Below are 57,671 nucleotides of genomic sequence, written 5' to 3' on the forward strand. Positions count from 1 at the left end.
GACGAATACTGTAAGTACCCACCTCCAGAAGGATTTACAGAGCTCCAATCTTTAATTTTAAAGGATTTGGATTTGGAAGACTTAAGCATTTATATTAATGCAGGGGCAACAGAATCTTTATACTTGGCTATGAATGCCGTTTTATCTGATACAGATAATGTAATAACTCCAGATCCAGGATATCTTATCATTGATAATTTTGCAAGCAGATTTGCCGGTGAAGTAAGGGCTGTAAAGATTTATAGTGAAGAAAACAATTATAAATTAACTCCAAAGCTTGTTAGAGAGAATATGGATGAAAATACTAGAGTAATTCTTTTAATTGATCCATTAAACCCACTTGGAAGCTCTTACACTGAAGAGGAAATTAAGGAATTTGCAGAAATTGCAAAAGAAAATGATTTATTCTTATTACATGACATAACTTATAGAGATTTTGCACAAAAACATACTCTCGCTGCAAAATACGCTCCAGACAATACTATAACCTGTTATAGTTTCTCTAAGATATTTGGTATGGCAGGTCTTAGATTAGGTGCTATCGTATCAACTCAGGAAGTTATTGATGTTGTCAAAAGCATTATCATTAACGACGTAGGTACAAGCATGGTTGCACAGGCTGGTGCAATTGCAGCCTTAAAGACTAAGCCTCAATGGATTGATAGGGTTAAAGACACCACTTTTGAAAATCAGAAGATCATTAAGGAAGCTGTGGATCAGTGTGAAGGTGTTTTCTTGCCAGTCTATCCGTCAAGTGGAAATATGATGGGAATTGACTTATCCGGTGCAGGAATCGACTCAGAAGACATGTCTCAATATCTAATTGACAGAAAAGTCTTTACAAGGCAAGGATCCTATACAAGCAATACCTTTGGTCATAAATATTTAAGAGTAAGTTACTCAATCGACCCAGAAAAGGTTAAAGTATTTGCTCGTGAGTTTGTTTTAGCTGTAGAAGCTTTAAGAACTAAATAATTTATTTATTTAGTTTCTTTTCTTTTTTTATTATATTTTTACTGTTTTTGAATTTTTTAATTAATTTTTTTTCAATTTTTTTAATCATTAATTAATTTTTTTCTTTTTTTTAAATTTTTTCATGTCATTGTTTTTTCATAGTTTTATAATCATTTTGAGGTATATTCTTTAATGATTTTTCATCATTTTTTTATCATTTTTTAGCATAATTTTTCACTAAAAACTTTTAATTTTTATTACTTTCAATTTCGATTTTTGAAGATTTCATTACAATTTCTACCATCTTCTTGTAAAATTTAAAAATGAATATTTGCTTTTATTTTTTTATAAAAATAATTTTAATTTAAGATTTTTACAGTTTTCACGTAATTTCACGTAATTACTTGTAATGAATTCGTATATTATAAAACATTTTTACATGTTGAAAAAAAGTATTACTTTTTCTAATTTTTTAAATCGATTTTTTATTGTAGGTGCTGTTGAAAAATAGTTTTAAATTTAAAAGTTAAAGAAATTGTCTTGGAAATTTTAGTTGTCCCAACCTTAAAAAAAGAGCAGTTTAGAGCATAGCCAAAATAAAAATTTTGGTCAAGGTTTTTTCGCCGTAGGCGAAAAAAGCTTGCCAAAAAAGCTTGTAGCTTATTCTTTTAAGTAATAATACTCTCCTTGTTCTTTTTGCTCTCTATCAAGATAAGAATCATATTTATTTACTCTAGGACGTTTAGTTTCCTTATCTCTTCTAAATGTAATATCTAAATCTCCTAAGAACTGATTCATGCTTGTTCTAAGGTCTGCAGGTTTAGATGCCTTACCATTAAGTCCAGGCTCTCCGCTAAAGACCATAGCTCTGTCTGAAATATAATCAATAAATACGATATCGTGATCTATGATAAGTGAAGCTGCATTTCTGCTTTCAACTATCTTTCTGATTACTCTTGCTGCAATCAGTCTTTGCTCTACATCCAAGAAAGCAGTTGGCTCGTCGAAAAGATAGGTGTCTGCATCCTGTGATAAGGTTACAGCGAGGGCAAGTCTTTGAAGTTCCCCTCCACTTAGTTTCTTAACCTTTTTGTCCAATAGGTTTTCAAGTGCAAGTGGCTTTCCGATTTCACTGTTGAAGATATTGGATCCATATGTTGGGGCGTTAGCAAAAAGGAAGTCTTGAGCAGTTCCATCAAAGTCAGATTCAATGTATTGTGGTTTATATGCAATTTCAACCTTTTCTAAAATGTTTCCTTCACTTGGCTTTTCAACTCCTGCCAATATTTTGGCAAATGTGGTCTTACCGATACCGTTTGAACCGAATGCAGTTACAATCTCATCGTGATAGATTTTTCCAGCTTCCGCTTCAAGTGTAAATCCGTCATATTCCTTTTTAAGATCGCTGTATTCGCTTAAGACTTCACCGTCATCTTCAGGGGTAGGTGGACGAATGCTGAATTCAATTGCCTGTTTTCGGATTCTTACGTTTTCCTCTTGGAGGAATCCGTTAATGTATGCATTGATTCCTACTCTAACACCTTTGTTTCCACTTACAACACCGTATCCTCCAGGTTCACCATATAATAAGTGGACATTGTCACTTAATGCATCTAATGTAGCTAAGTCGTGCTCAATCACAAGGACGGATTTGCCTGCTTCTGCAAGGGAACGAATTACTTTAACTGCATTTAATCTTTGGCGAACATCCAACCATGATGTTGGTTCGTCGAAGTAGTAGAAGTCTCCTTCACGAAGAACTGTAGCAGCTATTGCCACTCTTTGAAGTTCCCCTCCACTTAGGTTTTGCATGTCTCTCTCTAGCACATTCTTAAGGTCAAGGTCATCGATTATTTCATCCAATTTGCCTCTTTCATCCACATTTGAAAGAAGGGTCTTTACATTTCCTTGAACTACCTTAGAGAGCTGATCCACCATTTGTGGCTTGTGGATGGTCTTAATTTCTCCTGCTTGGAGCGCCTTAAAGTAGTTTTGAAGGGATGAACCTTTATAATATTCAATTACCTTATCCCAAGTGGCTTCCTCCTCATAGTTTCCAAGGTTTGGAATGAGCTCTCCAGATAGGATTCTCATGATTGTAGACTTACCGATACCGTTTTGACCAAGCAAACCAAGCACTGTGCCTTCTTTAAGGCTTGGAAGTCCAAAGAGTTCAAAGCTGTTTTGACCATATCTGTGGATAGGGTCATCTAATGCTTCAGGTAAGTTAATAACGCTGATTGCACCAAATGGACATCTGTTGGTGCAGATACCACATCCAGAACATAGCTCTTCGGAAATAAGTGGTTTTTTAGTCTTTTCATCAATTACAATTGTATCTTCATCCATACGTACGCCAGGACAGTAGTGCATACATACTGTGTTACATTTCTTTGGTTGGCACTTGTCCTTGTCTAAAATAGAAATTCTACTCATTTTATCTCCATATCCTTTAAAATAATAATTTTAATAAGTTTGATAATTTACTTAATTCATTGGAATTATTCTTGTTTTTTGATAATTTTTTAATGAATAACTCTTTTTTAGTAAATAGTTTATAATAAATATAATCTGTTTTTAATAGTTTATAATAATTTGGTGTGTTTTTCTATTTTTTCATCAATTTTTGTTTTTTAGGTGTGTTTCTCTCTTTTTTTCACTTTTCATAATTTAGTTTTTTAATTTATCATTTCTGTGTTTTTTCACAATTTCACAAAATCACATTTGTGTTTTTGTGTTTTTTCACATTTTGGATAAGTTTAAATAAGTTCGAGTTTAATATAAGAATGATTAGAAGAAAAAATTCAATTATGCTTTTTTAAATTAATAATTTTTTATTGGGATTCAAATGAAACAGGTAATGGTTGTAAGAACAGATATAAAGATGGGAAAAGGTAAGATAGCTGCTCAGTGTTGCCATGCTGCTATAGGTGCTTATAAGCAAGCGGATAAGGAAAAAATAAGAAAGTGGGAAAATGAGGCCTATGCAAAAGTGGTTTTAAAAGCACCTACATTACAGGATCTTTATAATTTAAGGGAAATTGCAAGGGCAAATGGTGTGGCCTATTATTTGGTGACAGATGCTGGCAGAACCCAATTGCCAAAATCCACTGTGACTGTTTTAGGATTAGGTCCTGATGAAGATGATGTTTTAGATAAAATAACTGGTGATTTGAAGTTATTATAATTAAAAAATAATAAGGAAAGATTTATTTTATTAAATCTTTTCTCTCCATTATTTTTATGTAAATTAATATTTTTGAATTAATCTCTTTTTTCATAGAGTTTAATTATTCTCTTTTTTTATTCTATTTTCTTATTTTATTTTCTTTTTCTATTTTCTTATTCTTTTTTTATGGATTTACGGTTCTATAATTTTCTTTTCTAATTCTTCTTCAGTCTTTTTTTCCAGATTGTTCTCTTTAAGGATCTCTTTAATTTCCTCATTATTTCTTTCAATCATCTCTTTTAATTCGGCATATTGTGCTTCATTTGTTTTTTCATTTTCCTTGATTCTTTTATTGAAGTGTTTTGAAAGAAGAGCAACTGTCATTGTAGCAGTACCTACTCCTGAAAGGATATAACCGCTCCAAACCAATAGTATGCTGTTTAATTTTCCACCGAATGAACTTCCTAAAACTGCATATCCATTACTTGTAAATGCATTTGAGACCATTGCTATTGAATCGATCGGTGAGACTCCTTCTACAATCATTGTTAAAATAAAACTAATAAATATTATGGTAAATAATAGCAATATGGTTATTCCTAAACCATTTGTTTCAGTATATTCCCTAAACTTCTCATAATAGACTTTCATAAAGTATAAAAGAATTATCATATGGAATATGTCGAATAGGCTGTTTGTAAGTTCTTCAAAAAGGAACCATGCTATTGATCCATAAGGCACTAAAAAGAAAAACAGTACCTTGTTTTTCCAGTTGCTATAGTCTATGTTTAATGCAATGTATACCATCAATACAATTTCTAAAAATGAGAAGAATTTCATATTTGCCATTGGCCAAAAACTGTATATGAAGAATATGAAGAGTAAAAATAGCACTATTAAATAGGATACTTGCTTTAATGTTTCAACTTCCTCTTTTGGCATATATTCAGCGGGATTAAGTAGCCTATTGTTTGTAAATTTACTTTCATGCTTTTTTATTTTATTCATAATGTATTTTCCTATTCCTAATGGAATTAGAAAAACTATGATGCTTGCAATGGTTTCTAGTAAGTTTTCAATTATTAGTTCAAGCAACAATTTAAACACCGGTTTTTTAGTTTAATTTTTATTAGTTTTTATTAGTTTTTTCTGTTAGTTCATAAGATGATTTTTTGTATTATTTTTTTATTTAGAGAGCTTTAATGCTTTAATTTTTATACTCATTAAGCCTTTAAACACTCTTTTTTGTCGGCCTATCCAGATTGCTATATTTTTTAATTTTATATATCTTATAGATTTGCCCAATTCCAATAAATTGGATTATGAAGACTAGAAGGCCAAAAATCAAATCTGTTATGTAATCGAAGAATCCTAAGAATTGGAATCCATATTGGAGATAAGTTAAAATAGTTATTGCAAGAAGAAGCTTTGTATAATCAATTGTATATTTTTTCCAGCCTATAGTGTCTATGCATCGTTTGATTGCAAGCAAATTAAATGATTCAAGCAATTTTCCCCCATCTGCAAGTCTTGCAAGTGAAATTTCCATAAAGAACACAAAAATATAGGTTAATATTATACTTATTACAACATATTCGCCAATCAATATAGGATTATTTGCAGTGAACATTTGTAATGTTCCAGTTATATCTGTAAGGGCATGCTCTAATTCAAATTCTGGAAAAAGGAATCTATGGGAAAGGTCAACCATAACTAAGGTTTGAACTGCAGAGTATATGAGTGCCACTATAACACATTTAATTCCATAGATGGTGCACTCTTTAATGTATATTTTAGGCAGTTTCTTGCCCCCTCTTATCACATCCTTTGTTATGACTGATCCATATCCAAATATGAAAATCATTATGATTAACGAGGCAATTATCAATAAAAAGTCATTGCCCATAAAGACAGTGGCATAATTTTGATTTAAATAATTCATTATAAGGAATCAGAATCAAAATAATTTGGAAAATCCCTATTTGGATTTTGTTTTTGCAAATTAGGTCATATGTGGTATCTGAATATGTTTAATGGCATTTTATTCCCTTTTTGATTGTTTTATAGTTCTAATATTGGTTCTAAAATTTTCTTTCTTATCCTTTTTGTGCCTTAATTTTTATTTGTTTTTAAAGAATATTTTAGAATTGAGTCCAAAGTTTTATTAGTTTCTATAATTGAAATTATTCTTATCTATACTAATTATTTTGGAAATTATTATTTAAATCATTTATTATTTAAATTAGTATTATTTTAATTAATTAATATTTTAGAAAGGGTTTCGACAAGTTTAAAAAATAGTAAATTGTATATTTTTTAAGAAAAATAATATTAAATATTGTAATTTGGATTAATTATTTTCTAAATTTTTTTCAAATATTTTATTTTCTAATTTTTATTTTCTAATTAACTTTATCTTTTAATTTCAATGAGGTTCAATATGTCAAATAAAAAGTCATTTCTTGCAAAAATTGAAGAGATTATCTTGATGCAAACAAAACCTGATTATATGGATTCCTATGAAAAGGTAAATGATTTAATAAAAGAGAGATTAAACGCTCAAGAGAAGCCTCCTAAAAGCGCCTTATTCAAAAGCACATACTTAAATGGAACACAGATATTCCATTATGGAAATAGCCAATCAAAAAATCTGATTGTTTACATTCATGGAGGGGCCTTTATAAATGAAATAGGATTCCAGCATCACTTCTTCTGTTCATATATTTCTAAAAAATTAGATGCTTATGTAATCTCTCCAGTTTACCCTTTGGCTCCTAAGCATTCCTGCAATGAAACCTTTAATCAAATAACTGATTTATATAAGTCTTTAATTGAAGAGAATAAATCTAATGGAGATAATAAAAATAATAACTATAATAACAGTAATAACAATAAATCCATTTATCTGATGGGAGACTCTGCTGGGGGTGGATTTGTCTTATCATTCTGCCAATACTTAAAGACAGTCAATCTTCCACAACCTGATAAGATAGTGGTTTATTCTCCATGGGTAGATATTTCAATGGATGATTCTCCTTATGATAATGAATCCGATCCGATCCTTGGTGAGATAGGCCTTAGAGAAATAGGAAAGTCATGGGCTGGAGAATTGGATACAAAGGATTACAGAGTAAGCCCATTGTTTGGAGACAATTCTGGCTTGGCTCCAATACTTATCTTTGCTGGAGACAATGAGATATTCTATAAGGACATATTGAAGTATTATGAAAAGTTAAAAGAAGATAATGTTGATGCTCGATTGGTTGTAGGAAGTGGCATGTTTCATATTTATCCTCTATTTCCTTCCCCAGAGGCAAGTGAGGCTTTTAAAGAGCTAAAAAAAGAGTTTGAATAATTTCAAATTCTTTAAATTATTCTTTTTTTAATAATTAGTAAAATTAGTTCTTTTTCTAAATATCAATAAATTCTTTAAAAATCAATAAAAATAGTCTTTTTTTATAAAATATCAATAAATTCTTTAAAAGTCAATAAAAATAGTCTTTTTTTTATAAAAAATAAATAAAATGAGATAATAATAAAATAAACAATTATCTCATATATAAAATAAATTTACCGAACTTAGGAATTCTATAAATAATAACTGCAGCTGCATAACTGGTTATTATTAAAAGTATCCAAAGTATAATCGCTTTAACCGGTTCTGTATATGGCAGGTAAACCACCATAGGAAGCAATATGATTCTAAACAGGTTGTGTATTAAAAACACAGCAAATGAATATTTGGCTAAAAATTCAACTCCTCTAAATCCTCTGACCTTTTCTCTTCTTGAACATAATTCAAACAATGCAAATGATCCGGTTAGGATAAATGGGAACTCATACCATAATGAGAAACTGAAGTCTATAGAGAATGCATACCATTGGAAGAGAACGCAAATTATAAACGAAACTATTGCAAGCAGCCTCAAGCTGTTTGAGGAATACTTCTTGAATAGTCCCTTCTTAACCAGCCAACCCAGTATGATATAGATACCATATACTCCTCCACTGAAACCAAGGCAGTATTGGATGTTTACATTCTGAAGCCCTTGCATCTCACATACAATCGAAATGAAAGGCAGCAGGAATGCCAGGCAGGAGAATACGATTGTAGCTTGGTTAATTGTTCTTGGATCAAAGTTTTTCAATGCATTCGCTACGAAAGGCATGGATAAATACATACCGATAATCATTGGCATATACCACATATGGCTGAAGAATAGGTTTCCAGCTTCTATTGTATTGACTTGTATGCTGGAATAGGCCACAAGCTGTATGCTCACTGCATAAATCAGGGACCAGATGATTGTAACTATGACCAAGCCCTTACAGCTCTTGTTCCAAAACTTTTTGACTCTCTCATCGTCATAGGTTCTATCAAGCAATAGATAACCTGTAATCATTAAGAAGAATGGAACTCCTATACGTCCAATAAAAAGTGATATGAATTGGAAAACTCTTGAAAAAGGAGTCCAATAGGGGATTAAATCAGAGGAGATAATATAGATTCCATCTGTTGCATGAATGTATAGAACGGTTAAAATAGCGAGAGCTCTTACGAGATCAATCCATTCAATTCTATTCTTGCTCATTAATAATCTCCAAAAGATAATTTTTATGTATATATTTTTGTTTTTTATCTTTATAACTTTTTTATACAATTTTTTTTCTTAACAGAATATTAAAATAGATTTAATTATTTTGATTTTGATTAAAAATAAGTGAAGTATCTTTAAATAGTTAATATGTATTAAAAGAGCTTAAGATTTAGCTTTGAATATGTTATAAAAATAAAAATAAGTTGAACCATTAAATCTATAGTTAGCGATTACTATAATTTAATGATTATTTTTTCTTTTTTCTTTTTTCTTTTTTTGTTTTATTGTTTTGTTTTATTCATTTGTTTTATTTTTTGATTTTGTTTTTTTGTCTTATTGAATATTTAAAATCTTGTCAAAGCCAGACATTGTTAGAATGTTTTTAATGTTGTCATTAGTGTTTATGATAACAAACGGAATGTCGTCAGCTTTTAATTTCTTTTGAACAAGAATTAAAACCCTTAAGCCTGCACTGGAAATGTATTCCAAATTCTTTAAATCTAAAGTCAATGAATCAAAGTTGCCCATTTCATCCATTATTTCATTTTCAAAGTCAGGTGCAGTGGTTGTATCTATCTTGTTTCCAGTTTCAATTGTTAATTCCTTTTCATTATAATTTTTTATCAATTCCATGATATCGCCTTATTTACTTATCTAATTATTTAATTATTTTTATTAGTTTTATTATATTTTTATTTCTATTATTTAATTAACTTAGTTATTAATTTTATTGCTTATCATTATATAAATTTATAATTTTTATTCTTAAATATTTCTATAAATCCTAATAAGCATTTAATTAATACAGTTCCTTAAGATCATATTCAATCAAGTCATATACATTGTAATGGCTTGCTATTCCAATTTTATAATCTTCTATTTCAAATAGATTGAATTTTAAATCACTATCGTCATCTTTAAGTTTGATCTCATCTCCAATAACTATTTCAAAACTATCCAGTTTCAAATTCATTCCAAGGCCAGTGTATTTCATATAGCTTTCCTTCAGGACCCAATATTTGAAGAATTCATCACTTGGATTGTCGCAGTTCATAATCGACTTATACTCATCATTATAGAAAAAATTTTTAGCTATATTTAAATCAATTTCGCCATCAATATTTTCAATATCTACGCCAAGTTCCTTATCGGATATTGCACATAAAACCATTTTGCTTGAATGACTTATATTGAAATATATGTTCTCATGGTCGACTATACGGGGCTTCTCATATTTTTCAATAATTATTTCAAAATCCTTAATATTCACCTCAGACAATAGCCTTTTCAATAGAAGATATGCTCCAGCGCTTAGCTTCTTATCCTTATCGAATCTGTAAAAGTCGATTTTTTCTTGACGGCTCTTGGAGACTAAGCTGTAAGCTCTTTTTAAGTCAAGTTCTTCTACATTGCAATAGGCTAATTTTATCATTTTATCTTTAAGTTATTTTTAAATTGTTCTTCTAATTGCTATAGGCTAATTTTATCATTTTATCTTTAAGTTATTTTTAAATTGTTCTTCTAATTGCTATAGGCTAATTTTATCATTTTATCTTCATTTTTATAATAATTATCAGTTTAATCATTCACTTTCAAGTATAATAAAGTCATGTCATCAAACTGTTCTGTATCTTTAGTAAAGTCATTAATGTCTTTTAATAATGGTAATATTGGGTCTTTATCGCTTTTAAATTTATTAAAGAATTCTAAAAGCCTATCCTCGCCATACATTTCACCATCATTATTGTTTGCATCGGTGATTCCATCAGTATATGTAACCAATTCTCCATCTATGGTTATTTCCTCATCCTCATATTGGAAGTCTTCCATTATTCCAAGGACAATTCCGCTTTCGATATCCAAATATTTGAATTTGCCGTTTTCCTTGATTAAAGGAGGATTATGTCCGGCATTGGAAAATGTCAGCTTTTTATTTGTTTTATTATATATTCCGAGCCATAGGGTAATGAACATTGATTCGGGATTGTTTACACATAGCTGATTATTCAATGAGAATAGGACTTCTGAAGGGTCGTGATTGTTTATCAGTGTCTGCTTGATTACCACTTGTGTAATCATGGCAACCAGTGCTGCTGGAACTCCTTTTCCTGAAGCGTCTCCGATTACAATTGCTAAATTGCCATCATCCAACTCATAATAGTCAAAGAAGTCTCCTCCGACCTCTTTTGCAGGCTTTGAATATCCATTGACAATGAATGCATCTGTTTTAATTGCTTCAGTTGGAAGGGCAGCTGCCTGAATGTTTGTTGCAATGTCAAGCTCTGCATTTGTGCGCTCCTTTTCCCCTTCGATCTTTTGAATGTTTTCGATATAGTTGTTGTTATGATTGATAAGCTCTGTATATGACCTTGCAAGGGTTCCTATTTCATTCTGTTCATTGACATATTCTGAATAGACCTTAATGAGCCCTTCCGCTTCTATCTTTTCATCTTCCTTGATGAATCCTTCGATTTCGGAAAATGAGGTGATTGGCTTGACTACATTATCTCCAATGTATTTAAGGATAATGATTCCTGGAATGAAGAAGAGAATTATGATTATGTCGCTTATCACAAGAATCGGCATCAGATGGAGGTAGATGTTGAGTGTAATGCTTGTTTCAACATAGTCAAAGCTGGCTATGGAAACGAGCCCTCCAAAGAATCCAAGGATTAGGGTAATTATAATGAAATTGCGGACAATCTTTGCAATTATGCTGTTCTCGTTGACCTCTTGTATCTCATGTATGAATGGCTTTGTCATATAGGCATACATTAGGGCCACAACTATTATTAGGCCTGTGATTATTGTGAGATTATCTGAATTTCTAATTATGAATATGAATGAGACTATTGTCATGACCATTAATAAGGAAAAGATCAAACGGTATAGGTTCTTGTTCAATCGACGCTCTGATTTTTTAGGGGTCTCTATGAGATTTGTTCTTTTAAAAAGCCAAATTCCTGCAATACCCATAATGAATGCAACGTTTGTAAAGTTCAAGAAGGATGGAATGATTATTGATTCCTCTATATCTGGGCTGATTAGGATATATGCCAGATTTCCGTGGCCTACTGAATAAATCATTCCGCATATGATTATGCTTGCTAAAAATAGGCATAGGTGGTAAATTGTATCCAATCTTGGTTTTGTATACTCATCTGATTTAAATCCGGAGTACCAAAGCTTATATGCCAAAAGAGAAACTCCAAAGCTGATGATGGCTGAAGGGAGTATTTGAACAAAGGTATATCCATGATAAACATCTATTGCTACGTTTGATAATGATGCACCTAATGCACCAAAAGGGCCAAATAATAGGCCAAAAACGTATAATAATCCTATTTGTGGGCTCCCTAATCCTAATTGAGTTATAAAGGTTTGAGAAAGCGCAAAATAAAATATTGTTGTCACAATAAATGAGATTAATATTTGTTTTAGTTTAGTCTTCATTATTCCACTTTTCTTAGTTTTTAAAGTAGTTTTAAAGCAAATCTATTGGATTTTCTTTTATTCTACTTTTTTTAGTTTTTAAGTAGTTTTTCAGTTGTTTTCCAGTGATTATTTAAATAATTCACTCACTTTTACTTATTCTACTTTTTTAACAATCATCAAGTGATTTTCACCATCTTCGTAGTGATAATCCAGTTCATCAGCTATTTCCTTGGTTAGATGAATTCCAAGACCTCCTATTTTTGCATCCTCAATACTGTCTGGGGCTTCATAATCTTCCTTTGAAAGAGGATTGAATTCTATTCCATTGTCAACAAACTCAATTGTTAAATTAGGCTCTTTGTAATCTAAATTAACTATGATATATTCTGTTTGGGAATAGTTAACTATGTTTACAAAGATCTCTTCTACAATCAGATTTACCATAAAGTCTTCATGAGGAAGTTCGTTTAAAATAAACTCGTTTAGTCTATGTAATTCATCTATTTCTACTTTAAAGTTCATTGAATTCATTTTATCATAGTTTTAAATTTTATATCCATACTTAACTTAATTAATAAGATTATTTTTCTATTTTAATGGATATTTGTTCTACTTTATTTATTCTAATAAATATCAAAGCTAAATTTTAATATTAAAGTTCATAAGCAAATATTAAATTATGCTATAGTCATATATATTGAATTTATAATACTAAAATATTATGATAATTTATGATAATTTTATGATAATTCGATTTGGATTGTGATGGTTTGTGGTGGTTTTTGGGGTAGTTTGATTTGGTTTGTGCTAGTTTTGCGCCAGTTTATCTTACTTTTATTTGAATTATAGGATAATGATAATTTTTATATTTTTTAAAAATGTTCATTTTTTTTATTATTCTTTATTTTTTAGACTTTTTTTTAATTTTTCTAGCTTTTAATAATATGATAAATTTATTTTAAAACTAATGAAAAATAAATATTATTGCTCTCTTCATTCATTTACGTCTTTTTCTAGGGGCAGGTAGCTCTTCATACATCGCTTCTACAAGTTCTCTTAAAAACTCCTTGTCTTCCACATCATCTACAAGGATCATTTCCTTTGCTCCTTCATAAGGCAATTCCATATTTGCATTTGGCATCATTTCCCTTGCTGATTTTACAGGCTTGACTAGAAAGCGGTCATCATAGACTCCTCCAATGATCTTGCCTCGGTAGTAGATGATGTATTCTCCCATCATTGCACGGTAAGTTATCTCATCCAGTTCAGAGAGCTGTTCCAGTATATATTCTAAATATTCCTTGCTTGATGACATATAGTTTCCTCCATTAAAAGCAGATATTTTGTTTTTCTTTTTTCATTAATTATTTTTACTTTTTATATTTTTATATTTAATAAGGTTTTGATGGTTTTTTAAGTATTTTTACTGTATTCCTTGATGACAGTAATTTGATTTTTTGATAGAAATTCTCATAATTTGGGAAATTTTTTACACTCACAAACACTAATTATATATAAGGTAAAAAATAAATAATTAATAAATGCTATTTTTATAAATATTTTATATTTTATAAGAATTTTTTTAATTATTCATCATTCAGTTGTGATAGTATTATTGAATGGATCATTAAGATTGGCGGAAGTTTATTCCCAAAGAAGGCAATTGAACTTGCAGATTCATTAAAAAACCAAAGCTGCCTATTTGTTATTGGCGGAGGAGAGTTTGCCAATCTGATTAGAAAATATGACAGAGAAATAGAATTCTCAGAGGATGTAACCCACGAAACAGCTATTGATTCAATGGACATCTTAGCTAAATTGCTGAATGATAAATTAGCATTTGCAGAAATCAGCTATACAATAGAAGAAGCAAAAAGTATATCTGATTCAAATAAGATACCAATTATGATTTGTAGCGAAATTCTAAAGGAAAATGAGCCATTTGCACATTCCTGGGATGTTACAAGCGACTCAATTGCAGCATATATTGCAAGCCTTTTAGATGCAAAGCTTTTAATAGCAACAGATGTAAATGGTATATATACTAAAGATCCATCCTTAAGTGGAGCAGAGCTTATTAAAGAGATTGATGTAAATGAACTGCTGACTTTTGAAGAATCATCAATCGATTTGATGCTGCCCAGTTTATTGATTGAGTATGGATTGGATTGTTATGTCGTAAATGGAGAGTATCCTAAGAGAGTTTTATCCATAATCAACAATGAGGATTGCTCTTTTGAATATACTTTCATAAGAAATGGAAACGACTAAAATAAACTGTCTTTTTTATTAATTCATAGGTGAACTTAGGATAAGTCTAGGTTTTTATACTCGGATTTTGATTAAAATAAGTCTAAGTTTTATGCTTGGATTTAATTAAGTTATCATTAAGTTTATAAATTAATAAATCAAATAATTATAATATATTTCGGTGATATATATGGAAAAAGTAAACTGTCAATCTTGTAAACAAGAAATACCATTAATTGAACCTTATGTTCAATTCAACTGTCCAGAATGTGGTAGACCTATCGCAAGATGTGAAAGCTGCCGTACTTTCGGTCACTCTTACAAATGCGAATGTGGATTTGAAGGACCATAAGTTTAATTTGGTATAAATTTTTGTATTTAGAATAATTAATTATCTAGAATTATTGGAGGAATGATTATGGGAGAAGTTGTTAACACTTTAAAAGTAATGCCAGAAAGTCCAGAAGTAGATTTAGAAGCATTAAAAGTAGCAATTACTGATGCAATGCCTGAAGATGCAGAATTACACGAAATTACTGAAGAACCTATTGCATTTGGTTTAGTAGCTTTAAATGTTGTATTCATCGTAGAAGACGGTGAAGGTGGAACTGGACCTACTGAAGATGCTATTAATGCTATCGAAGATGTAGCTAGTGCAGAAATTACTGATTCTAGAAGATTAATGTAATTGGATTCTTTTAAATCCAATTATCTATTTTTTTTATATTTTTTTAAATTTTTATCTATTTTTACTAGTTTTTTAATTTATTTTTATTATTCTTTTTAACTTATTCTATTCTTTATTATTTAATATAAATATCTAGTTGGATTTATTTTTATAATTAACTTATTTTTTAACTATTTTTAATTATTTTATCAGTTATCCATAGATATTCCAGTTTTACATCAATTTCACATTCTTATATCAATTTTACACTTTCATATCAATTTCTCATTCTCAAGTCAATTTCACATTTTCATATCAATTTTACACTTTCATATCAATTTCACATTTTCAAGTCAATTTCACATTTTCATATCAATTTTACACTTTCATATCAATTTTACACTTTCATATCAATTTTACACTTTCATATCAATTTCACATTTTCAAGTCAATTTCACATTCTGACATCAATTTTACGAGATGAAGTCAATTTAACACTTTCACATCAATTTTACGAGATAAAATCAATTTTACACTTTCAAATCAATAATTACTTATCATACTAAGGTTATTTTTATATATAAAGACGTCTAAACTATTTATTGTATTGGAACTGCTTTAAAAAGCAAAAATGATTTTAAAGAATTTTTTTATGGCTCGGATTGTGATTCTTTAAAAAGCAATTTTTAACGAATATTTTTAATATCCTCCGTTATTTATAGTTTATATGCAAATTTACATCCTTGCATTTTATCTCCATTATTTTTTTATTCTTTAAAATCCTACAAAATGAGATAAGGTCTTATGATTTCATTTTCTCTTTTTGTATTTTTTTTCATCAGATAATAGAATAGGTAAAAAAATGTTTGATCTATTAGCGGCATGTTTTATTGGAATAGCAATTGGAACAGGTACAGGAATGGTTCCAGGCATCCATGTAAACACTGCCGGAGCAATCATGTTTGCATCATCAGGATTTTTGCTTAGTTTCTTATCTCCTGAATTTTTATGTATAGTTATGGTATCAATGAGTATTGCTCACGCTTTGATTGAGTTTGTTCCATCAATGCTTCTTGGAGTTCCCGAAGAGGGCACTGCAAGTTCTATTCTTCCAGGACATAGGATGGTTTTGGAAGGAAGATCTAAGGAAGCTATCAGAATAGTTTCAGTAGGCGGGTTTGGCGCTATTGTTGTAGTGATATTAATGTTGCCAATATTTGCAGTGGCATTGCCATTTCTGCAGGATTTATCAAAGCCTTACACTTGGATGATACTTACGGTTGTTTCTATTTTAATGATATATAAGTTAAGCAATGGAAGGCTCGCATTTATGTGGTCTATCTTGTTATTTGTATTATCTGGGATTTTAGGTTGGATAATGCTTCAGACCCCTATATCTTCAGGAATTTCATTAATGTGCACTTTCAGTGGGTTATTTGGAATTAGCACTATTCTTTTTAGCTTAAATGATAGCTCTTCAATTCCTCATCAAAATAAATACTACGATTTCGTAATCGATAAGGATACAATAAAGAGCATTTTCGCAGGAGGCACTGCAGGAGCTATCTTAGGCTTTTTACCAGGTTTTGGACCAGCTCAAGGAAGCATTATTGCACAGGGAGTATGTGGAACAAGCGCAGATGGGGATGACACTAAAAATTTTCTTCTAGCAAACAGTGGATTGAATACTTCAGACACCTTATTTTCCCTAATAGCAATCTATCTGATAGGAAATCCTAGAAGTGGGATTGCAGTGTATATGTCCTATTTGATATCTGAATTTACTTTGTCTCATTTGATGATATTCACTTTTGCTTCTTTAATTGCAGTTTCAATATCATTGATTATTTGCTTAAAGCTGGGAGACGGCTTTTCAAACCTAATGCAAGGTGTTGATTATAGAAAACTGTCCATATCAGTAATCCTATTGATGATAGTAATTCTCTATATATTCGCCATAATATATGAAGGTCCTATTTTATATCTCACCCTTGCATTGATCACATCAACTGCAATGGGTTTGTTGCCCCACTATTTGGGGGTCAGTAAATCCCATTTGATGGGGGTCTTGATTCTCCCGGCTATAATAATCTATATGCAGATGTTCATGTAGTTAAATGGCTTTTAAAGATCTTAAACTGCTAATATGATTAATAATTATATTTTCTTTTTATTTTTTTATTTTCTTCATTTCTTATTTTTTTTAAAACAATGATTTAGATAGTGATTTTATGGCTAAAACAATTATTCCAAAATATAAGGTTTCAAAGTTTGAATTTACAGAAGAAGAGAGAAGAACTCTAGAAGAGTTGCGGGAAAATCTAATCGATCTGGCTATCTCAGAGAGAATGTCCAACTTCAATGAGGATCTAATACTAAACGATATCATTCGTTTTTTAGACAATCGTCTATTCTCAAATGCAGATTATGTGAGAAATATTGATTTTGAGAAACTGGACAGTTTCAATCCTTCAAAATATAAGCATATCGGAAATCCTAAAAGGTATTCTCAATTCTATGCAATATTCAAGGATGAGATTGAAAAATACAAGAATAATTTGGCTCGAAACATGTTTCAAGAGCTTATTGGATATGGGGAAATTGGATTTTTGATTGATGACGATGATTTGGAAGAGATTATGGTGATTGGACTCAATAAGCCTGTATTTGTATATCATAGGGAATATGGTATGATGGAAACTGATTTAATCTTCAAAGAGGAGGAAAAGATTCTAAGCATAATCGATTCAATTGCCCGTGAGACAAACCGCAGAATAGATCAGCAATCTCCAATTTTAGATACAAGACTTCCTAATGGCTCCCGTGTTAATGCAACCATTCCTCCACTTTCAGCAGATGGCCCAACCATAACCATTCGAAAGTTTAAGAAAGACCCATTGACAATTGTTGATTTGATAAGATACAACACATTAAACACTGAAATCGCATCATTCCTATGGCTCTGTGTTGACGGGCTTGGGGTAAAGCCTGCAAATATCATAGTCTCAGGCGGAACCAGCTCAGGTAAGACAACCCTCCTTAATGCCCTTTCAATATTTATCAATCCAAAGGAGCGAATCGTCACAATAGAAGATACTCTTGAGCTTCAAATCCCTCATAAGCATATCTTAAGAATGGAAGCACGTACAGTTAATATTGAAAATCAAGGGGAAATCACAATAGAGGACTTGGTAAAGAACTCCTTAAGGCAAAGGCCAGATAGGATAATTGTAGGTGAAGTGAGGGGAAAGGAAGCTATCACTCTGTTTACAGCCCTTAACACAGGGCATTCAGGATTCGGCACATTGCATGCAAACAGTTCAAGGGAAACCATTACAAGGCTTACCAATGCTCCAATGTCTGTTCCAAAGATAATGATAAGTTCTATTGATTTCATCATTATGGAAAAAAGAATCTACAAGTCAGATGGATTGTCCTATAGGAGAATCACTGAAATAGCAGAGGTGGTTGGAATAGAGGAAGGAACAATCCAGCTTAGCAAACTCTTTGAATGGGATAGTAAAAAGGATGAGTTCAAGAATCTGACAATCTTAAGCAAAACATTGGAAAACATTGCAAGCCTAAAGGGAGTTCATATTTCAATTCTTAATGAGGAATGGAAAAACAGGAAGAAAGTTTTAGATTATTTGGTAAGAAATGACATTTCTTCTCAAGATGATATATCTAAAGTTCTCGAGGACTATTATATTAATCCCGACTATGTATTAAATATGATTTCCAATTAATATTTTTGAATAGTTCTTGGAATTCATTTATTCTAATTGGTGGAATTTTTAATATAATTGTGTGATGTTTTTGTGCAAAATATTTTTTTCAGTTTTTCCTTTTTGTGACATTTCATTTTTGCATTTTTGCATTTTTGTGTTTTTTCTATCAATCATTATTTCATTTCTGTGAATTTGTGTTTTTGCATTTTTGTGTTTTTGTGCTGTGGTGATTTTTATTTTTGATAAATTTTTTATCCAATTAAGTGATTCTATCATAAATTTCTTGGTTTCTATCTCAAATCTTTTTCTTTCATTTTTTGATAAGAATAATGATTCTAAAGAGAAATGGGGAAACGAAACTAATCAATTTGATTCAAGCAAATATGAGGAATTGAATTATTTTAACAATTTTAAATCTGTTAATTTAAATTATTCAGATAATTCTAATTCTGGAGACGATTTAAAAAATGAGAATTATTCATTCATCTCTAATTTAAACTTATCTAAGATTTTTAATAATGAAAATATCTTTGAATACTTGGAAAACAAATATTTAAACAAGCAAGCAATGTTTATAACTCCAAATGGCACTAATGAAAATGAATCAAATAAAAATTTCCTATATAATTTAAAGATAAAACTAGTTGTTTTAATATTAGACAACAGGTTTTTTCAAATAAGATCTTCTCAAGACCTTTTAAAACTGTTATTTTATGTCCTTTTTAATTATAATAAATCCTTTTTCCATTCTTATTGCTGTATTTGTTTCTTTTGAACTTTCCATTGCCTTTTTAATGTTTTTTATATTGTTTGCTTTGTTTATCCTTTATCTTCCTAAAATAAGACATGAGAATGATTATTCATCAATCTCAAAAGAACTGCCCTATGCATTGCGCCAATTGTCCACTGAATTAAGGGCTGGAAAAAGCTTGTTTGATGCTCTTGATTCTATTGTTGACTCTGACTATGGTGTTTTATCAAGGGAATTTTCAAGGGTTCTTGAGGAGATAAAATATGGTGAAACAAGTGAAAATGCCTTTTTGAATCTGGAGAAGAGGGTAAACTCCAAGGCATTATCTAGAGTAATCTATGAGATACTTGCAAGCTTAAGGATAGGGAGCAATCTGTCCCATTCATTAAATATTATTGCTGAAGATGTTAATTTTGATATGAGAATGAAGTTAAAGGAATATAGTGAAAAATTAAATGCTTTCATTATGATTTATACATTTTTAGCTATTTTAGCGCCTGTGATTATTTTAACAATGCTTCTTGCAGCTTCTGTTGTAATTGGAGATATTGTTCCAAGCAGTCTGCTTTTTATTCTGTATGGATTGTTCTTTCCAATGATAATTGTGTTTTTAGCATTTGCAATTAAGAAATTAGAGCCTAAGCTGTGAGCAATTTACTTTTTACAATTTACTTTTTAAGAAAAAAATAGGCTTTGCATTGATTTTTATAATAATTGGTGTAAAAAAGGGTTTAAAATAAAGTGATAAAGGAAGGAAATTGGCAAATCTTGTTTGATGTGTAAACATAAAATTTTAAAATATGAATAAGAACAATGTTTTTTTTTAAGGTGACACATTGTTCTTATATTGTTTAAAGAGTTATTTTTTATTTTAATTTGAGCGATATAATTTAAAAAAAATTATTCTCTTTAAACAATTTTTATTTTATAGTTTGTCATATAAAAAGTTTATTACTTTTTTCTAAAAAAGTATTACATTTTTATATTTTTATTCATTTTTTGTATTATTTTTTTATTTTTATAAAAATCTCTTAAGATAAATCTTATTTTTTGAATATTTTTCATATAAAAAGATAATTTCCAGATATTTAATATCTAAAATAACATATATCTGGAGATTTTTTTAATCTATTTAGATGATATTTACTGCATGAGGAATCTTGGATTTAATTGCATTATGGATTTTAGGAATTGTAGTGGTTACAATAGATTCCTTAGCAATCATTCCAGCTCCCTTATCATCTGCATGGCCTCTGATGATAGTTGCATTCAATTCCTCTTGAAGATTGTCTACGCTGACTTTCTCTACCCATGGGTTGCTGTCAGTGATTATTATCTCATCGATTCCTTTCTTATCCAGCTCTTTTGCAACAAGCCATGAAACGAATCTTCCTCCATGCAATGAAACTGAATTGCCATTTACGCTATCAGCTATTTCCTCTAAGGTTTTTGGAAGATACATTTCCTTATACATTTTAGAGTTTTGTATTGTAGCCCAATGGGCGTCTCCAATTGCAAATGATCCGATTGTCTTAGGATAGATGTTTTCAGGTCCTGCAAGCTTGACTGCATGGGTCAATGCCAATAGCTCTTCTCTTTGGACAGGAACTCTTGTTGGGCCTGCACTTATTTCCTCATTCATGATCTTGATTACTCTTGGGAGGCCGAACTTGCCTCTTCTTGCAGTTCCAGGCTCGAAACCGCACATGTATCCGTGATGGTTTTTAGGAAAACCGGTAATTATAACATTTAGTCCGGATCTAAGCCCTGCTCTGCATTCACTTTCATATGCACCGTTTGTGGCAACAACTTTTCCAGGACATAAGACTCTGCTCATTGCAATTGTCTTAGCAAAGCTTTCGTTGGTGTTTTCGCATCTGTTGAATGGTCCCCCTTCAATTACAAATACATCAACACCCATTTCGATTGCCTTTGTAAAGCCTGTGATAAGTTCATCATATCCGTCTCCTACAAACATGATTGCTTCAAGGCCCTTTCCATATTTCTTTGCAAGGTCTGCCAAGTCTTGGGCCTCTTCAAGAGGTGCCGCATGGCCGTCATTGCATTGCTCGCTGCTTAAGTTGATTGCAACGGAAGATGATAATTGGACCCAGGTTTCCTTATCGTCAAGCTCTGCCTTTTCCTTGTCAAGCAATCTTTCGTGGATTCTTCCTCTAGGGCATTCGGTAAAGCTTGGTCCTTGGTTGTAGCAGTCTCCTCCGCATCCTACAATATGCTTTGGGAATCTCATGGCACCGTATTTTCCAAAGTGGTCAAGGTCCAGTGGAACATCTGTGATATTGTAGACCTCTTCCATTATTTCCACACCTCTTTGGCCATATTTCTCTGCAATGTCTGAGAACGCATATGCGCATATGTGTATAGGAGCACCGATCATGTTTGCAAGCATGCAGTTGCCGAAGAGATCCATCTTTTCCAAATCTGATGCACAGGTTCCAACCACCACTTCAGTTAAGTCACAGCCGATCGGGAACTTCTTGAATCTTGTTCCAAGTTTCATGGTGTCTTCAAAGCTTAAATCGGATATTGCATCTACAACAGAGATTACATCTTTTTTGCTTTTAGCTAATTCCAAAGCACTTTCATCACTATTAATTGATTCCTTAATAAGTTCGTACATTCTTTCCCTCATCTATAAAGATTTATATTAAATATTTTTAAGTAATTTATTTGGAAAAAGTTTCATTTCCAATATGGGGCAATCCCCTTTTCTAATTATTACAAAAATATAATAAATTTATAAAAAAGTAATACTTTTATATAATATTTTATTACTGTACTATTTTCTTATTTAATCTTTATATGATATAAAAATTTTGCTATTTTTTGGCTCATTTTTTTACAATTCATTTGTAGTATTACTTTTAGTTCTATATGTTACAAAGAGTAATAAATATCTTTAAATATGTATTACAATAAAGTTATTATTACTACTTTGTTATTTAGTATTACTTACTTGAAAAAAACTTCATTTAAGTATTACTTAATTTCCTTAAATTTATAAAAATGGCTTAAATGTCTTATTTAAGGATTTAATGGGGTTTTATCAAAACTTTAAAATTCATTAATTCTTGAGGGTTTCAATATTTGCCTAAACTTAATGAAGTTTTATGATTATTGAACCTCAGGGATGTATATAGAAAATTTGTTATATGCTCTTAACAAGGTGGTAAAATATAAAGGAGATATTTTAAAATGAAAGTAGCAATTTTAGGTGCTGGCTGTTACAGAACTCACGCAGCTAGTGGAATTACAAATTTTTCTAGAGCTTGTGAAGTAGCAGACGCAACCGGTAAAGAAAACATTTCAATGACCCACTCTACCATTGAAATGGGTGCAGAACTTTTAGAATTAGCAGGTGTAGACGAAGTTGTAGTAGCTGACCCTGTATTTGACGGCGAATTCACTGTAGTAGAAGACTTTGACTATGCAGAAGTAATCGCAGCTCACAAAGCTGGAAACCCTGAAGATGTAATGCCTGCAATCAGAGCAAAAGTAGGAGAATTAGCTGAAACCGTACCTAAACCAGCTAACGGTGCTATCCACTTCACTCACCCTGAAGACTTAGGAATGAAATGTACTACTGACGACCGTGAAGCAGTAGCTGACGCTGACTGGATCATGACCTGGTTACCAGAAGGAGGTATGCAACCTGCTATCATCGAAAAATTCGCTGATGTAATTAAAGACGGTGCAATCGTAACCTCCGCATGTACCATCCCAACTCCTGGATTAAACCAAATCTTTGAAGACTTAGGCAAAAACGTAAACGTAGCTTCCTACCACCCAGGTGCAGTACCTGAAATGAAAGGTCAAGTTTACATTGCAGAAGGATTTGCTGACCAAGCAGCTATCGACACCTTAAAAGACTTAGGTGCAAAAGCAAGAGGTTCCGCATTCACCTTACCTGCAAACATGGTAGGTCCTGTATGTGATATGTGTTCCGCAGTAACTGCAATTACCTACGCTGGTCTTTTATCCTACAGAGACACTGTAACTCAAATCTTAGGTGCACCAGCAGGATTCGCTCAAATGATGGCTAACGAAGCATTAACCAACGTAACCAAATTAATGGCTGATGAAGGCATTGACAAAATGGATGATGCTTTAAACCCTGGCGCATTATTAGGTACTGCTGACTCAATGAACTTCGGTCCATTATCTGAAATTGTACCTACTATCTTAGAATCTTTAGAAAAAAGATCCAAATAGATAATTAGGGTCTTGAAAAAAAGATAAAATAAGTTTTATAACTTTATAAGTTATAATAGTTGAAATTTAGCTCTTGGAGAAAATTTTAGCTACCAAATATACTAAAGAAAATAAATTTAATAGTCATTAATCTTTTTGTGAATTTTGGGTTTAATGCTATTAATTTATTTCTTTAGTTTCACATTAAATAATAAGTTATTTAATTTAAAAAAGGAGTGATAAATTATAATAACAAATTATCTAATGTTTTAATATTTATTTAATTCATTATTTATTTATTGTTATTTTCTTTAGGATTTTATATGATTTTATAAGATTTTGTAAGATTATTATAAAATTTTGTAAGATTTTGTAAGTTTTTTAATCTTTAAGCTTTAAATCTTTTAAATTGGATTTTTCTAAAAAATCTTTAAAAAGGTCTTAGGCTTAATTTTTTAATTCAATTAAAGATAATCAGATTAATATTTTATAGGTTTTAATAAAGCATTTGAATGAGTTTTATAACTTTTAATTAATCATTTAAATGAGTTTTATAACTTTTAATTAATCATTTAAATGAGTTTATAGCTTTTAATTGTCCATATAAAATAAGGGCTTTTACAGATTAGTTTATGCATGTAAAATATTAATCTAATTATTATTAATTATTTATTCAAATCATTAATAGGGTGTTAATTTGATAGAATCTATCTTGGAAAAAGCTAAAAATAGAGAAAAGTTAAGCAGAAATGAATTGATCCAATTATTTGAAATAGATGATGAGGAAACTTTAAAGGAATTATGTAAAATAGCTTGCGATATTCGCAATGAATGTTCTGATGTAATTAAATTAACATCCACTATTCATCTTACAAATAAATGTCAAGTTCAACCTAGATGCAAATATTGCGGATTTGCTGCTAAGACTTCATCCATTGGATATTATGACGCTTTTTATAAGTCTGATGAAGAGATACGCCAAGCTGCAATGTGTGTTGAAAGATCAGGCATTCCTAGAATAAGCTGTTCTGGAGGACATGGATATAAAGGAAAGCAAGCAGTAAATGCTGCAAAGATAGTTAAGGGAGAAACCTCCCTTGAAATATTGGTTAATGTCGGCGCTGATTTAACTCAAGAAGCAGTAGACGAATTGAAGAAATATGATGCTGATACTGTTTGCTGCAATTTAGAGACAACCAATGAAGACGTTTTTAACTTTGTAAAGCCTGGTGAAAAGTTATCTGACCGCATAAACATATGCAGAATGGTATCAGATGCAGGTATTGGATTGTCTTCCGGTCTGTTGATTGGCATTGGAGAATCCTATGAGGATAGGGTTGACCATCTATTATTCCTTGGAAGCTTTGAGAGCTTAGAGGAGATTCCTATAATGGGATTTAATCCATATGTTGACACCCCTATGGAAAATCACCCTCCTTGCTCTATCGAAGAGCAGCTAAAGACAATTGCAATTACAAGGATCATGTATCCTCGCATTAGAATAACTGTTCCAACACCTACAATCGGTCCTGAGAATGTTGAGCTTCCTTTGATGGCTGGAGCAAACAATTTGGCAACAGTAATCCCTGAAGACTATCCTTTAGTCGTTAAGGGAGTTGGAAATCCAGAATACGGCAATTTGCATGAGGTGATTTCAGTAGTTGAGAATTTGGGCCTTGAGGTTCAGCTTCATGCTTAAAGCCTAGCTTTTGGCTATTAGGTAAATAATATTTATAATTTTTATTAATACAGTCAAATTTTTGCCAATTTTTTTGACTTGATTAATAATTATTTTATTTTTTTTAATTTTTCATTTAATTCTTTTATTTATAGTTCATTTTTTATTAAAGCTTAAATTTTATTGTATATTCAAATTTTTATTGAAATTATTTATTTTTATTTTTGGTGGTAATATGGCCTTTGAGGAAAGTATTAGAAAAGCTTCTATCCAATCTTATGAAGGAACACGTAAGGGAGACACTATTGAAGAGATTGAAGCAATCCAGAACTATATTCGAAATGCAAAGATTGTTGTTCCTAATAAGAATGGCATAAAAGTAGAGGTAATAAATGAGGTTCTAGCTAAATTCAATATTCCTCCTGCTGAATATCTGCAGGTAAATACTAATTATGCTGATTTCAGTAGAATGCCTGCAATTGCAAAGGCTATGATAGCTGTAGATCAGTCAGATGCAGATTTGGTCATTGCAAGAGGTCGTTTAGGAATCCCTGGCTCTGGTTCTTTTTTGGTTTTTATGGACAGCAAATCCAGGATTTTAACTGCAGCCACTTCCCCATCCCATATAATTCATAATCAGCCACTCGAAAAGACTGTTTATAAGGAGACATTAGAGGCGTTAAAGAAAGTAGGCTTTAAAGAAGAATGAGTTAAAACGAAGATAATCAAGTATTGAAATGACTTATATAATGATAATAATTCTTTTTTGATGATTTAAATGAATAATCAAGATTACGATACTGGAATAAGTTCAGAGGTTTTTACAGTCAAATCAAATATCAAATTAATAGATATTTTTAATTTGATTTTAGAAAAGAAAGCAAGGGCTGTTATGGACTTATTTGATAGTCTAACAAACAAGGAAACAATACATAATGAAAGTTCCATCATAATTATTGGAACCTATTTTACAGGAATAGCCATTGCGAAATATTTATCATATAATGGTTTTAAAAATATTACTATAGTTGATATTTATCCCCATTTGGAAGGTTTTATTGATTCTAACTTGGGAGATCCTATTGATGTGAATAAATCTTCTAAAGGTAAATTTAAAGAGAATATAGAATTTTCATCAGATTTGGGCTTAATAAGAAGTGCTGATGTTGTAATTGACACTACTTGATTGGGAGGAATAGATGAAAGCCAATCAGAATCAATTTACACAAAGGTCTTTTTAATTGAAGACCCTATAGCTGAAGACAATGATGACTTATTGAAGAATAAAAACAATATCTATTCTCGCATAAGCCTGGTGAATTCATATAATAAGTTCATTCTTAAAACAGAAGGTTTAAACACAAAAACCTCTGGAACCATGACTTTGACAATAGATATCTTAAGGCAATCAATGAATGAGATATTGTCAAGGGAAGGAGTTCTTTACTGTTCATCTGAAATGACCTTCTTTGAAGAGATTGTTTTTAAGGAAAATGACTTGGATAAGTTCTTTGAATTAATAGGGTCTCCTGTAATTAAAGTTTCAACTATTGCTCCATTTGACTGTGAGGAAATTATTAAATGCTTTATTGACAAAATCTATTCTGAAATCTTGATTAGGTGGTAAATTTTACTTGTTGATTTTTATTTCTTGATTAGGTGGTAATTTTTTACTGATTGATTTTATATCGTTTAGGTGTTAAAATGTATGCAAATGATATTTTTAATATTATAGATGAATTGGTGCCTCGTAAATTGGCATTGAAGAATGATAAATTCGGCTATTTTGGAAAGACTTTCGACAATTTCGATATTAAAAATATTAAAGTCATATTAGATTTATTGCCAGAAGATGACTTGAAATTTGATAAGGGTGATTTGGTTATTTCCCATCATCCTCCTCTCTTTATGCCAAAGACTCCAACCTATGTTGTCCATTCCAATTGGGATATTGTTCAGGGAGGGGCAAATGACGCTTTGGCTTATTATTTGGGTTTAAAGCCTATTTCTATTTTTCACAAGCAGACAGGCATAGGCCGAATCTGCTCTTCAACAAAGACATTGGATCAGTTCTTAGCCTTGGTTTGCTATAAGTTCGGTCCTGAAAATGTTCGATTGGTTCATGATGGCGACTTTGATAAGATGCTTAGGAAAATTGCTATAGTTTCCGGATTTGGCTTAAGCAATAAGGAATTTATTAAATTGGCTAAGGACAGGTCCGTAGATGCATTTTTATCTGGTGACTTGAACCATTCAAATGCGATTTATGCGAAAAAGCTAGGAATTACTTTAATCGATGTTTCTCATCATATTATTGAGATTCCGGGGCTATTTGCCTTAAAGGAATTGCTAAGACGAAATGAGGATATTACTGTTCCTGTAGAAATGATTGACAATGGAGTTCCTTGGAAATATATTTCTGCTGATTTTTAGATATTTCCCATGCTTTCATTGCTTTTTAGTTTTAGGAATATGTGTTTTCAGTATTCCTTTTAAATTATCTTAATTTAGAGGCATTGTTTAGTTTTTTTTTAATTTTCCGATTTAATTTATAATTTTATGGTTATGTGATTTTTATATAAATGGAGGAAAAATAAGATATTTTTAGATTTTATTTAAAAGGAGAATTTTGGTGTAATAATGATTCAAGAAATGGAAAATAGTTTAATTCCAAAAGGAAGTATTGATTTAGTGGGATTTGGAAGATTAGGTTTAAGAACAGGAATCAATCTTATACAGGTTCACAGAGGAGGTCCAGCTAAGATAACAGTTATTGATGGACAGAAGATCTCTGAATCTGATATAATATTTCTATTGAAAGGAGCTAAAGTCGGCACTTATAAATCTGACTTTTTAAAGGAAATTTCCACCCATTCAAAGGATTTTAGAGAAGTTGTTTCAATCACTGAAGACATAACAGAGGATAATATTGATTTAATCACTGGAGATGTGGTTGTAATTGAAATAGCTGGAGGAAATACCGTACCTACTGCAGCAAAGATAATTAAAAAAGCTCATGAAAACGGCTCAAAAACAATTGGAACTGCAGGTATATTCGGAATTGGGGATGAAGAGATTGTTGTAGCAGACATCTCTGAATTTGATGATTCCAATCCCGCTATTGAAGAGTTAAGAAAAGAAGGAATCCTTGATAACCATTTAGTTATAAGCACTAATAGGTTTATTAGGGATGGAATTCCAATAACTCCTTATGTATTGGATGATATTGCTAATATCATTACAAGAGAGGCCTTAAAATTACTTATTGAAAAGAATAATGAATAGTTGTTTTCTAAATAAATAAAAGGAGATTTTTTAGTAAGCTTTAATTTACTTAAAGGTGTTTAAATGATTACTATCGCAACTGCAGAATGTTTTACACATGGGATTTTAGCTCGTGAAATACATGCTCTCGCTCAGGATTATGATGATATTTTTGCATCTTCCTATTGGGGTTTGGTTAACAAAGTCCAAAAGGATTGCATCAAGGATGCAATTCTTGAAGATAAATGTTCCATTTTTGATTTAAGGGATTTGAGTGTTAGCTGTGGATTGTTCATTCCTACATTGGATGCTGTAAAATCTGTTTTAAAGATAGAAAATCCGCTAGAGCCTTTGACACTTATTGATGGAATTAAGGTTTATGACGATGATGGCGATAGGGAAATGGCTATATTGATGGCAGAGGCTGCTAAAAAGGTATCTGGTTCTGATATTGGAATAGGCACAACTGCAGGGATTGGATATGGTGGCATAGCTATTGTCGATGATGATATTGTCATTAGCACAAGTTCTGATGTTTATGCTGATTTGGTAAATGTGGATTCCGATGATCTTTATATGCGTCAAAGAAGTGGAATAGAAAAGACTTTAAAAATATTGATTTATTATTTAAACGATAATTTAGACATTATTAATCAAATGAATAATGTGAAAATATATAATAAATCAGAATAATTGTTAAACAGTTAATTGAGTAAAAAGAGTTTATTTTAAGTAGAATATTATTAAATTGTATAAAATGAGTAAAAAGAGTTATTGTTTTTATAAATAATTTCCTTTATCAAAATCTTTTTTCTAAAAGTAAAAATGTAAAATTATAGAAATTAATCTATAATTTACATAAAAACTAATTTTATTTGCCTGATTGGCCAATCAAAGCACCATCATTATTAATTACGTTTGTATCAATAACGACTTCTTCTTTTTCACCTAAAACAGACTTAGTGCTTCTATATCCAAAGAGCATTGTAGATAAGTTATGAAGCAATGAGCTTGTTGTAGGTGGAATGACTCCAAGCAATCCAAGTCCAATCAGTGATCCATTAAACATGACAATATGCCTGTAATTTGTATTTATCTTATCAAGCATGCCTGTTGCAAGCAATCTAAGAGTTGCCAAGTCATAAAGGTCATCTGAAAGTAGGGAAATATCTGCAACTTCTCTTGCAATGTCTGATGAGTTTCTCATAGCTACTGACACATCAGCAGCAGATAATGCAGGAGAGTCGTTTATTCCATCTCCAACCATAATGACCTGATGGCCTTCGGCTTTAATCTCTTGAATAATGCTTGCCTTATCCTCTGGAAGCACTTGAGATTTATACCGGGTAATGCCTAAATCCTTGGCTATTCTTTTTGCAGCGTTTTCGCTGTCTCCAGTTAGCATCACTACATTTTCAATGCCTAATGCCTTAAGCTGACTTATTACTTCATGGGCTTCGTCTCTTACAGGATCTGCAATGCAAAGGATTCCTTGAAGTTTTTTACCTATTGCAAGATAGATTACAGAATACTCTTCTGCATTTTCTTCAATAAGTTTTTCTTGCTTTTTGGTAAATCTGATTCCTTCGTCCTCTTCTAAAAAGTGCCTGCTTCCAATGATTGCTTTCTTGCCGTCATAAGTAGTTGAGATTCCATGTGCAACAATGTATTCCACTTCACTATGGTCTTCCTCATGGTGCAATCCTTCTTTTTCGGCTTGCTTCACAATGGCAGTGGCTACACTATGGGCAAAGTGCTCTTCAATGCATGCTGCAATTCTTAAGACCTCATCTCTATCATATTTTCCACAAGGAATGACCTTTTCCAATACTGGATGAGCATTGGTTAATGTTCCAGTCTTATCAAAGACAATGGTGTCTGCATTTGCATATGCTTCCAGGTGCTTTCCACCTTTTACCATTATCCTATTGTCTGATGCCTCTTTCATTGCTGAGATGACAGAAATAGGGGTTGTTAGCTTGATTGCACAGGAGAAGTCTACCATCAATACGGATAATGCCTTTGTCACATTTCTTGTAATGAGGTATGTCAGTGCTGTTGCAGCTAAGCTGTATGGCACAATTGAATCTGCTAGCTTTTCTGCTTTGCTTTGAATTCCAGCCTTCAGCTCCTCTGAATCCTCAATCATGTCAATGATCTTATTCAATCTTGTCTCATCGTTAACGGAGCGGACTTCAATGACTATTGAGCCCTCTTCAACAACGGTTCCTGCATGGACAGCCTTGCCATTATCCTTATGAACAGCTAATGACTCTCCAGTCATGGAGGCTTCATTGATCATTGCATCCCCATCTGCAATGACTCCATCGACTGGAATGATCGCGCCGGTTCTGATTCTTATCTTGTCTCCTTTTTCAAGCTTGCTTAATGGGAATTGGCTTTCGATTTCATTTCCCTCATCATCAATCTCCACTTTCCATACGCTGTCAATGTTTAAGGCCAGACTGCTTTTTAATGTGCTTTTGGTCTTTTGCATTGTATAGTCTTCTAACATTTCAGAGATGGATAGGAGAAACATCATTGACCCTACAGACTTGTAGTTTTTAGTCAATAATGATGCAGTAATTGCTGTTCCATCAAGAAGGGCCACATCAGCGCGGAAACTTGTTAGGCTGTCGAGCCCTCTCCAGATATAGGATGACGCATGATAAAGCATTCTTAATTTCCTTAAAGGAATTGGCAATATGATCTTAAAGAGGTATCTTTTGAGAATATGCTTTGCAATTTTTATTGCAAACTTGTCATTCAGCTCTTCAAGAGCAGCCTTATCACTTGCCTTTGTTTCATATAAATTATCTTGGCTGATTTTTGATATGATTCTAAGAATTTCTATCCTTTTTTTAGGATCATTGTATAAGACAAGAATGCTTCCGTTTCTATGAGACACCTTTACTTCATCTATGAAGTCATAGTCGATTAAGGTTTCAGCTAAGCCATAGGATTCCTCTTTGGTAAATGCTTCTTTACCACATCTCACTCTTAAGCGAGTTCCTTTATCATATTCTATTGTAAAAATCATGGCTCTAATTTATCCGAATCTAAATCGTTAAAAGCTTCTTTTAAGAATTAATTTGTAAAAAATATTATCTTATTATAAAACTTCTTTTAGGAGAGAATTATAAAACTATAATATAATATTAAAAGTTTTTAAGTTATTTAGATTGGAATTTTATCTAATAAAAATAATAGTTTTAAAATTATATTTTAGATTGGAATTTTATCTAAATTATAATAAAATAATAAGTTAAGAATTAAAAAATAATATTATTTTTATTCTTCTTCTTCAGTTACATCTACACAGATTGCTTCTTTTTGAGCAGCTTTTGCATCAGTTTGAATGTCTTCTGCATTGTCTTTAATGTCTTGAATGGATTCTTCTAAGTCGCTTTTGCAAGTTAGAACTTTAGCCATTCCTTTTGCAGCGTAATCTTTAGTGGTTTGGGATTTTAAAATTTTTGCCCCTACAATTGCAGTTGCAATTCCTCCTACGAAAAGTAAAGTGTGTTTGTTTTCATACATTTTGTCTACAATTTCATGTCTGTCTACCATATAATCACCTGTTTTTTAATTGTTAATTCTTTTGGAAATTTTTTAGAATTACAATAAATAATTTTTATTTAATTTTATTTAAAAGTTTTGGTATACCTAAAAGATAATTATAATACTAATATTATTATTTTTGAATATAAAAATATTATATTAATTTATAGATTATTATTTATATTATAATTATAATAAGAGTTATTTTATTTCTTTTTATTAGTTTCTTTTTTTCCAGCATTCGTCCTTTATTCTGGAAAAAGAAGGGTTCCTTGACCTTTTTTATTAATGTCTTGTATTATGGGGGGTATACTATTAGGTAAACCTAAACTTTATATACTAGTAGGGAGTAAAATAATATTAGGTTTTAGGTATGCCTAATTAGGTTTTTATAGTAATCTTTTTATTTTCATTTAATCAACAATCCAATATATTTTTAAAAACCAATGCAATTTATTTTAAAAATATCTAATTTTTAAAGAAAATTTAAAAATTTTAATTAAACTACAAATACCTCAAAATATTGAGATTCCAATAAACCTTAATTTAGGTATACCTAAATTTCCTACTTCTTGGATATTATTTTTATATTATGATTTTTGCGAGGTTATAAAATGATTAAAAAATTAAGCGAACTCAAATCTGGAGAACAAGGCACCTTATCTTCTTACGGAACTGGCGGAGATTTGGAATTGAAAAGACATTTGCTCGGTATGGGCTTCATTAAAGGAGCAGATATTGAAGTAGAAAAAGTAGCTCCTCTTGGAGATCCTATGCAAATTAAGGTAAAAGGATACTCTGTATGTCTTAGAAAAGAAGAAGCTAGGAATATCGATGTAGAAGTATAATTTCATTTTATTTTATAGATGAAAAATTGGTGAGTTAGAAACTTCCAAATATTTAAAATTTAATTTTATTAATTTTTTATTTAACATTTTTTTCAAATATTTAATTTTATAAATTTATTAGTTTATGTCTAATTTGATTCACTAGTCTATGACTTAAACTTAAATTTATTTTATTAGTTTATGTCTAATTTGATTCACTAGTCTATGACTTAAACTTAAAAATTTCATTTTGATTTTTATAATTAATCAAAAATATGTTAAAAAGCATAAAAACTTAAAATCAATTACAAAAAGGTATACAATATGGCAAATCTCAAAATAGGTTTAGCAGGTAATCCTAATGTAGGTAAAACCACCCTATTCAATAATTTGACCGGTTTAAACCAACATGTAGGTAACTGGCCTGGTAAAACCGTAGCACAAGCAAAAGGTTCCTATAAACATAGTGGGAACGAAGTTGAAGTAATTGATTTACCTGGTAACTATGCTTTAAGTGCTCATTCAATTGAGGAAATTGTATCAAGAGACTTTATCGTAGATGAAGACTCTGATGTAATCGTGAACATTATAGATGCAGCAAACATAGAAAGAAACCTGTATCTGACTGTTCAGATGATGGAGCTCGGAGCTAATTTAGTAGTTGCATTGAATATGAATAAGTACGCCCAAGACAAGGGATATACAATCAATGCAGATAAGCTTTCTGAATTATTGGGAGTTCCTGTTGTTGAAATTGAAGCAAATAGTGATATAGGTAAAGAGCAATTGCTTAAAACTATTGAACAAGCAGCTGCAAACCCGGTAGACTCTTCTAAAAAATTGGTTTATAACAATGAACTTAAAGAGCATCTCGCTGAATTGCAGGCTGTTATAGAAGAAGACAAAAACTTACTTGATGTTCCTTCATCTTGGATTGCAATCAAATTGCTTGAAAATGATGAAATCGTTGAAGAGAAGATTGAAGGATCTTCAAAAAGAAACAATATAGTAAATGAAACTCAAAAGGTCAAGGACCACTTGAAAGGCATATTTGGAGAAGGCAGTGAAGAGGTAATCGCAAATGCAAGATATGCATTCATTGACGGATTATTAAAAGAATCTCTCACCAAGCCGGACCATTTGAAAACCACTATAAGTGAAAAAATCGATAGAATCGTTACAAACAGGATATTGGGCTTCCCGATATTCCTTGTTATAATGTATGCAATGTTTGAAATCGTATTTACTTTCGGCGCACCTTTCCAAGATTTGATTGACGAATTCTTTGGAATCTTAGGTGATGCCATAATCGGCTCCCTTGGAGAAACAATGCTTTCTTCATTCCTAGTCAATGGACTTATCGGAGGGGTTGGCGGAGTATTGGTCTTCTTGCCTCAAATCATTCTATTGTTCTTAATTATTAGTTTCCTTGAAGATTGCGGTTATTTAGCTAGAGCTGCATTCGTTATGGATAAATTAATGCATAAGTTTGTAGGATTACATGGTAAGGCATTTATTCCTATGCTTTTAGGAATCGGTTGTGGTGTTCCAGGTATTATGGCAACCAGAACCATGGAAAACGAAAAGGACAGATTGATCACTATGCTGATTGTTCCATTCATGTCCTGTTCTGCTAGAATGCCTGTATACTTATTGTTAGTTGGGGCATTTTTCGCAGCTAATGAAAGCCTTGTAATCTTCTCATTATACTTGCTTGGTATACTTGTAGCAGTCATTGTTGCATTTATATTAAGAAAGACTACATTTAAAGAAATGGACGCTCCATTTGTAATGGAATTACCTGACTATAAATTGCCTACAATCAGAGGTATCATAATGCACACCCTTGAAAAATCCTGGGGATTCATTAAAAAGGCAGGTACCATTATTTTGGTAGCAAGTATTGTAATCTGGATGTTAAGCTATTTCCCTGCTGGTGTGGAATATGGATCTGCAGATAGTGCAATCGGTACTATCGGTCAGGTCATTGCACCTGTGTTTGCTCCTTTAGGTTTCGGAGAATGGCAACCTGCTGTAGCCTTATTATTTGGTCTTGTTGCTAAGGAGGTTGTTGTCGGTACCTTCAGCTCGCTCTTTGGAGTGGCAGAGGAGGGAGCCGAGATTGCTGCAGCTATGCATGGAATCTTTACTCCTCTAACCGCTTACGTATTCATGGTATTTGTACTTCTATACATTCCGTGTTTTGCAGCATTGGGGGCAATCAAGCAGGAAACCGGTGGATGGAAATATCCATTGCTGATGGCTGGATTGACTTTAGTTGTTGCATATGTGGTAGCTTTCATAGTTTATATGATTGGACTAGGTTTGGGATTGGGTTAACCCATTCCAAATCTTTATTTTTTTTTTTTTAAATGGAGTTATGAACTAGTTTAGCCAGTTCTAACTCTTTTTTTTAATTAAGTTTTGATCGTTTAGCTAGTTCTAGTTCTTTATTTTTCTTTATTTGATTTAATATTCTTTATTTAGATAATTTAATTAATTTAATCAATTTAATTAATAACTTAATCTATTCATTTTATATTGGGGACTATTAAATTGAACTAAAGAAAAGCTTTAGTCCTAGCGTTTTAATGATAAATACACTTAAATCAATATATTTTTTATTATTTTCAGTTGTTTAAAAATTAATTTAAGGTGATATGATGCAATGTAGTATGTGTGGTTACGAGTTTGATCCTCTTGAAGGAGGGCCTTGTGGTGCTTGTGGACAGTGTAAAGGCTGTAATAAGGCTTTTTGTCCAAGATGCGGATATGGGAATTCCCTTTCTACTGTAAAGGAATTTGATTATATATCCAAACTTCAAGCAAAATTAAGGGCTTTTAAATCAAAAGCAAAATAGTTCCAATATTAAAAAAAAGTTTTGCTCTTATGATTTAAAAGCATTTTAAAATTAACTTTAAAAAATGATTTTTACAATAAGTTAAAAAACAGTAAAATAATAAGTTTTAAGGGATAAGAATTGTTCATTTAGCGAATAATAAACAGTTATTTCTTATTTTTATATAATATTTATCTAAAAAAATTCAAATTAAAATCATAATAATATGCATTATTATTAAGTAAAATAAAAATGGTATGGTATTTAAAAACAATTTTAACTTGCTCTTCTTTCTCTTTTTATGAAATTTACCTAATTAAGTCTATCATTGTTCTTATTTTTATGAACAAAATTTATATCTGTCTTATTTTTCATTAATTGGGAAAATCCATAATTATTTTTTCCATAATTTATCAAATATACTTGATTTTCTATTTTTATCTTTAATTCTTTATTCTTAAACTAAAATAATTGTTAATAAAATGTTTTAAATTTTTATTACTTTTAAAAAAGTATTACTTTTTTTATTAAAATCAAAGGATTAGTAATACAAAACAAACATTTATAAATGCTTTATATATAAATAGTATTGTTTATTTGTTTATAAATAGCATTATCTCTATATTATGTTGTTTATTTTGACAAATAATGGTGAATTCTGCTTTCTAGTAATACTTAATCATTTCTTTGTTTTTTAAAAAGTATTACTAAAGTATTACTTTCATAATGAATTATATTAAAAAAGTATTACTTTTTAAAAGTAAATTATTTTTTTGCATTGTATTTAGTATTTAAAGTATTAATGGGTAATAATTTTTCTTAATATTTTTATTTTCAATAATCTTATTAGCTTTTAAAATTCTAATATTTTTATTTTTAATAATCTTATTTAAGTTTAAAAAGTAATCTTTTTAGTGTGATTTATTCAATTTAATTAATTTGGAGGAAAAAAATATGCATATACCTGATGGTTTTATACCTCTTTGGCAATGTGCGATCTACTATGTAATCTTGATTATTGCATTGTATTTCGCTGGAAAATGGGCCAAAGCAAATCTAGATGAAAAACGTATACCACTTCTTGCAGTATTAGCTGCAGGTATTTTTGCAATTATGTCTATGAACATGCCTATTCCATTTGGTACCAGTGGCCACATGGTCGGTGGGGCATTAGTTGCTATTGTATTTATGGCTCCTGAAGCTGCTGTTCTTGTATTCACTGCAGTATTGCTTATACAAGCTTTATTCTTCGGAGACGGTGGAATTACCGCTTTAGGTGCAAATGTATTTAACATGGCTATCGTTGGAGGATGTGTCGGTCTTTACACCTACAAAGGATTAAACGGCATCATTGGAAAATATCCTTCAATATTCTTAGGCGCATGGCTTGCAACATTAGTTGCAGCTGTTGTCTGTGCTCTTGAGATGGCTATTGCAGGAACTTTCCCATTGAGTGTGGGAGTCGCTTCTATGGCACTTTACCATGCATTCATTGGTTTAATTGAAGGAGTATTAACAGTTATTGTTATATTTGCTCTTGAAAAATACAGACCAGATCTATTGGCATGGAATAGAGAATAGAGGGTGAAAATATGGAATTAAGTAAAAGTGACAAATATTTAATCGTAGTAGGGATTATATTCTGTCTTGCATTAGCAGTATTATCTCCTTACATTGCATCTGGAGACCCAGATGGATTAGAAAAATCAGCAGAAGATGCAAACGTTGGCGAAGATGTTGAAGCTCCAGTAATGGAAGCTCCATTCCCAGACTATACCTATGAGCCTTTAGAAAAAATAGGTGAAATCGGCGTATTGATTCTAGGCGCGCTGATAACACTTATTGTTGCATGGGGTATAGGTTATGCATTGAAAAGATCTGAATAAGTTTGTTCAGACTATAAAATTTATTAATTTAAGGTTCCATTAAATTTTAAACTTTTTAAAAAGCATTAATTTAAGGTTTTATCAATTTTAAAGTTTTAAAAAGCTTTAATTTAAGTTTTTATCAAATCTAAACTTTTAAAGACTTTTTAAAGGGGCATTTTGAATTTAACCGAACTTTAAATATTAGAAAAAAATCTTAGATATTAATTATTTTTATAATTTTTATCTAAGATCACCTCTTTTCTATTTCTAAAGATTTAAAGTATTTAAGTTAAGTTAAATGGGTAATTTAAGTTTTATCTTTTTAAGTTAGGTTAAATGGGTAATTTAAGTTTTGTCTATTTAAGTTAAGTTAAATATTTTTATTTGAAAATCTAATATTTAATTAGGAATTTTAATTTTTAATTAAATATAATTTTAAAAAACTGATTTTTACTAATATTAAAAAACTAATTTTAAGTGATTATTATGGCAATAGAAGAAGTTAGAAATTTGGAAGTGATCGCTTCTAAGGACACTATCATTCATAATTTGGAAGGTAGGGTTAAGCTTATTGCCATCTTATTAATAATCGTTTTCTGTGTTTTTTCAGATAGGCTAATAGTTCCACTTGTATTGGAAATATTCTTGCTCATTGTAATGTATCTGGCTGAATTGTCCTTTAAGGACAGCTTTAAAAGAATAGCTCTTCTTTTGCCATTCGGTGGTTTTGTTATCGCTTTCCAGCCATTCATCCACCCTGGAAATATCATTTGGCAAGGTCCTTATCCTTGGTTGTTTATAACAGACACTGGTTTAAATTGGACAGTTCTCTTATTTGCTAGATTAATCGTCTGTTTGACAGCTATTGTCATCCTTTCATCTACCTCACCAATGCAGGAAGTTGTTCAATCATTTAGAAAGCTTGGAATGCCAAGAGATCTTGCTATGATTTTAACAATTATGGTCAGATTCCTATTTATCTTTGTAGATGAATTAAGGGACATCAGACAGTCAATGAAGTCTAGAAACTTTGATCCTTTCAATAAGAAGATTCCGTATAAATGGAGAGTCAAGCAGGTGGGATATAGCATAGCGATGATGTTTTTAAAGGCATATGAAAAGGGAGAAACCATTTATTTAAGTATGGCCAGCAGATGCTTCTCAGACAATTCCAGATTATATCATGCCAAGACTATAATTGGAAAGCATGAGTATATATTTTTAGCTTGTGTTATAGGCATTGTCATTGTTTTAGAACTGGTTGTATTGTTCTATTCTGGCAATTTGGATTATTTAGGCGTTTCTTTATCTTTATAATCATTATAATTATTTAATGGATTAATTATTATTTCATATCCAATTCTATTTTTTATATCATTAAAAATTTAGGTATGCCTAAAAATTTAGAAAGATTTATATACTATGAAGAACAACCTATAATTAACAATAAGTTTAGGTATACCTAAATATTATTGTTTATAAAAATATAATCATGTTGTTTATTAATTGGTTAATAATAATCTAAAGGCTTATAAAATTACACATTATGTCTCAAATATTGTCCTCCTATCTTTAGGTTATTATTAACTTTAAATGAATTCACAAAGCATCATTTTCTTCTCATGCTCTCTTTTCTTTTGCGGGGGTTCATTGATTAATAAGAACATTTTGATATTTTAAGACCATTTAATAACACTTAAGTTATAAACAATCTCCAAAAAATACATAGTAACTCTAATCCCTGAGTTTACTATGTATAATCTCTTTTTACTATGTATGATTTCTTTTTAATCAGTTTTTTTTTAAATTATTTTAAATTTTTATTCTTATTTTTTTTTTTTCAATTGATCCACATTATCTCATTTATCATCTTATCCAGATTTCCAATAAAATTTTAGGCATACCTAAAAATTTAGAAAGATTTATATACTATGAAGAACAACCTATAATTAACAATAAATTTAGGCATACCTAAATTATTGTGATATTGAATAAAAATCTGTAATAATCTTGTTAATGATAAGTTCTTTAATTCAAGTAAAATTGTACAAGAATTGATTTAATCATTTATTTTCTTGAATTAAGAATTTATTATTAATTGTTTAGTTAAATGAGTTTTACATAAAACACATCATTTTCTTCTGCACATTTAATCGCTCTTTTCTAATGTAAGATTCAGGGTCCAACTAAAAAAGATTATTCTTCAATATTTAAGTAAATAATTCTTTATTATTTGCCATCTTGAAATCATTCATAGCATTGCTATGAATTCTTTTTTTCTTTTTTTATAGCTTTATTGATTTAGCGATTTTAAAATCTGTTTTTATAAAAAATAGTTATTGATATCTTCTTTTAATAGATTCTTATGCCTTTATCTTTTAATATAACTGCAAAATAGATAAAAGCACTTATAAAGAAGTAAGCTAAAATCTGTATGTCCAATATTCCAGTTTCAACACCTACAATGGAATAGGTTAAAATCAAGCCATAAAGGGCTATGTAAAAAGAGTTTTCAGTGATTTTAACTATTTTATATCCAGTTCCTAAAAGGAATCCAAGCAGGCACATCTCCACTGCAACCCCAAGTTTTCCGAAATCCACTAGCATCTGTCCTAGCAATGTAGGGGTTACAGTAACCTCTGTTCTCCAAGCTATCAGTTTGCCCACCATCATTCTAGGTCCAAGATCGCTTCCAGGCATGGCGCTTGCTATCATCTTTCCATGCATTAGTCCGAAATTCCCTGAAATATAATTCAGTAGGTTCAATACATGCATTGTAAAGTTTGCCCTTGAGTTTAAGGTGGAGAATATATTTGTATTTGAGCTTATTGCAAGCTCATTCAATGATCTTAAATATCCAATTCCAATGATGGCACATACTCCAAGCAGGGCACCTAAAATGACCTCCCAAACTGATAGTATTTTACCATAATATCCTATTATAATCATCATAAGTAAAATGGCAATGATTGGGGTTCTATATTGGAGTGTAAGGACAGTTCCAATTCCAATTGCAGTTAAAACCAAGAATCTGAATCTTGTTTGGCTGCGGCTGATTTCATTATTCTTGTACTGGTTTAGATAATGTGAAGCCATAAGTCCGATACCTGGAATTATTAAAAATACAGGCATTGTAAATGCTGGCTTAAGTGAATATCTTAATGAGGACTTTAGTATTGGCAGCCCTCCAACGGAGGCAATGCTTAAAAACAAAAAGACAATTCCAATTAAGCTAAGGCAGAATCCTATTGAATATACATCGTAGGAATTAAATAAGGGAATTTGCTTGCTTTTATCAGTCTTTGATTCTTTATTGTCGGTATTAGTTTCATCATTTAATTGATTTAATTGATTATTCAAAATAAATCTTGGAAATATTATTGCACCAATAAAAAAGCTTAGAAAAGCAATGATTATAGTGGTCTGCAAATCCCTTGGGACCGGATCAGTTGCAAGAAGTATAAAAAGAGTGAATGTGACTAAAACAATAAGGGGTGAAAATATCTCTTCCTTTAAGATCTTACTCTTATTTACAATTGATAGGAATCTTTCGCTAGGGTATAAGCCCTTAAAATAACTGTTGACCCATTGATTTTCAATAAATTCCAATATATTGAAAATGATTGTAAATAAAAGGGACTCTCTTAGTATTTTTTCTATATTTCTAGTTATTGTGCTAGTTATAGAATATATTAAGCTCATATTTTCACTTTATTATTTTAAAATTCAATAATAGTTTGTTCTCTTTTATTGGGATTTTTTTTTATTAATGACTTGTATTAGCAATGCTTAAAACATTAAATGCATTTTGAATGTCTATGGAATCTTGTGCTGTAGAATTATAGATTCTAATTTGTATCTCGCTTGTCTGTCCTTTAAAGTCTCCTAATACATTGTCAGCTATTTCAAAATCAGTCTGATTGGCTCTATTGACTTCAAGTATGACTGTTCCACTATTCTTTAAGACAATGCAAGGTTTCTTATTTTTATTTAATGCATTTGCTAATTTTTGAGCAGTAACGCTATCTAGGTCATCTATAGCGATGCTTGTACTGATTTCATATTCTGTATCATTAGGAATTTTAGATATTATTTCCTTTAGATTCTTAATCTCTTTAGGACTGACTACAAAGTCTGTAATGTTTGCATAGCTGTCTCCATTTGTCTCTAGGCTTATCTGTTCAATAAAGACATCTGCATTTGGTGTGTCTTTGTAGAAACCAGCGAGTATAGGCTTGCCGTCATTGTTAATTTCAATGTTTACCTTATCGTTTTGATTGTCTCCAAGCCATAGGACTGTGCCGTTCATTTCAATCTTTTCGCCGGTGTTTGATTTAGTTCCAATAAGGCTGCTTGTAACTATTTTTCCATCTTTATAATAATTCATATATGTTTCAAGCATCTTATTGTTTGTTGAATAGTCAAAGGAGGTAGCTGAAGCCTTTGTTGAGTCATCATCAACCATATGGTAAACTGCGAATCCCACTGCTCCAATGATACAAATTATTATTAGAATGTCAATAATTGTAATTTTATTTAAAATCCCTGGTTTTTTCATAGTTTTAACCTATCTTTTTTATTATGTTTAATAAAAAATCTTTATCCATTTTAAGCTATAAATTAAAGGTTTTTAATTTAATTAATTATTTTTTATAGATTTTTTTCACTTTAAGCTATAAATTAAAGGTTTTTAATTTAATTAATTATTTTAATAGCTATTCCTCATAGATGGCTCCTAAAGGACACATATCCAAGCATATGCCACAGTCATCGCAGCCATCTTTTATAATCATTGTATATCCTTTTTTTTCAATTAGTTCCTTAGGACAGACAGGTATGCATTTTTCACATACTCCGCATTCGTCTAAATCAATCACTATCAATATATCGCCTCATAAAAACAATTTTTTGAGAATTTTGTATTTTAATTTCGCTTATTTTCAATTAAATTATTAATTTTTAATTAAGATTAATTTTCTTAGTTAATACTATTTTAAAATATAATATTTTTTCTTTATATAATTTTGTAAAATTTCAGTAATTTTCCATTAATTTTTTATCTCAAATCCAAAGTTTTAATTCTATTTTTCCATTTCGCCATCAGATTTTCATAAATCCACAACCTTTATATATTATGAAGTTCAACATAATATTGTTGTTACTATGCAAGAGTGCCCGAGCGGCCAAAGGGGAAGGACTTAAGATCCTTTGGTGTAGGCCTTCGAGGGTTCGAATCCCTTCTCTTGCACTATTTTTTTTATTTTTTTCTCGATTTTGCCTTAGTGGCTCAGCCGGTAGAGCGCTACCTTGGTAAGGTAGAAGTCGGGGGTTCGAATCCCCCCTAAGGCTCTTTTTCTAATTATTTCAAATAATTAGTTTTTTTTATTTTTTTCAATCTTCGGATTGTTTTTTTTTTTTAATTTTCAAATACTAGACAATTTGCTATTTGATTAAGCTTTGTTCAGTGAAATATATGTTATTATAATGGTTTTTTAGTTTTTTTATCCCAATAATTTTTTTTATTCAAAATTATTAGGAATTTTTTCTTCTTTTGTCTAAAATATAACGATTTTAAAAAATTAAACAATATAAGAATGTAGTTTGTTTAAATACGAATAATCAATGCATTACTTTATATACTATAAGTATTATATTTATATTGCAAAAGAAATTTTAAGATAAGAAATTTAATTTTTATAAATGTATTTTTGTGGTGATAGTGTGGTAAAACATTTTAATGTTATAATGGCAGGACTTATCTCTGGAATTGTTGCTTTGTTCACCTCTTGGCTAGGTGTCTCTGGAACAGTCATAGGGTCTGTTTTCAGCTCATTTCTTTATCAATTCCTTTCATCCTACTCTGCTGAGAAGTATGAGGAGCGAGTTGGGGAAGGAACTTCAAGAAAGCCTAGAAACATTGGCAGCGAAATAGTCTATATATTTCCAATAGTGGTCATAGTTATAATAGAAGTGATCTTCATACTCTCTGACATGCATTATGTATTTGATAAGATCTTTGACATTCTTGAGTATGGGATATTCCAGAACAATCTATTTAGGTTAATGGGTCTTGGTCTTATTGCTTTAGGGGTTTATCCATTGTTAAGCTCAACTAACATTGAAAAGATCAATGGTGAAATCGTTTTAGTTGCAGGAATATATCTCTTCATCAGAGGAATGGTGGATATAAATGACTTGACCATGCAAGTGCATAACATGTTCTTTGCTGATTTTGACTTTTTTATTGCAATAATAGTTGTTTTAGCCCTTGTATTTGTAATTTTCAATGTTTTAAGAAATTCTACACAGGAATACTTTAATAAGGAAGATGGAGATTATGATGCAGTGAATGATGAGTTCACTCAAAAAAGATTCTCTAAGCCTAGAAGAAAATCAAAAGCTCGCAAGATTGACACCAGTTCCTTCCATAAGGGCCAAGAGTATAAAGAGCATTATCTAAACAGTGATTTTAATGATAAGGGTCATAATCAGAGTCCTAACCCTGATTCCAATATGGATGATTATCATAATGATGATTTAAATAATTATCAAACTCCTCAAGAGGATTTACCTATCTATGAAGAGGAGATTATTTATCTCCATAATCCGGAGGATCCTAATAATCCAATAAAGAAAAGAATCTTAAAAAGAGTCAATCCTGATTCTCATTATGATGATGACTATGATGAGACTTATATAATTGATGATGCCAAAAACGACAATTTTTAAATAGAAGGTATTGATTTAAACTCTCAATTTACTTCAAAATAGAATTTATATTCTATACTTCAAAATAGAATTTTTATTCTATACTTCAAAATAGAATTTTTATTCTATTTATTTTTTCCTTTTTTTAATATTTATTCAGTTAGATTTTTATAATTTATTCAGTTAGACCTTCTCCAAGTGTTTCCGCATTTTACGCATCTGATAAAATAAGTGGGGGCTTCATCAGCAGATCTTGTCTGAACTGTCCACCAAACCCCTTTAGTGCCTCCGCATTTATAGCAGGTTATCTTTGTGGTAGGCAATGCAATGTTATTATTGTCTGTAACAATAACCTTATTCTCTTTTTTTCTCTCGCCTTTGAATTTATACTCCCTTTCAGCTACTTCTGCAGATATCTTTTCCTCATATCCGCAAGCACATTTAAGAATATCATTTTTAGGCATTAGCATTTTACCACATTTAGGACAAAATCTCATTATAATTAGCTCCAAAATTAAATATATTTAACCATTAAATTGAACAATTTTTCATTCAGATCATGCAATTCATCTTGATTTTATAAAATTATATTATTATAAAAACTTATTAAAATACTTTATGGCATATCATATGAATTGCTTATTCTTATTAAAATTTATAAATTTATACTTCTTAATGTGTTGTATGTTCATTTTATTAGCCTTTTTCTTATTTGTTGTCTATTTATTTTATAAACTTATTTATATGATTAATTGACAAATTAATAATTATGACAACGAATGATAAAGTATCTGATTATATTAGCTTTCCTAAGACCTTTGAAAGCTATAGGTGGTACAAGCCGATACTTGTTTTTATAATAAGTTTTATAATAACTCTTATACTCGGAGCACTGATAGTGGCGGTTTTTTATCTGATAATGGGTCCTGATTTTATAATATCCATTTTCAAAGGGGGAGCTGAATCATTAAACACTTCAATGAACATATTCTTCACCGATCTGATTATTATTGCATTCATTCCTTCATTGTATATTGCATCAAAGATTGTTAAGGACAGGCCCTTTTCCTCCTATTCATCTTCACGAGGGGGATGGAACTTCAGACTCTACTTTAAGGCATTGGCAATTCCTGTAATATTGTATATAATATATTTGGGGGCAGAATCTCTCATTTTAGGATCAGAAGGCACATCTCATTTCTCAATAGCCTTTCTTGCTGTGCTTTTGATTTCCGTGCCTCTCCAATGTATTGCAGAGGAATATATATTTCGTGGGATTATCATGCAAACATTAGGGTCATGGATTGGGATACCTCTTATAGCCATAGTTATTCAAGCCATAATATTTACTTTGGGCCATGGATATGACGCCCTAGGACTCCTTGAAACATTGGTTTTAGGTATTGCCTATGGATTTTTTGCCTGGAAAACAAATGGGATAGAGATAAGTTCAGCCCTTCATACTGCGAATAATTTTTCTCTTGGCTTATTCATCATGCTTGGACTGGAAGCATCAAATTCCTCTTTCCAATTATATGATAAGATAGGAGGAATTGTCTATTTAATAATATTATGTATAATAATGTATTATGTTGGCAAGAAAACTGATTGGTTTGGTGAAATCCCAGAAGACTCTCAAAATATAGGATTATTAAATTTTTAATTTTAGGATTATTAAATTTTTAATTTTAGGATTATTAAATTTTTAATTTTAGGATTATAATTTTTTAATGATCCTCTTATTTTTTTATTTTTTTTATTTTTTAGTTAAAATTAAAACTTTTAAAAAACCCTCTGATTTTTGATTCTTTAACGATTTATCATTATCGTTTTAAAAAATAATTATTTTTTATTAATAATTAATCTATTTTTTTTATAAACATTCTAAAGATTAAAACATTGATATTTTGTTTATAAATATCAGAAAAATGATTTTATATTTTAATTTTTATGATTTTTTTATAGTTATCTGTTTATAAATATTATAATTTTTTTCTAATTTTGTCTTCTCTAAAAAAATAATAATTTGTAATTATTTATCATTATAAATCAACATATTTATATACTTTTAACATATAAATATAATACATATGATAGAATGGAGGAAATCTCAATGATTGAAATTCGCTTTCACGGACGTGGAGGACAAGGTGCTGTAACTGCAGCAGAAATTTTGGCTAAAGCAGCATTTAAAGATGGTAAATACTCTCAAGCGTTCCCATTCTTCGGTGTAGAAAGAAGGGGAGCTCCTGTTATGGCATTTACCAGAATCGATACAGAGCCTATCAACCTAAGATATCAGGTATACAATCCTGACCATGTGATAGTTCTTGACGACGGTCTCTTAAATGTTGTGGACGTCTATTCCGGATTAAAAGAAAATGGTGAAGTAATTATAAACACTCATGAAAAAGTCGAATCTGAAAGTCACAAGGTATTTGATGTTGATGCTACAGGCATCGCATTGGAAATTTTAGGTGTAAACATCGTTAACACCATTATTTTAGGATACTTTGCTAAAAAGACTGGTGAAGTAAGTATTAATTCACTTATTGAAGTAATAAAGGAAACTTTCCCAGGTCCAATTGGAGAGAAAAACGCAGTGGCAGCTCAAAAGGCTTATGATATGGCTTAGCTGCAGATAAAATTTTGAAAAGGTGATTGAATGGTTTCTATTGGATGTGCAATTTATGAACCTGGAAGTACACGTAAGAACAAGACAGGGAGTTGGAGAACTTTTAAGCCAATCCTTGATAAAGACGCTTGTGTAGATTGCAATAACTGTCTCATGTTCTGTCCTGAAGGATGCGTAAACAAGGAGCATGACATTGATTACGATTATTGTAAAGGTTGCGGTATTTGTAAAGTAGAATGCCCAGTTCAAGCTATTAAAATGGAAATAGAATAGTTATGTTGATATTTGGATAGATAGAATCTATCGTTATTTATAATTTAAGTGGAGAAAATTTTATGGCAAAAGAAATTATGACAACAAATAGAGCAGTTGCAGAAGCTGTAAAGTTAGCAAAACCACAAGTTGTTCCTGTTTACCCTATTACTCCTCAAACTACAATATCCGAATACCTTGCACAGTTTGTTGCAGACGGCGATTTGGATGCTGAGTATATTAGAGTTGAATCTGAACACAGTGCGATTAGTGCTACTTTAGGAGCTTCCGAAGCGGGAGTAAGAGTATTCACCGCTACTTCATCTCAAGGATTAATGCTTATGCATGAGATATTGTTTGCAGCTGCAGGTATGAGAGCTCCAATAGTAATGGCAGATGCAAACAGGGCAATTTCTGCTCCATTAAACATTTGGAACGATCAACAAGACTCCATCGCACAAAGGGATGCAGGATGGATACAGCTTTATGTGGAAAATGCTCAAGAGGCATTCGACACTGTGCTTCAAGCATATAGAATTGCAGAGCATGAAGAGGTCATGCTTCCAGTAATGGTATGTTTAGACGGATTTATTTTAACACACACTGTCGAGCCAGTAGATTTATTGGAACAAGCTGATGTGGATACATTCCTCGAACCATACGTACCTAAGTTTGCATTTTTAGACCCTGAAAAACCAATGTCATTAGGTAACTTTGCAGACCCTGAATATTATACAGAAGCAAGACATGACATGCAAGTGGCTATGGACAAGTCCATGGATGTAATCAAGGAAGTAGGTGCGGAATTCGGTGAAAAATTCGGAAGGACCTACGGCTTGACTGAACCTTACCTTTGTGACGATGCAGAGATCATATTGGTCTGTATGGGTTCAATGGCAAGTACAGTAAGATATGTGGTAGATAATTTAAGAGAAAAAGGCGAAAAAGTAGGTCTCTTAAAAATAAGGGCTTACAGACCATTCCCATTCGAGGAAATTGACGAAATTGTCAAAAATGCTGATAAATTAGCTGTGCTTGACAAGAACTTCTCATTTGGTATTGGAGGAGCGCTTTTTGCAGACTTGAAAGCCAAATGCCACAAGGAAACCTATGGTTTCATTTTAGGATTAGGTGGAAGAGACGTAATTCCTGAATACATTGAAGAAGCTGTCGAATTAACTAAAAATCCAGTAAAAGAAGTTACTTGGTTAGGCTTAAAGGAGGATGAATAATATGGAATTTCCTGAAGAAGAATTATTGGCACCAGGTCACAGAGGCTGTGCTGGTTGCGGAGCAGCTATCGCTGTAAGACTTGCTCTTAAGGCATTAGGCAAGAATACTGTGGTTGCTTGTGCAACTGGTTGTTTGGATGTTATGACATCCCCTTATCCTGAAACAGCATGGGAAGTCCCATGGATTCATGTTGCTTTTGAAAATGCAGGGGCAGTGGCTTCCGGTGTGGAAAGAGCATTGAAAGCTCAAGGAAAGGAAGATGTAAATGTTGTTGCTTTCGGTGGTGACGGAGGTACTGCAGATATTGGTATCCAATCATTATCCGGTGCAATGGAAAGAGGTCACGACTTAACTTATATCTGTTACGATAACGAAGCTTATATGAATACAGGTATTCAAAGAAGCGGAGCTACACCTTATGGTGCATCAACAACCACTTCACCAGCAGGTAAGCAAAGCTTCGGTGAAGACAAGCCTAAGAAGAACATGGCTTTCATTATGGCAGCTCATGGAATTCCATATGTGGCTACTGCATCAATTTCCTATCCTGAAGACTTTATGAAAAAGGTTAAAAAGGCAGCTGAAACCAAAGGTCCAGCTTACATTCACTTGCAACAGCCATGTACCACTGGATGGGGATTCAAGCCTGAGCAAACCATTCAATTAGGCAGACTTGCTGTTGAAACCGGTGCTTGGGGATTATTTGAAATTGAAAACGGTGAATTCAGAGTGACTTACAGGCCTCAAGAAAGAAAACCTGTTAAGGAATACTTATCCGCTCAAAAAAGATTCAAACATCTTGATGATGAACAAATTGCAATTATACAAGAATTCGTTGACAACCAATGTGAAGAATTAGGTATCTAAGGAGGGTCTCTATTGGAGAAATTAATAGTAGATAATGAATTATGTGATGGATGCCAGGATTGTGAAAAAGCATGTGCAGGAGTCCATGGAGTTCCTAGAATCACTATTCATGAATTAGACGGTTCTTATTTCCCTATTCGTTGTCAACAATGTGAGGACGCTCCTTGTGAAATCATCTGTCCAACCGGTGCAATGAGCAATCTGGGAGTGGATGTTACCAAGTGCATAGCCTGCGGATTCTGTGCAATGGCATGTCCTTTCGGTGCAATCAGCATTCAATACAGCAACGCTCATAAGTGCAATCACTGTGCAGATAGAGAGGAAGGTCCTGCATGTGTTCGCGCCTGTTCCAAAAGGGCAATTGCAGTCCATGACATTGCAAATGTCATCAAAAGGAAACAAAGGGAACACATTGAAAAGATGTATGGCTTAGACAAGCCTGCTAAAAAGAAAGGTCTTCTCAGTGTAATTACAACTGATACAAGGGCTAGAAAGCCATTGGATGGAGAATAGAGGTGTTAATATGGATGAATTAAAAGTCAACCCAGAATTATGTGTAGATTGCGGACTTTGCGAACGTAATTGTCCTAACAATGCAATTCGTGTTCATGATGGAGTCCCTTTATTCTGTATGCATTGCAGTCCTGAAAAAGCACCTTGTCTTGCTGTTTGCCCTAAAGGAGCTATAGTTGCCCTAGGCGGAGCAATCACAATTAAGCAGGATAAATGTATCGGCTGTGGATTATGTCATAGCGTATGTCCCATTGGGGCTGTTACCATCAATGAGATAGGTCAAGCCACAAAATGTGATCTTTGCGCAGACTATGACACCCAACAGTGCGTTGAAGCCTGTCCGACCCATGCTCTTACAAATGATACAGAAAAGATAATTCATGATAAACAGGAAAAAATATCCGAAGGATTTAAGAAGGTTCAAACTCTTTTGAAATAGTCTGAATCCTTTGTATTTTAATCTTTTAAATTTTAATGATTTTTAAAGAGCTATTCTTTAAAAATTATCTTTTTTTATTTTTCATTTTAATATTTATTTATTTTTAACTATTTTTATTATTTTTTAACATTTTTTAACTATTTTTATTATTTTTTAACATTTTTTAACTATTTTTTAACTATTTTTTAACTATTTTTATTATTTTTTAACATTTTTTAACATTTTTTAACATTTTTTAACATTTTTTAACATTTTTTAACATTTTTTAACTATTTTTTAACTATTTTTACTATTTTTACTATTTTTTAACTATTTTTTACATTTTCTATTTTAGCTATTTTTTCATTTTTAATTAATTGTCTTTTAACTGCATCAAATTTAAATATTTTTAAAAATAATATATTACCATGACTTTCATGAATAATGGTGCAAATATAAAACAGTTCCAATTGCTCAAATTCATAAATGAGAATTGCAATGATGATCATGTGATATCCAAAATTTCAATTGTGCTTCGCAGGGATAAGATAGAGGCTCCCTATTATATGAATACTAAAATTAGATTATCTACATGTATGGATGGGGAAGAAAAGGGAGTTATTCATGCAATGGACATTTTAAACCATAGCAGGAAGCATAATCTCTGTGAATATAAATATGATGAAATCAAATCACTAATCTTTGACTTATTCGATAGCGACCATAAGTCCGACCAGGTGGAATTCTCTCAAAATGACAATCGATTGAAGATATCTTTTATGTCTAAGAATGATGAGGAGTTCAGGAATCTTTTCGAAAATTATCATGAACTTTTTGAAAAGATAGATGGTCTGGTTGATTAGATATTCAAATTTAAAAAGGGGTAGTGATATAATGTCAGATCCATTGATTATAAAAAAAGAATTATTATTTAATGAATATACCGGGCATGAAGATGGAAATTGTTTAGAATGGGTTGATGGTCGACTAAGCAATAGTGATGACCATCATAGAATTCCATGCAATCTTGAAGATGCTTTTGAAATAGCAAAAAAACAAAAAGCCGTGCTTGTAATTCAACCTGAATTTCAGGAACAATGCATATTTGCAGACTTTACAGGTGAAGAAATTGATGAAAATTGGGATTGATTTGAAGTTTCGTTTAACTCGCTTTAAAGAACTTTAATAAACCCCATTATTCTTGCTTATTTTATATATTTAAACCTTATCTTCTTTATTAAACAATTATTAAATAATTGGGGCCATCTATTTATTTAGTTTTATTAACGACATTTTTAAAATTTGAATAATTCTCTTTCTTCTTATTTTTCTTCTTTTTATAAATTTTAATAAATTATTTAAATAAATAAATTAAATATTTTATATAGATTATTCTAAATTATTATTCTTTTAATTTTATTCGTGATTTTATGATAACAGAAAAACAGATTGAAGATACTATTTATCAATTATACAAACAGGCAGCTATCGTCCTTGGAGATGATGTTAAATCTGCACTTGAAGATGCATTAAAACGTGAGGATAGTGAGCTTGGTCAGCTAAATATTAAAGCTATCTTAAAGAATATTGAACTTGCTGAAGAAAAGTCAATTCCGATGTGTCAGGATACAGGGCTACCTATAATTTTTGTAAAGCTTGGTAATGTTCAAGTGGAAAACCTTTATGAGGGAATAAGAAAAGGTGTTGCAAGAGCAACTGAAGAGGTGCCTCTCAGACCAAATGTGGTGGATCCAATCACAAGGGTTAACTCTGGCAATGTGGGAGATAAAGTGCCTATTGTGGATATAGAGCTTATAGATGAAGACTACATTGAATTTACAATCATGCCTAAGGGATTTGGCTCTGAAAACAATAATGCCCTTAAGATGGCACTTCCAGCTGAAGGAATAGAAGGTGTTAAGGACTTTGTTGTGGAGACCGCTCTTAAGGCTGGAGGCAAGCCATGCCCTCCTATAGTTGTAGGTGTTGGAATCGGCGGAAGCTCTGATATGGCTTTGAAATTAGGAAAGAAGGCTCTTCTTGGAAAAGTTGGAGAGCGTAATGGCGACCCAACATTGGCAGAGGTCGAGCTTGAATGCTTGAATAGAATAAACAAGGATGGAAAAGGTCCTATGGGTCTTGGCGGAAGAACCACTGCATTGGATGTGAAGATTCTAAAGATGGACACTCATACAGCAGGGCTTCCTATTGGCGTAGTCATTCAATGCTGGGCAGATAGACATGCTACAGCTCGTTTGAGAGATGATTAAATTTATAAAATATTATTGTTGATGATTAAATTTTAAAAATGCTCCTTTGACTGATGATTAAATTTAAAAAATAATAATTTCGATGATTTTTATTGAATTTTAAAGATGGGGAATTTTATGATACTTATTATAACCGGACACTTGGCCTATCCCTTGGTAAAGGAGATGGCGGATAAATCAAAAAAGGAAACTGTAGTTCATATAGCAGAGACTCAAGTGGCTGCTTTTTTAACTCCTAATCAAATTATAAAGGAAATCCACGAGTATTTTGAAGACAGATTAGATGATATTGATTTGATATTGGTTCCAGGTTTAATAAGAAAAGACACATTCCTGATTGCTGAGGAATTTGGAATTCCTTGTTATAAGGCATCTACAGATGCAGCAGACCTTGCTATGGTCTTGGACCTTGTGGATGAGCTGGAACTGTCCCAGTCAACACCTGCTGATAAGCTTATCATAGAAGAGAAGAAGAAGCAGGCCTTGAAGTTCATTGAAGACTTTGAAAAAGACATGGAAAAGAGGGAGGAACTACTTAAAAAAGAGAACAATATTCTTGTCAGGAACCTTCCTGTTGGTGAGGATTTCCCAATGAGGGTATTGTCTGAGATAGCAAGTGCCCCTATATTGTCAAAAGAGGATTTGATTAAAAAGGCCGAATTCTTTGTCGCTTCAGGCTCTGACATGATAGACATCGGTATGATTGCAGGTGAGGACAGGTCTGATGAGATTCCCGATTTGATTGATACATTGAGGCCAATTGTGGGAGACAGGCCTTTAAGTATAGATACATTGAATCCTAAGGAGATTGAAGCTGCTGTAAACCATGGGATTGACATGATCTTGAGTTTAGACAATGGTAATTACCATGAGATTTTGCCTTTGCTCAAGGAAAAGAATGTTCCTGCAGTTATTTTGCCTACAAACTTCTCTGAAGGCTATGTGCCACACAGTCCCGCGGATAGGGTGGCATCTATGCAAAAGCTTGTGGAAGCTTGTGATGGACTTGAAGTTGTCTGTGACCTTATATTGGACCCAGTCAACAGTGCAAGTCTTGTGGATTCAATAATAGCATTCCATGATTTCCATGAGGTGGATAAGAAGCCGATGTTCTTTGGAATAGGAAATGTGATTGAGCTTATGGATACAGATTCTGTAGGGGCCAATGCAGTTCTTGCAGGTATTGCTATGGAACTTGGAGCAAGCATTCTATTCACTCCAGAGGAGAGCGGAAAGACTCATGGAAGCGTAAGAGAATTGGCAATTGCATCTAAGATGATGTTTTTAGCTAAAAACAGGCAATCCATTCCTAAGGATTTGGGAGTTGACCTTCTTGTATTCAAGGACAAGAAGAAAAGGTTTGACTTGAAGCAGGATGACAACGTTCCTATAGTAAAGCAGGATCGACCGATCAAGTTTGTACGGGATAAGGCAGGAAGCTTTAAGATAAGGGTTGAACATGGAATTAGCGTAAAGGATTCCTATATTGTGGCAACTCACTTCAAGAAGACAAAGCCAACCATAAGCTTTGAAGGAAAAACAGCAAGTGAAATCTATGAAGAGATCATTGAAAAAGGGCTTGTGACCAGATTGGACCATGCGGCATATCTTGGTAAGGAACTTGAAAAGGCAGAAATAGCTATGCTTACCGGAAAAGAGTATGTTCAAGACTTTGACTTGTTTAAGGATCCTGAAGAGTTTATTTAACTATTCTTTTTTACTTTTTTTATTTATTCAAGGCTCTTGAAGAGTTTATTTAACTATTTTCTTTTTTTTTATTTTTTTGTTTAATTATTTCAAGAGTTTATTTAAAATTAGTTTTTACTTTTTTTTTTTTTACTTATGTCCTGATTTAAGGGTTTATTTAAGATAGGTTCTTTTTTTATATTCCCTCAATAATTTTTTTCGTGTCGCTGCTAAATGCAATACTAGGAATATTAGACTAAATATGAAGATGATTTATGAATATGTGAAATTTTGTGATTTCCTATCTTCATGCCTTTTAATGACTTTTGGCTAGAGAAGATTCCTGAAATTATGGTTATCAATAAGGAAGCAAGCAATCCTATGTTTATGATAAGATTTAGAGTTCTTTTAAGGTTATATTTTCCTTTGCCTATTGTTTTAAAATACCTTTTGTTATATTTTAAGTGTAATGCAATTAAAAACAATAATCCCACTCCAACTATTTCATGAATTAGAATAGGCAGGCTTAGAAATTCCACTATTATTGCTATGAACATTAATATGTCTACAGTAATTTTTTTATTCATCAAATCACCATTTATATTCATTTTATTTGTACTCTTATATATATTTTGTTTTACCTAAATTTTTATTTTCATTAGTAAATCTTTTTGCCATTCATTAATCTTTTCTTATTTTTAAGAGTATTTCAGAGGCATTTTCATTATTCCAATCATTTTTAAGAGTATTTCAGAGGCATTTTTATTATTCCAATCATTTTTAAGAGTATTTCAGAGGCATTTTTATTATTCCAATCATTTTTAAGAGTATTTCAGAGGCATTTTCATTATTCCAATAATGTAATAAAGGATGATGAATGCAAGCAGCAAGAACAGTGCTCCGAAAATAAAGATGGACATTATTCCAAATCCGTCTACCAAGAATCCTCCTATGGCTATTCCAAGAGCTATTCCTCCATTTAAAATGCTTAAAAACACTCCGTTTGCAAGTTCTGGGCTGTCTGGGATTACTGAACTTTCAATGTATTGGATGAGATTGTAGCCCATTCCGTCTAAGATTCCAAATATTAGAATCAATATTAGGACTGGAATCAGATAATTTGCAAATAGATAAAGGAGTACAAACACTCCTCCACATATTAATTGGAAAATGAGAATGGTTGCTTTGTCTCTTTTAGCTATTAACTTTCCTCCAAGCCAAGTTCCAAATATTGAGAACAGTCCATAAATGAATAGGAATATGCTTAGTTTATATGTGTAGACATGGCTGACTACCTGCAGGAAGTATGGCTGGTAATTATATACTATGCTTGCTCCTATTGGCATCATCATTATTCCAATTGTAGCAAGAAGGAATTCCTTTGATTTAAGACTGGAAAATGGCATTTCATAACTTTTAGCCTTGCCTTTGATTTTTGGGAAGAATATGATTATCAATATTAAGGATAATAGATTGATTGCAAAGATCCATGACATTGCAACTTGATAATTGAATATTGTTCCAAGGCCTGTTGTTATAGGAAGGCCTACAATGCTTCCGATTGATATTCCAAGCAGAATTTTTGTAATATAATCTTGTTCTTCTCCTTTTGGGGCTATTTCTTCGCAAACTGTAAGGGCTATTGATATGAATGCCGGATAAAATATGGCTGATAATATTCTAAAGAAAGAGGCAATGTAAATGCTTTTTGTAAAGATTATTGCAATGTTTGATATTGCAAACACTGTTAAAATGCTTACAAAGGTTCTTTTTCGATTGTATTTTGAAAATAAAACAGGTATGAACAATCCGCATATGGCTATGGTAAATGTAAATGAGCTTACATAGAGTCCTGAAATGGCTATTGATGTATTGAAATACTCTGCTATTTGTGAGATGATTCCGACAATGCTTAATGGAGTGTTTATTCCAAGGGCTGAAATCATTAGAATGTAAAGAAGTATTTTTGGATTGGCGTTCATGTTCTGTTTCCATTGTATTTGATTTATATTATTTATAACAATGTTATATATTTATTTTTATATTTTTTTATTTAATTTTTAGACCTATATTTTTTTAATTATTTTTAAATCTATTTTTTTTTATTTTTTCTTAGATTTGTTCTCCTGAGGACTTTACAAGAGGTTTTAAGGAATTTAGAATTTTGATAATTTTTTTCATTTCACATATACATTGTACAAATGCAGGCCCCTCCAAAGAGAAGGAGCAAAACAATGAGTATTGCAATTAGTTTTTTCTTTTTCATTCTATCACAGATTTTATTCTATTCAAATTAAAAAACTTAATTTCGATTAGTTTTAATACTATAAAACAATAATTATTTATATAAATTAAACTAAAATTTAATATATTATATAATATGATATTTTTAAATTTAAATTTATAATATTTTTTAATAAAAAAATGATTTTTTGTTTATAAAATTACTTTTATTAGATATTTGATATGTTTTAATAATTTTAATAGTTTAATTTAAACAATTAACTAAAAAAGGTTTTTAAATGACAGATGAAGAATTAACCATTGAAGAAATAGAGAAAAAACTTGAAAGTACTGGATATATCTCAAATAAGGAGATCAGCACTTCTGTATTTTTATCTTTATCTTTAAATAAGCCTATATTGATTGAAGGACCTCCTGGAGTTGGAAAGACCGAGCTTGCAAAGGCTTTGGCTCAATCTTTAGAAAGAGACTTCTTCAGGATTCAGTGCTATGAAGGAATTACCTTTGAGCAGATCGTTGGAGAATGGAACTATCAAAAGCAATTGCTCCATCTTGAAGCATTCAAGGGAAGCAAGAAAGGGGAAGATTCAATCTTCGAAGAGGATTTCTTTATAAGAAGGCCCCTTCTAACCTCTTTCATGAATGAGAAGCCATCACTTCTTCTAATTGACGAGATCGATAAGGCAGATGAAGAGGTTGAGAGCTTTCTGCTTCAGGCTTTAGGTGAAAAGCAGATTACTGTAAATGACTTAGGTACCTTTGACCTTCAGAATGACTTGGTTGTGATGCTCACTTCAAATGCCCAAAGGAATCTCCTTGAGGAGACTAAGGACAGATGTCTTTTCTTATATATCTCTTATCCTTCAGTTGAACGTGAAATGGCTATTGTAAAAGCCAGATTGCCAAATGCAGAAGATGGCTTGGTTAAAAAGGTTGTTAATATGGTTCATAGAATCAGAACTTTTAACCTAAATAAGAAACCCTCTGTAAGAGCTTCAATCGATTGGGTAAACTCTGTAATGCATTTGGATAAGGATTATAAG

The 57,671-nt window shown here is 31.4% G+C and carries 53 protein-coding genes, 2 tRNA genes and 1 pseudogene (2 of these 56 cut by a window edge); 37 read left to right on the forward strand and 19 right to left on the reverse strand.

From position 1 onward, the window contains the following. Positions 1 to 975, forward strand: partial view of a pyridoxal phosphate-dependent aminotransferase gene (locus MRU_RS02570; protein WP_012955308.1) — the 3' portion only. 186 nt of this gene lie to the left of the window's left edge; only the last 975 of its 1,161 coding nucleotides appear in the window; its start codon lies off the left edge, out of view; the stop codon is at positions 973 to 975. Positions 976 to 1,614: 639 nt separating this feature from the next. Here the strand turns inward: MRU_RS02570 and MRU_RS02575 are convergent. Then, on the reverse strand, positions 1,615 to 3,390 hold the full coding sequence (locus MRU_RS02575; protein WP_012955309.1) for a ribosome biogenesis/translation initiation ATPase RLI: 1,776 nt from the start codon (positions 3,388 to 3,390) through the stop codon (positions 1,615 to 1,617). A gap of 412 nt (positions 3,391 to 3,802) precedes the next feature. Between MRU_RS02575 and pth2 the strand changes: the two genes are divergently transcribed. Next, positions 3,803 to 4,141 carry a peptidyl-tRNA hydrolase Pth2 gene (gene pth2 / locus MRU_RS02580; protein ID WP_012955310.1) on the forward strand — a complete coding sequence of 113 codons (339 nt, stop codon included), beginning with the start codon at positions 3,803 to 3,805 and terminating at the stop codon, positions 4,139 to 4,141. A gap of 174 nt (positions 4,142 to 4,315) precedes the next feature. Here pth2 and MRU_RS02585 read toward each other — a convergent pair whose 3' ends face one another. Both MRU_RS02585 and MRU_RS02590 read right to left on the reverse strand, forming a co-directional pair. Beyond that, positions 4,316 to 5,230: a hypothetical protein gene (locus MRU_RS02585; protein ID WP_394296002.1), complete on the reverse strand. Its 915-nt coding sequence runs from the start codon at positions 5,228 to 5,230 to the stop codon at positions 4,316 to 4,318. A 124-nt stretch (positions 5,231 to 5,354) separates the two neighbouring features. After that, positions 5,355 to 6,029 (reverse strand): DUF4013 domain-containing protein, encoded by a 675-nt coding sequence (locus tag MRU_RS02590; protein ID WP_171776158.1) that lies wholly within the window; start codon positions 6,027 to 6,029, stop codon positions 5,355 to 5,357. 534 nt (positions 6,030 to 6,563) lie between these two features. Between MRU_RS02590 and MRU_RS02595 the strand changes: the two genes are divergently transcribed. Further along, complete coding sequence (locus MRU_RS02595) at positions 6,564 to 7,478, forward strand: alpha/beta hydrolase fold domain-containing protein (protein WP_012955313.1); 915 nt, start codon at positions 6,564 to 6,566, stop codon at positions 7,476 to 7,478. 193 nt (positions 7,479 to 7,671) lie between these two features. Here MRU_RS02595 and MRU_RS02600 read toward each other — a convergent pair whose 3' ends face one another. The 6 genes from MRU_RS02600 to MRU_RS02625 form a co-directional block, all read right to left on the reverse strand. After that, entirely contained in the window at positions 7,672 to 8,715 is a 1,044-nt protein-coding gene (locus MRU_RS02600) for an acyltransferase (protein ID WP_012955314.1), read from the reverse strand. Positions 8,716 to 9,054: 339 nt separating this feature from the next. Beyond that, positions 9,055 to 9,354, reverse strand: coding sequence for an STAS domain-containing protein (locus tag MRU_RS02605; RefSeq protein WP_012955315.1), 300 nt, complete (start codon positions 9,352 to 9,354; stop codon positions 9,055 to 9,057). 166 nt (positions 9,355 to 9,520) lie between these two features. Further along, positions 9,521 to 10,153, reverse strand: coding sequence for a 4'-phosphopantetheinyl transferase family protein (locus MRU_RS02610; protein ID WP_012955316.1), 633 nt, complete (start codon positions 10,151 to 10,153; stop codon positions 9,521 to 9,523). A gap of 146 nt (positions 10,154 to 10,299) precedes the next feature. Next, positions 10,300 to 12,174 (reverse strand): PP2C family protein-serine/threonine phosphatase, encoded by a 1,875-nt coding sequence (locus tag MRU_RS02615; RefSeq protein WP_012955317.1) that lies wholly within the window; start codon positions 12,172 to 12,174, stop codon positions 10,300 to 10,302. A gap of 135 nt (positions 12,175 to 12,309) precedes the next feature. Continuing rightward, a complete protein-coding gene (locus MRU_RS02620) occupies positions 12,310 to 12,678 on the reverse strand; it encodes an ATP-binding protein (protein WP_048812382.1) in 369 nt (122 codons plus the stop codon). A 475-nt stretch (positions 12,679 to 13,153) separates the two neighbouring features. After that, complete coding sequence (locus MRU_RS02625; RefSeq protein WP_012955319.1) at positions 13,154 to 13,471, reverse strand: TfoX/Sxy family protein; 318 nt, start codon at positions 13,469 to 13,471, stop codon at positions 13,154 to 13,156. 317 nt (positions 13,472 to 13,788) lie between these two features. Between MRU_RS02625 and MRU_RS02630 the strand changes: the two genes are divergently transcribed. The 5 genes from MRU_RS02630 to MRU_RS02645 all read left to right on the forward strand — a co-directional run bounded on the left by MRU_RS02630 (position 13,789) and on the right by MRU_RS02645 (position 18,819). Beyond that, complete coding sequence (locus MRU_RS02630) at positions 13,789 to 14,427, forward strand: amino acid kinase family protein (RefSeq protein WP_227717057.1); 639 nt, start codon at positions 13,789 to 13,791, stop codon at positions 14,425 to 14,427. 169 nt (positions 14,428 to 14,596) lie between these two features. Continuing rightward, positions 14,597 to 14,758: a zinc finger domain-containing protein gene (locus MRU_RS11300; RefSeq protein ID WP_012955321.1), complete on the forward strand. Its 162-nt coding sequence runs from the start codon at positions 14,597 to 14,599 to the stop codon at positions 14,756 to 14,758. A 66-nt stretch (positions 14,759 to 14,824) separates the two neighbouring features. Continuing rightward, entirely contained in the window at positions 14,825 to 15,094 is a 270-nt protein-coding gene (locus MRU_RS02635) for an elongation factor 1-beta (RefSeq protein ID WP_012955322.1), read from the forward strand. 841 nt (positions 15,095 to 15,935) lie between these two features. Further along, positions 15,936 to 17,186, forward strand: coding sequence for a tripartite tricarboxylate transporter permease (locus MRU_RS02640; protein ID WP_012955323.1), 1,251 nt, complete (start codon positions 15,936 to 15,938; stop codon positions 17,184 to 17,186). 118 nt (positions 17,187 to 17,304) lie between these two features. Continuing rightward, entirely contained in the window at positions 17,305 to 18,819 is a 1,515-nt protein-coding gene (locus MRU_RS02645; RefSeq protein WP_012955324.1) for a CpaF family protein, read from the forward strand. A 48-nt stretch (positions 18,820 to 18,867) separates the two neighbouring features. On the opposite strand, the gene MRU_RS02650 is transcribed toward MRU_RS02645, so the two are convergent. Beyond that, positions 18,868 to 19,077 (reverse strand): hypothetical protein, encoded by a 210-nt coding sequence (locus MRU_RS02650; RefSeq protein ID WP_048812384.1) that lies wholly within the window; start codon positions 19,075 to 19,077, stop codon positions 18,868 to 18,870. A gap of 437 nt (positions 19,078 to 19,514) precedes the next feature. Here MRU_RS02650 and MRU_RS02660 point away from each other — a divergent pair, with 437 nt between their 5' ends. Continuing rightward, positions 19,515 to 20,201: a type II secretion system F family protein gene (locus tag MRU_RS02660; protein ID WP_052292136.1), complete on the forward strand. Its 687-nt coding sequence runs from the start codon at positions 19,515 to 19,517 to the stop codon at positions 20,199 to 20,201. Between the two features lie 483 nt (positions 20,202 to 20,684). Here MRU_RS02660 and hmdC read toward each other — a convergent pair whose 3' ends face one another. After that, complete coding sequence (gene hmdC, locus MRU_RS02665) at positions 20,685 to 22,193, reverse strand: 5,10-methenyltetrahydromethanopterin hydrogenase cofactor biosynthesis protein HmdC (RefSeq protein WP_012955327.1); 1,509 nt, start codon at positions 22,191 to 22,193, stop codon at positions 20,685 to 20,687. A gap of 575 nt (positions 22,194 to 22,768) precedes the next feature. Here hmdC and hmd point away from each other — a divergent pair. From hmd to MRU_RS02700, 7 genes and pseudogenes are all read left to right on the forward strand, one after another. Then, positions 22,769 to 23,785, forward strand: a complete 1,017-nt coding sequence (gene hmd, locus MRU_RS02670; protein WP_012955328.1) for a 5,10-methenyltetrahydromethanopterin hydrogenase — start codon at positions 22,769 to 22,771, stop codon at positions 23,783 to 23,785. A 676-nt stretch (positions 23,786 to 24,461) separates the two neighbouring features. Further along, positions 24,462 to 25,463, forward strand: a complete 1,002-nt coding sequence (hmdB, locus tag MRU_RS02675) for a 5,10-methenyltetrahydromethanopterin hydrogenase cofactor biosynthesis protein HmdB (protein ID WP_012955329.1) — start codon at positions 24,462 to 24,464, stop codon at positions 25,461 to 25,463. Positions 25,464 to 25,677: 214 nt separating this feature from the next. Then, on the forward strand, positions 25,678 to 26,151 hold the full coding sequence (locus MRU_RS02680; RefSeq protein WP_012955330.1) for a DUF3236 domain-containing protein: 474 nt from the start codon (positions 25,678 to 25,680) through the stop codon (positions 26,149 to 26,151). A gap of 69 nt (positions 26,152 to 26,220) precedes the next feature. Continuing rightward, a pseudogene (locus tag MRU_RS02685) lies at positions 26,221 to 27,069 on the forward strand (SAM-dependent methyltransferase HcgC family protein). A 77-nt stretch (positions 27,070 to 27,146) separates the two neighbouring features. Continuing rightward, the gene (locus MRU_RS02690) at positions 27,147 to 27,875 is read left to right on the forward strand and encodes a Nif3-like dinuclear metal center hexameric protein (protein WP_012955333.1); all 729 of its coding nucleotides are present in this window, start codon (positions 27,147 to 27,149) and stop codon (positions 27,873 to 27,875) included. 207 nt (positions 27,876 to 28,082) lie between these two features. Further along, a complete protein-coding gene (locus MRU_RS02695) occupies positions 28,083 to 28,727 on the forward strand; it encodes a ThiF family adenylyltransferase (protein ID WP_012955334.1) in 645 nt (214 codons plus the stop codon). Positions 28,728 to 28,790: 63 nt separating this feature from the next. Beyond that, positions 28,791 to 29,399, forward strand: coding sequence for a UPF0254 family protein (locus MRU_RS02700; RefSeq protein ID WP_012955335.1), 609 nt, complete (start codon positions 28,791 to 28,793; stop codon positions 29,397 to 29,399). A 178-nt stretch (positions 29,400 to 29,577) separates the two neighbouring features. Here the strand turns inward: MRU_RS02700 and MRU_RS02705 are convergent, their stop codons facing one another. Both MRU_RS02705 and MRU_RS02710 read right to left on the reverse strand, forming a co-directional pair. Beyond that, positions 29,578 to 31,746 carry a heavy metal translocating P-type ATPase gene (locus MRU_RS02705; RefSeq protein ID WP_012955336.1) on the reverse strand — a complete coding sequence of 723 codons (2,169 nt, stop codon included), beginning with the start codon at positions 31,744 to 31,746 and terminating at the stop codon, positions 29,578 to 29,580. 251 nt (positions 31,747 to 31,997) lie between these two features. Continuing rightward, positions 31,998 to 32,276 (reverse strand): DUF6110 family protein, encoded by a 279-nt coding sequence (locus MRU_RS02710; RefSeq protein ID WP_012955337.1) that lies wholly within the window; start codon positions 32,274 to 32,276, stop codon positions 31,998 to 32,000. 605 nt (positions 32,277 to 32,881) lie between these two features. Between MRU_RS02710 and MRU_RS02715 the strand changes: the two genes are divergently transcribed. The 6 genes from MRU_RS02715 to cbiQ all read left to right on the forward strand — a co-directional run bounded on the left by MRU_RS02715 (position 32,882) and on the right by cbiQ (position 39,119). Further along, positions 32,882 to 33,115, forward strand: a complete 234-nt coding sequence (locus MRU_RS02715) for a FeoA family protein (RefSeq protein ID WP_012955338.1) — start codon at positions 32,882 to 32,884, stop codon at positions 33,113 to 33,115. A gap of 303 nt (positions 33,116 to 33,418) precedes the next feature. Beyond that, on the forward strand, positions 33,419 to 35,434 hold the full coding sequence (gene feoB / locus MRU_RS02720; protein ID WP_012955339.1) for a ferrous iron transport protein B: 2,016 nt from the start codon (positions 33,419 to 33,421) through the stop codon (positions 35,432 to 35,434). 323 nt (positions 35,435 to 35,757) lie between these two features. Next, on the forward strand, positions 35,758 to 35,955 hold the full coding sequence (locus MRU_RS02725; protein ID WP_012955340.1) for a hypothetical protein: 198 nt from the start codon (positions 35,758 to 35,760) through the stop codon (positions 35,953 to 35,955). A 933-nt stretch (positions 35,956 to 36,888) separates the two neighbouring features. After that, positions 36,889 to 37,515 carry a cobalt transporter CbiM gene (cbiM, locus tag MRU_RS02730; protein ID WP_012955341.1) on the forward strand — a complete coding sequence of 209 codons (627 nt, stop codon included), beginning with the start codon at positions 36,889 to 36,891 and terminating at the stop codon, positions 37,513 to 37,515. A gap of 11 nt (positions 37,516 to 37,526) precedes the next feature. Further along, positions 37,527 to 37,820 (forward strand): PDGLE domain-containing protein, encoded by a 294-nt coding sequence (locus MRU_RS02735; RefSeq protein WP_012955342.1) that lies wholly within the window; start codon positions 37,527 to 37,529, stop codon positions 37,818 to 37,820. Positions 37,821 to 38,285: 465 nt separating this feature from the next. Continuing rightward, positions 38,286 to 39,119: a cobalt ECF transporter T component CbiQ gene (cbiQ, locus tag MRU_RS02740; RefSeq protein WP_394296004.1), complete on the forward strand. Its 834-nt coding sequence runs from the start codon at positions 38,286 to 38,288 to the stop codon at positions 39,117 to 39,119. Positions 39,120 to 40,154: 1,035 nt separating this feature from the next. On the opposite strand, the gene MRU_RS02745 is transcribed toward cbiQ, so the two are convergent. The 3 genes from MRU_RS02745 to MRU_RS02755 all read right to left on the reverse strand — a co-directional run bounded on the left by MRU_RS02745 (position 40,155) and on the right by MRU_RS02755 (position 42,679). Next, positions 40,155 to 41,504, reverse strand: coding sequence for an oligosaccharide repeat unit polymerase family protein (locus tag MRU_RS02745; RefSeq protein ID WP_012955344.1), 1,350 nt, complete (start codon positions 41,502 to 41,504; stop codon positions 40,155 to 40,157). A 64-nt stretch (positions 41,505 to 41,568) separates the two neighbouring features. Next, complete coding sequence (locus MRU_RS02750) at positions 41,569 to 42,360, reverse strand: hypothetical protein (RefSeq protein WP_012955345.1); 792 nt, start codon at positions 42,358 to 42,360, stop codon at positions 41,569 to 41,571. A 157-nt stretch (positions 42,361 to 42,517) separates the two neighbouring features. Then, positions 42,518 to 42,679, reverse strand: coding sequence for a 4Fe-4S binding protein (locus MRU_RS02755; RefSeq protein WP_012955346.1), 162 nt, complete (start codon positions 42,677 to 42,679; stop codon positions 42,518 to 42,520). Between the two features lie 288 nt (positions 42,680 to 42,967). On the opposite strand from MRU_RS02755, the gene MRU_RS02760 reads away from it, so the two are divergent. From MRU_RS02760 to MRU_RS02770, 3 genes are all read left to right on the forward strand, one after another. Continuing rightward, positions 42,968 to 43,050, forward strand: a tRNA-Leu gene (locus tag MRU_RS02760). 28 nt (positions 43,051 to 43,078) lie between these two features. After that, positions 43,079 to 43,151: transfer RNA gene (locus MRU_RS02765), tRNA-Thr, on the forward strand. A 372-nt stretch (positions 43,152 to 43,523) separates the two neighbouring features. After that, positions 43,524 to 44,531, forward strand: coding sequence for a hypothetical protein (locus MRU_RS02770; RefSeq protein WP_143714289.1), 1,008 nt, complete (start codon positions 43,524 to 43,526; stop codon positions 44,529 to 44,531). A gap of 158 nt (positions 44,532 to 44,689) precedes the next feature. Here the strand turns inward: MRU_RS02770 and MRU_RS02775 are convergent, their stop codons facing one another. Continuing rightward, complete coding sequence (locus MRU_RS02775; protein ID WP_012955348.1) at positions 44,690 to 45,007, reverse strand: transcription factor S; 318 nt, start codon at positions 45,005 to 45,007, stop codon at positions 44,690 to 44,692. A 272-nt stretch (positions 45,008 to 45,279) separates the two neighbouring features. Here MRU_RS02775 and MRU_RS02780 point away from each other — a divergent pair, with 272 nt between their 5' ends. The 11 genes from MRU_RS02780 (at position 45,280) to MRU_RS02835 (ending at position 54,405) form a co-directional block, all read left to right on the forward strand. Then, positions 45,280 to 46,173 (forward strand): CPBP family intramembrane glutamic endopeptidase, encoded by an 894-nt coding sequence (locus MRU_RS02780; RefSeq protein ID WP_012955349.1) that lies wholly within the window; start codon positions 45,280 to 45,282, stop codon positions 46,171 to 46,173. Positions 46,174 to 46,623: 450 nt separating this feature from the next. Beyond that, entirely contained in the window at positions 46,624 to 47,145 is a 522-nt protein-coding gene (porC, locus tag MRU_RS02785; protein ID WP_012955350.1) for a pyruvate synthase subunit PorC, read from the forward strand. Between the two features lie 30 nt (positions 47,146 to 47,175). Beyond that, positions 47,176 to 47,418 carry a pyruvate synthase subunit PorD gene (gene porD / locus MRU_RS02790; protein ID WP_012955351.1) on the forward strand — a complete coding sequence of 81 codons (243 nt, stop codon included), beginning with the start codon at positions 47,176 to 47,178 and terminating at the stop codon, positions 47,416 to 47,418. 62 nt (positions 47,419 to 47,480) lie between these two features. After that, positions 47,481 to 48,629 carry a pyruvate synthase subunit PorA gene (gene porA / locus MRU_RS02795; protein WP_012955352.1) on the forward strand — a complete coding sequence of 383 codons (1,149 nt, stop codon included), beginning with the start codon at positions 47,481 to 47,483 and terminating at the stop codon, positions 48,627 to 48,629. 1 nt (position 48,630) lies between these two features. After that, positions 48,631 to 49,497: a pyruvate synthase subunit PorB gene (gene porB / locus MRU_RS02800; protein WP_012955353.1), complete on the forward strand. Its 867-nt coding sequence runs from the start codon at positions 48,631 to 48,633 to the stop codon at positions 49,495 to 49,497. 12 nt (positions 49,498 to 49,509) lie between these two features. Further along, positions 49,510 to 50,010 carry a 4Fe-4S dicluster domain-containing protein gene (locus MRU_RS02805; RefSeq protein WP_012955354.1) on the forward strand — a complete coding sequence of 167 codons (501 nt, stop codon included), beginning with the start codon at positions 49,510 to 49,512 and terminating at the stop codon, positions 50,008 to 50,010. Between the two features lie 10 nt (positions 50,011 to 50,020). Further along, the gene (locus MRU_RS02810) at positions 50,021 to 50,449 is read left to right on the forward strand and encodes a 4Fe-4S dicluster domain-containing protein (protein WP_012955355.1); all 429 of its coding nucleotides are present in this window, start codon (positions 50,021 to 50,023) and stop codon (positions 50,447 to 50,449) included. A gap of 407 nt (positions 50,450 to 50,856) precedes the next feature. Further along, positions 50,857 to 51,291, forward strand: a complete 435-nt coding sequence (locus MRU_RS02820) for a hypothetical protein (RefSeq protein WP_012955356.1) — start codon at positions 50,857 to 50,859, stop codon at positions 51,289 to 51,291. 31 nt (positions 51,292 to 51,322) lie between these two features. After that, positions 51,323 to 51,577, forward strand: a complete 255-nt coding sequence (locus tag MRU_RS02825) for a hypothetical protein (protein ID WP_012955357.1) — start codon at positions 51,323 to 51,325, stop codon at positions 51,575 to 51,577. 281 nt (positions 51,578 to 51,858) lie between these two features. Further along, positions 51,859 to 52,698, forward strand: coding sequence for a fumarate hydratase (locus MRU_RS02830; RefSeq protein WP_012955358.1), 840 nt, complete (start codon positions 51,859 to 51,861; stop codon positions 52,696 to 52,698). 117 nt (positions 52,699 to 52,815) lie between these two features. Then, positions 52,816 to 54,405: a dihydropteroate synthase-like protein gene (locus tag MRU_RS02835; RefSeq protein WP_012955359.1), complete on the forward strand. Its 1,590-nt coding sequence runs from the start codon at positions 52,816 to 52,818 to the stop codon at positions 54,403 to 54,405. 230 nt (positions 54,406 to 54,635) lie between these two features. On the opposite strand, the gene MRU_RS02840 is transcribed toward MRU_RS02835, so the two are convergent. Further along, positions 54,636 to 54,971, reverse strand: coding sequence for a hypothetical protein (locus MRU_RS02840; protein WP_048812390.1), 336 nt, complete (start codon positions 54,969 to 54,971; stop codon positions 54,636 to 54,638). Positions 54,972 to 55,205: 234 nt separating this feature from the next. Beyond that, positions 55,206 to 56,366, reverse strand: coding sequence for an MFS transporter (locus tag MRU_RS02845; protein ID WP_012955361.1), 1,161 nt, complete (start codon positions 56,364 to 56,366; stop codon positions 55,206 to 55,208). Positions 56,367 to 56,906: 540 nt separating this feature from the next. On the opposite strand from MRU_RS02845, the gene MRU_RS02850 reads away from it, so the two are divergent. Then, a protein-coding gene (locus tag MRU_RS02850; RefSeq protein ID WP_012955362.1) for an AAA family ATPase crosses the window boundary here: on the forward strand, positions 56,907 to 57,671 show its 5' portion. Its footprint extends 108 nt past the window's final position; only the first 765 of its 873 coding nucleotides appear in the window; its start codon is at positions 56,907 to 56,909; its stop codon lies off the right edge, out of view.

It is taken from the genome of Methanobrevibacter ruminantium M1, assembly GCF_000024185.1.
GTDB classification, from domain to species: domain Archaea; phylum Methanobacteriota; class Methanobacteria; order Methanobacteriales; family Methanobacteriaceae; genus Methanobrevibacter; species Methanobrevibacter ruminantium.

What these genes read in the sequence shown, in the direction of transcription:
- MRU_RS02575 (WP_012955309.1), bottom strand. Translation starts at nt 3,390, where the DNA reads ATGAGTAGAATTTCTATTTTAGACAAGGACAAGTGCCAACCAAAGAAA.
- pth2 (WP_012955310.1), top strand. Translation starts at nt 3,803, where the DNA reads ATGAAACAGGTAATGGTTGTAAGAACAGATATAAAGATGGGAAAAGGT.
- MRU_RS02590 (WP_171776158.1), bottom strand. Translation starts at nt 6,029, where the DNA reads ATGGGCAATGACTTTTTATTGATAATTGCCTCGTTAATCATAATGATT.
- MRU_RS02595 (WP_012955313.1), top strand. Translation starts at nt 6,564, where the DNA reads ATGTCAAATAAAAAGTCATTTCTTGCAAAAATTGAAGAGATTATCTTG.
- MRU_RS02600 (WP_012955314.1), bottom strand. Translation starts at nt 8,715, where the DNA reads ATGAGCAAGAATAGAATTGAATGGATTGATCTCGTAAGAGCTCTCGCT.
- MRU_RS02605 (WP_012955315.1), bottom strand. Translation starts at nt 9,354, where the DNA reads ATGGAATTGATAAAAAATTATAATGAAAAGGAATTAACAATTGAAACT.
- MRU_RS02610 (WP_012955316.1), bottom strand. Translation starts at nt 10,153, where the DNA reads ATGATAAAATTAGCCTATTGCAATGTAGAAGAACTTGACTTAAAAAGA.
- MRU_RS02615 (WP_012955317.1), bottom strand. Translation starts at nt 12,174, where the DNA reads ATGAAGACTAAACTAAAACAAATATTAATCTCATTTATTGTGACAACA.
- MRU_RS02620 (WP_048812382.1), bottom strand. Translation starts at nt 12,678, where the DNA reads ATGAACTTTAAAGTAGAAATAGATGAATTACATAGACTAAACGAGTTT.
- MRU_RS02625 (WP_012955319.1), bottom strand. Translation starts at nt 13,471, where the DNA reads ATGTCATCAAGCAAGGAATATTTAGAATATATACTGGAACAGCTCTCT.
- MRU_RS11300 (WP_012955321.1), top strand. Translation starts at nt 14,597, where the DNA reads ATGGAAAAAGTAAACTGTCAATCTTGTAAACAAGAAATACCATTAATT.
- MRU_RS02635 (WP_012955322.1), top strand. Translation starts at nt 14,825, where the DNA reads ATGGGAGAAGTTGTTAACACTTTAAAAGTAATGCCAGAAAGTCCAGAA.
- MRU_RS02640 (WP_012955323.1), top strand. Translation starts at nt 15,936, where the DNA reads ATGTTTGATCTATTAGCGGCATGTTTTATTGGAATAGCAATTGGAACA.
- MRU_RS02645 (WP_012955324.1), top strand. Translation starts at nt 17,305, where the DNA reads ATGGCTAAAACAATTATTCCAAAATATAAGGTTTCAAAGTTTGAATTT.
- MRU_RS02650 (WP_048812384.1), bottom strand. Translation starts at nt 19,077, where the DNA reads ATGATAGAATCACTTAATTGGATAAAAAATTTATCAAAAATAAAAATC.
- MRU_RS02660 (WP_052292136.1), top strand. Translation starts at nt 19,515, where the DNA reads ATGTCCTTTTTAATTATAATAAATCCTTTTTCCATTCTTATTGCTGTA.
- hmdC (WP_012955327.1), bottom strand. Translation starts at nt 22,193, where the DNA reads ATGTACGAACTTATTAAGGAATCAATTAATAGTGATGAAAGTGCTTTG.
- hmd (WP_012955328.1), top strand. Translation starts at nt 22,769, where the DNA reads ATGAAAGTAGCAATTTTAGGTGCTGGCTGTTACAGAACTCACGCAGCT.
- MRU_RS02680 (WP_012955330.1), top strand. Translation starts at nt 25,678, where the DNA reads ATGGCCTTTGAGGAAAGTATTAGAAAAGCTTCTATCCAATCTTATGAA.
- MRU_RS02690 (WP_012955333.1), top strand. Translation starts at nt 27,147, where the DNA reads ATGTATGCAAATGATATTTTTAATATTATAGATGAATTGGTGCCTCGT.
- MRU_RS02695 (WP_012955334.1), top strand. Translation starts at nt 28,083, where the DNA reads ATGATTCAAGAAATGGAAAATAGTTTAATTCCAAAAGGAAGTATTGAT.
- MRU_RS02700 (WP_012955335.1), top strand. Translation starts at nt 28,791, where the DNA reads ATGATTACTATCGCAACTGCAGAATGTTTTACACATGGGATTTTAGCT.
- MRU_RS02705 (WP_012955336.1), bottom strand. Translation starts at nt 31,746, where the DNA reads ATGATTTTTACAATAGAATATGATAAAGGAACTCGCTTAAGAGTGAGA.
- MRU_RS02710 (WP_012955337.1), bottom strand. Translation starts at nt 32,276, where the DNA reads ATGGTAGACAGACATGAAATTGTAGACAAAATGTATGAAAACAAACAC.
- MRU_RS02715 (WP_012955338.1), top strand. Translation starts at nt 32,882, where the DNA reads ATGATTAAAAAATTAAGCGAACTCAAATCTGGAGAACAAGGCACCTTA.
- feoB (WP_012955339.1), top strand. Translation starts at nt 33,419, where the DNA reads ATGGCAAATCTCAAAATAGGTTTAGCAGGTAATCCTAATGTAGGTAAA.
- MRU_RS02725 (WP_012955340.1), top strand. Translation starts at nt 35,758, where the DNA reads ATGCAATGTAGTATGTGTGGTTACGAGTTTGATCCTCTTGAAGGAGGG.
- cbiM (WP_012955341.1), top strand. Translation starts at nt 36,889, where the DNA reads ATGCATATACCTGATGGTTTTATACCTCTTTGGCAATGTGCGATCTAC.
- MRU_RS02735 (WP_012955342.1), top strand. Translation starts at nt 37,527, where the DNA reads ATGGAATTAAGTAAAAGTGACAAATATTTAATCGTAGTAGGGATTATA.
- MRU_RS02745 (WP_012955344.1), bottom strand. Translation starts at nt 41,504, where the DNA reads ATGAGCTTAATATATTCTATAACTAGCACAATAACTAGAAATATAGAA.
- MRU_RS02750 (WP_012955345.1), bottom strand. Translation starts at nt 42,360, where the DNA reads ATGAAAAAACCAGGGATTTTAAATAAAATTACAATTATTGACATTCTA.
- MRU_RS02775 (WP_012955348.1), bottom strand. Translation starts at nt 45,007, where the DNA reads ATGAGATTTTGTCCTAAATGTGGTAAAATGCTAATGCCTAAAAATGAT.
- MRU_RS02780 (WP_012955349.1), top strand. Translation starts at nt 45,280, where the DNA reads ATGACAACGAATGATAAAGTATCTGATTATATTAGCTTTCCTAAGACC.
- porC (WP_012955350.1), top strand. Translation starts at nt 46,624, where the DNA reads ATGATTGAAATTCGCTTTCACGGACGTGGAGGACAAGGTGCTGTAACT.
- porD (WP_012955351.1), top strand. Translation starts at nt 47,176, where the DNA reads ATGGTTTCTATTGGATGTGCAATTTATGAACCTGGAAGTACACGTAAG.
- porA (WP_012955352.1), top strand. Translation starts at nt 47,481, where the DNA reads ATGGCAAAAGAAATTATGACAACAAATAGAGCAGTTGCAGAAGCTGTA.
- porB (WP_012955353.1), top strand. Translation starts at nt 48,631, where the DNA reads ATGGAATTTCCTGAAGAAGAATTATTGGCACCAGGTCACAGAGGCTGT.
- MRU_RS02810 (WP_012955355.1), top strand. Translation starts at nt 50,021, where the DNA reads ATGGATGAATTAAAAGTCAACCCAGAATTATGTGTAGATTGCGGACTT.
- MRU_RS02820 (WP_012955356.1), top strand. Translation starts at nt 50,857, where the DNA reads ATGACTTTCATGAATAATGGTGCAAATATAAAACAGTTCCAATTGCTC.
- MRU_RS02825 (WP_012955357.1), top strand. Translation starts at nt 51,323, where the DNA reads ATGTCAGATCCATTGATTATAAAAAAAGAATTATTATTTAATGAATAT.
- MRU_RS02830 (WP_012955358.1), top strand. Translation starts at nt 51,859, where the DNA reads ATGATAACAGAAAAACAGATTGAAGATACTATTTATCAATTATACAAA.
- MRU_RS02835 (WP_012955359.1), top strand. Translation starts at nt 52,816, where the DNA reads ATGATACTTATTATAACCGGACACTTGGCCTATCCCTTGGTAAAGGAG.
- MRU_RS02840 (WP_048812390.1), bottom strand. Translation starts at nt 54,971, where the DNA reads ATGAATAAAAAAATTACTGTAGACATATTAATGTTCATAGCAATAATA.
- MRU_RS02845 (WP_012955361.1), bottom strand. Translation starts at nt 56,366, where the DNA reads ATGAACGCCAATCCAAAAATACTTCTTTACATTCTAATGATTTCAGCC.